At 70.8% G+C, this 56155-nt stretch carries 53 protein-coding genes (1 of these 53 cut by a window edge); 17 read left to right on the top strand and 36 right to left on the bottom strand.

The window, feature by feature from the left end; genetic code table 11:
• The first annotated feature begins 266 nt into the window (after positions 1-266).
• Complete coding sequence (locus tag ACFYNU_RS16320) at positions 267-536, top strand: hypothetical protein (protein WP_356595901.1); 270 nt, start codon at positions 267-269, stop codon at positions 534-536.
• 71 nt (positions 537-607) lie between these two features.
• On the opposite strand, the gene ACFYNU_RS16325 is transcribed toward ACFYNU_RS16320, so the two are convergent.
• Positions 608-1366 (bottom strand): ferritin-like fold-containing protein, encoded by a 759-nt coding sequence (locus ACFYNU_RS16325; RefSeq protein WP_356595899.1) that lies wholly within the window; start codon positions 1364-1366, stop codon positions 608-610.
• Between the two features lie 529 nt (positions 1367-1895).
• On the opposite strand from ACFYNU_RS16325, the gene ACFYNU_RS16330 reads away from it, so the two are divergent.
• A complete protein-coding gene (locus ACFYNU_RS16330; RefSeq protein WP_356595897.1) occupies positions 1896-3719 on the top strand; it encodes a DEAD/DEAH box helicase in 1824 nt (607 codons plus the stop codon).
• 154 nt (positions 3720-3873) lie between these two features.
• Positions 3874-4752: an alpha/beta hydrolase gene (locus tag ACFYNU_RS16335; protein ID WP_356595895.1), complete on the top strand. Its 879-nt coding sequence runs from the start codon at positions 3874-3876 to the stop codon at positions 4750-4752.
• A gap of 3 nt (positions 4753-4755) precedes the next feature.
• Here the strand turns inward: ACFYNU_RS16335 and ACFYNU_RS16340 are convergent, their stop codons facing one another.
• Positions 4756-5667, bottom strand: coding sequence for an NYN domain-containing protein (locus tag ACFYNU_RS16340; RefSeq protein WP_356595893.1), 912 nt, complete (start codon positions 5665-5667; stop codon positions 4756-4758).
• Positions 5668-5843: 176 nt separating this feature from the next.
• Here ACFYNU_RS16340 and ACFYNU_RS16345 point away from each other — a divergent pair, with 176 nt between their 5' ends.
• Positions 5844-5996 (top strand): hypothetical protein, encoded by a 153-nt coding sequence (locus ACFYNU_RS16345; protein ID WP_023538842.1) that lies wholly within the window; start codon positions 5844-5846, stop codon positions 5994-5996.
• A gap of 79 nt (positions 5997-6075) precedes the next feature.
• On the opposite strand, the gene ACFYNU_RS16350 is transcribed toward ACFYNU_RS16345, so the two are convergent.
• The 4 genes from ACFYNU_RS16350 to ACFYNU_RS16365 all read right to left on the bottom strand — a co-directional run bounded on the left by ACFYNU_RS16350 (position 6076) and on the right by ACFYNU_RS16365 (position 9173).
• On the bottom strand, positions 6076-6681 hold the full coding sequence (locus ACFYNU_RS16350) for a MarC family protein (protein ID WP_023538843.1): 606 nt from the start codon (positions 6679-6681) through the stop codon (positions 6076-6078).
• A gap of 109 nt (positions 6682-6790) precedes the next feature.
• Positions 6791-7660, bottom strand: a complete 870-nt coding sequence (locus ACFYNU_RS16355; protein ID WP_356595890.1) for a PHP domain-containing protein — start codon at positions 7658-7660, stop codon at positions 6791-6793.
• Positions 7661-7736: 76 nt separating this feature from the next.
• Positions 7737-8375 (bottom strand): DUF6758 family protein, encoded by a 639-nt coding sequence (locus ACFYNU_RS16360; protein ID WP_356595888.1) that lies wholly within the window; start codon positions 8373-8375, stop codon positions 7737-7739.
• Between the two features lie 186 nt (positions 8376-8561).
• The gene (locus ACFYNU_RS16365; protein WP_356595886.1) at positions 8562-9173 is read right to left on the bottom strand and encodes a suppressor of fused domain protein; all 612 of its coding nucleotides are present in this window, start codon (positions 9171-9173) and stop codon (positions 8562-8564) included.
• Positions 9174-9648: 475 nt separating this feature from the next.
• On the opposite strand from ACFYNU_RS16365, the gene ACFYNU_RS16370 reads away from it, so the two are divergent.
• The gene (locus ACFYNU_RS16370) at positions 9649-10764 is read left to right on the top strand and encodes a magnesium and cobalt transport protein CorA (RefSeq protein ID WP_356595884.1); all 1116 of its coding nucleotides are present in this window, start codon (positions 9649-9651) and stop codon (positions 10762-10764) included.
• Between the two features lie 21 nt (positions 10765-10785).
• A complete protein-coding gene (locus tag ACFYNU_RS16375; RefSeq protein WP_356595882.1) occupies positions 10786-11307 on the top strand; it encodes a hypothetical protein in 522 nt (173 codons plus the stop codon).
• Between the two features lie 17 nt (positions 11308-11324).
• Here the strand turns inward: ACFYNU_RS16375 and ACFYNU_RS16380 are convergent, their stop codons facing one another.
• The gene (locus ACFYNU_RS16380; protein WP_356595880.1) at positions 11325-12038 is read right to left on the bottom strand and encodes a hypothetical protein; all 714 of its coding nucleotides are present in this window, start codon (positions 12036-12038) and stop codon (positions 11325-11327) included.
• Positions 12039-12341: 303 nt separating this feature from the next.
• Here ACFYNU_RS16380 and ACFYNU_RS16385 point away from each other — a divergent pair, with 303 nt between their 5' ends.
• Genes ACFYNU_RS16385 through ACFYNU_RS16395 form a run of 3 tightly spaced genes read left to right on the top strand, consistent with a single transcriptional unit; the run spans position 12342 to position 15411 of the window.
• The gene (locus ACFYNU_RS16385) at positions 12342-13616 is read left to right on the top strand and encodes a magnesium transporter MgtE N-terminal domain-containing protein (RefSeq protein WP_356595878.1); all 1275 of its coding nucleotides are present in this window, start codon (positions 12342-12344) and stop codon (positions 13614-13616) included.
• Complete coding sequence (locus ACFYNU_RS16390; protein WP_356595876.1) at positions 13606-14208, top strand: DUF1003 domain-containing protein; 603 nt, start codon at positions 13606-13608, stop codon at positions 14206-14208. The genes ACFYNU_RS16385 and ACFYNU_RS16390 overlap by 11 nt, the downstream gene beginning before the upstream one ends.
• Before the next feature lie 42 nt (positions 14209-14250).
• Entirely contained in the window at positions 14251-15411 is a 1161-nt protein-coding gene (locus ACFYNU_RS16395) for an Mrp/NBP35 family ATP-binding protein (protein ID WP_356595874.1), read from the top strand.
• Positions 15412-15515: 104 nt separating this feature from the next.
• Here the strand turns inward: ACFYNU_RS16395 and ACFYNU_RS16400 are convergent, their stop codons facing one another.
• The 5 genes from ACFYNU_RS16400 to sigE all read right to left on the bottom strand — a co-directional run bounded on the left by ACFYNU_RS16400 (position 15516) and on the right by sigE (position 20582).
• Complete coding sequence (locus tag ACFYNU_RS16400; protein ID WP_356595872.1) at positions 15516-16193, bottom strand: hypothetical protein; 678 nt, start codon at positions 16191-16193, stop codon at positions 15516-15518.
• Between the two features lie 115 nt (positions 16194-16308).
• Complete coding sequence (locus ACFYNU_RS16405) at positions 16309-16785, bottom strand: sec-independent translocase (protein ID WP_356595870.1); 477 nt, start codon at positions 16783-16785, stop codon at positions 16309-16311.
• Positions 16786-16911: 126 nt separating this feature from the next.
• Positions 16912-18861 carry a trypsin-like peptidase domain-containing protein gene (locus ACFYNU_RS16410; RefSeq protein WP_356595868.1) on the bottom strand — a complete coding sequence of 650 codons (1950 nt, stop codon included), beginning with the start codon at positions 18859-18861 and terminating at the stop codon, positions 16912-16914.
• Between the two features lie 90 nt (positions 18862-18951).
• Complete coding sequence (locus tag ACFYNU_RS16415; RefSeq protein ID WP_356595866.1) at positions 18952-19827, bottom strand: zf-HC2 domain-containing protein; 876 nt, start codon at positions 19825-19827, stop codon at positions 18952-18954.
• On the bottom strand, positions 19824-20582 hold the full coding sequence (gene sigE / locus ACFYNU_RS16420) for an RNA polymerase sigma factor SigE (protein ID WP_171908355.1): 759 nt from the start codon (positions 20580-20582) through the stop codon (positions 19824-19826). The genes ACFYNU_RS16415 and sigE overlap by 4 nt, the downstream gene beginning before the upstream one ends.
• A gap of 142 nt (positions 20583-20724) precedes the next feature.
• Here sigE and ACFYNU_RS16425 point away from each other — a divergent pair, with 142 nt between their 5' ends.
• Entirely contained in the window at positions 20725-21390 is a 666-nt protein-coding gene (locus ACFYNU_RS16425; protein WP_356595863.1) for a class I SAM-dependent methyltransferase, read from the top strand.
• A gap of 108 nt (positions 21391-21498) precedes the next feature.
• On the opposite strand, the gene ACFYNU_RS16430 is transcribed toward ACFYNU_RS16425, so the two are convergent.
• A complete protein-coding gene (locus ACFYNU_RS16430; protein WP_003966491.1) occupies positions 21499-21666 on the bottom strand; it encodes a DUF3117 domain-containing protein in 168 nt (55 codons plus the stop codon).
• A 325-nt stretch (positions 21667-21991) separates the two neighbouring features.
• On the opposite strand from ACFYNU_RS16430, the gene ACFYNU_RS16435 reads away from it, so the two are divergent.
• On the top strand, positions 21992-22792 hold the full coding sequence (locus ACFYNU_RS16435; protein ID WP_356595861.1) for an enoyl-CoA hydratase-related protein: 801 nt from the start codon (positions 21992-21994) through the stop codon (positions 22790-22792).
• 46 nt (positions 22793-22838) lie between these two features.
• Here the strand turns inward: ACFYNU_RS16435 and ACFYNU_RS16440 are convergent, their stop codons facing one another.
• Positions 22839-23441: a DNA-3-methyladenine glycosylase I gene (locus tag ACFYNU_RS16440; RefSeq protein ID WP_356595859.1), complete on the bottom strand. Its 603-nt coding sequence runs from the start codon at positions 23439-23441 to the stop codon at positions 22839-22841.
• A complete protein-coding gene (locus ACFYNU_RS16445; protein WP_356595857.1) occupies positions 23438-23791 on the bottom strand; it encodes a DivIVA domain-containing protein in 354 nt (117 codons plus the stop codon). Before ACFYNU_RS16445 ends, ACFYNU_RS16440 begins: the two co-directional genes overlap by 4 nt.
• 124 nt (positions 23792-23915) lie before the next feature.
• Here ACFYNU_RS16445 and folP point away from each other — a divergent pair, with 124 nt between their 5' ends.
• Complete coding sequence (gene folP / locus ACFYNU_RS16450; RefSeq protein WP_356595855.1) at positions 23916-24788, top strand: dihydropteroate synthase; 873 nt, start codon at positions 23916-23918, stop codon at positions 24786-24788.
• Positions 24789-24889: 101 nt separating this feature from the next.
• On the opposite strand, the gene ACFYNU_RS16455 is transcribed toward folP, so the two are convergent.
• Entirely contained in the window at positions 24890-25639 is a 750-nt protein-coding gene (locus tag ACFYNU_RS16455) for a TIGR00730 family Rossman fold protein (protein ID WP_023538863.1), read from the bottom strand.
• A 122-nt stretch (positions 25640-25761) separates the two neighbouring features.
• On the bottom strand, positions 25762-26853 hold the full coding sequence (dapE, locus tag ACFYNU_RS16460) for a succinyl-diaminopimelate desuccinylase (protein WP_356595853.1): 1092 nt from the start codon (positions 26851-26853) through the stop codon (positions 25762-25764).
• A 93-nt stretch (positions 26854-26946) separates the two neighbouring features.
• Here dapE and ACFYNU_RS16465 point away from each other — a divergent pair, with 93 nt between their 5' ends.
• Together ACFYNU_RS16465 and ACFYNU_RS16470 are read left to right on the top strand one after the other, a co-directional pair.
• Positions 26947-27909 (top strand): hypothetical protein, encoded by a 963-nt coding sequence (locus ACFYNU_RS16465; protein WP_356595851.1) that lies wholly within the window; start codon positions 26947-26949, stop codon positions 27907-27909.
• A gap of 288 nt (positions 27910-28197) precedes the next feature.
• On the top strand, positions 28198-28638 hold the full coding sequence (locus ACFYNU_RS16470) for an ATP-binding protein (protein WP_356595849.1): 441 nt from the start codon (positions 28198-28200) through the stop codon (positions 28636-28638).
• Positions 28639-28763: 125 nt separating this feature from the next.
• Here the strand turns inward: ACFYNU_RS16470 and dapC are convergent, their stop codons facing one another.
• On the bottom strand, positions 28764-29858 hold the full coding sequence (dapC, locus tag ACFYNU_RS16475; protein WP_356595847.1) for a succinyldiaminopimelate transaminase: 1095 nt from the start codon (positions 29856-29858) through the stop codon (positions 28764-28766).
• Between the two features lie 87 nt (positions 29859-29945).
• Positions 29946-30272, bottom strand: a complete 327-nt coding sequence (fdxA, locus tag ACFYNU_RS16480; protein WP_189111520.1) for a ferredoxin — start codon at positions 30270-30272, stop codon at positions 29946-29948.
• Between the two features lie 139 nt (positions 30273-30411).
• Between fdxA and ACFYNU_RS16485 the strand changes: the two genes are divergently transcribed.
• A complete protein-coding gene (locus ACFYNU_RS16485) occupies positions 30412-31404 on the top strand; it encodes a GNAT family N-acetyltransferase (protein WP_356595844.1) in 993 nt (330 codons plus the stop codon).
• Between the two features lie 17 nt (positions 31405-31421).
• Positions 31422-32267, top strand: coding sequence for a transglutaminase-like domain-containing protein (locus tag ACFYNU_RS16490; RefSeq protein ID WP_356595842.1), 846 nt, complete (start codon positions 31422-31424; stop codon positions 32265-32267).
• An 802-nt stretch (positions 32268-33069) separates the two neighbouring features.
• Here ACFYNU_RS16490 and ACFYNU_RS16495 read toward each other — a convergent pair.
• The 4 genes from ACFYNU_RS16495 to ACFYNU_RS16510 all read right to left on the bottom strand — a co-directional run bounded on the left by ACFYNU_RS16495 (position 33070) and on the right by ACFYNU_RS16510 (position 37225).
• Positions 33070-35220, bottom strand: a complete 2151-nt coding sequence (locus ACFYNU_RS16495; RefSeq protein WP_356595840.1) for a hypothetical protein — start codon at positions 35218-35220, stop codon at positions 33070-33072.
• A 207-nt stretch (positions 35221-35427) separates the two neighbouring features.
• Positions 35428-36012, bottom strand: a complete 585-nt coding sequence (locus ACFYNU_RS16500) for a DUF6113 family protein (RefSeq protein WP_356595838.1) — start codon at positions 36010-36012, stop codon at positions 35428-35430.
• Positions 36009-36911, bottom strand: coding sequence for an N-acetyl-1-D-myo-inositol-2-amino-2-deoxy-alpha-D-glucopyranoside deacetylase (gene mshB, locus ACFYNU_RS16505; protein WP_356595836.1), 903 nt, complete (start codon positions 36909-36911; stop codon positions 36009-36011). Before mshB ends, ACFYNU_RS16500 begins: the two co-directional genes overlap by 4 nt.
• 119 nt (positions 36912-37030) lie before the next feature.
• Positions 37031-37225 (bottom strand): hypothetical protein, encoded by a 195-nt coding sequence (locus ACFYNU_RS16510; RefSeq protein ID WP_023538874.1) that lies wholly within the window; start codon positions 37223-37225, stop codon positions 37031-37033.
• Positions 37226-37405: 180 nt separating this feature from the next.
• Here ACFYNU_RS16510 and ACFYNU_RS16515 point away from each other — a divergent pair, with 180 nt between their 5' ends.
• Complete coding sequence (locus tag ACFYNU_RS16515) at positions 37406-39604, top strand: alpha/beta fold hydrolase (protein ID WP_356595833.1); 2199 nt, start codon at positions 37406-37408, stop codon at positions 39602-39604.
• Between the two features lie 33 nt (positions 39605-39637).
• Here the strand turns inward: ACFYNU_RS16515 and ACFYNU_RS16520 are convergent, their stop codons facing one another.
• From ACFYNU_RS16520 to ACFYNU_RS16580, 13 genes are all read right to left on the bottom strand, one after another.
• Positions 39638-40738 carry a hypothetical protein gene (locus ACFYNU_RS16520; protein WP_356595831.1) on the bottom strand — a complete coding sequence of 367 codons (1101 nt, stop codon included), beginning with the start codon at positions 40736-40738 and terminating at the stop codon, positions 39638-39640.
• Positions 40739-40939: 201 nt separating this feature from the next.
• Positions 40940-42052: a dipeptide ABC transporter ATP-binding protein gene (locus tag ACFYNU_RS16525; protein ID WP_356595829.1), complete on the bottom strand. Its 1113-nt coding sequence runs from the start codon at positions 42050-42052 to the stop codon at positions 40940-40942.
• Positions 42042-43019 (bottom strand): ABC transporter ATP-binding protein, encoded by a 978-nt coding sequence (locus ACFYNU_RS16530; protein ID WP_356595827.1) that lies wholly within the window; start codon positions 43017-43019, stop codon positions 42042-42044. Before ACFYNU_RS16530 ends, ACFYNU_RS16525 begins: the two co-directional genes overlap by 11 nt.
• Before the next feature lie 11 nt (positions 43020-43030).
• Positions 43031-44011 carry an ABC transporter permease gene (locus tag ACFYNU_RS16535; RefSeq protein ID WP_356595825.1) on the bottom strand — a complete coding sequence of 327 codons (981 nt, stop codon included), beginning with the start codon at positions 44009-44011 and terminating at the stop codon, positions 43031-43033.
• Positions 44004-44927, bottom strand: coding sequence for an ABC transporter permease (locus ACFYNU_RS16540; RefSeq protein WP_356595823.1), 924 nt, complete (start codon positions 44925-44927; stop codon positions 44004-44006). Before ACFYNU_RS16540 ends, ACFYNU_RS16535 begins: the two co-directional genes overlap by 8 nt.
• A gap of 96 nt (positions 44928-45023) precedes the next feature.
• Positions 45024-46661, bottom strand: a complete 1638-nt coding sequence (locus ACFYNU_RS16545) for an ABC transporter substrate-binding protein (RefSeq protein WP_356595821.1) — start codon at positions 46659-46661, stop codon at positions 45024-45026.
• A gap of 203 nt (positions 46662-46864) precedes the next feature.
• Positions 46865-48028, bottom strand: a complete 1164-nt coding sequence (locus ACFYNU_RS16550; protein WP_356595819.1) for a dipeptide ABC transporter ATP-binding protein — start codon at positions 48026-48028, stop codon at positions 46865-46867.
• Positions 48021-49079, bottom strand: a complete 1059-nt coding sequence (locus ACFYNU_RS16555) for an ABC transporter ATP-binding protein (protein ID WP_356595817.1) — start codon at positions 49077-49079, stop codon at positions 48021-48023. The genes ACFYNU_RS16550 and ACFYNU_RS16555 overlap by 8 nt, the downstream gene beginning before the upstream one ends.
• Before the next feature lie 11 nt (positions 49080-49090).
• Positions 49091-50059 (bottom strand): ABC transporter permease, encoded by a 969-nt coding sequence (locus tag ACFYNU_RS16560; RefSeq protein WP_356595815.1) that lies wholly within the window; start codon positions 50057-50059, stop codon positions 49091-49093.
• Positions 50052-50978 (bottom strand): ABC transporter permease, encoded by a 927-nt coding sequence (locus ACFYNU_RS16565; RefSeq protein WP_356595813.1) that lies wholly within the window; start codon positions 50976-50978, stop codon positions 50052-50054. Before ACFYNU_RS16565 ends, ACFYNU_RS16560 begins: the two co-directional genes overlap by 8 nt.
• Before the next feature lie 151 nt (positions 50979-51129).
• Entirely contained in the window at positions 51130-52773 is a 1644-nt protein-coding gene (locus tag ACFYNU_RS16570; protein ID WP_356595811.1) for an ABC transporter substrate-binding protein, read from the bottom strand.
• A 488-nt stretch (positions 52774-53261) separates the two neighbouring features.
• Positions 53262-55148, bottom strand: a complete 1887-nt coding sequence (typA, locus tag ACFYNU_RS16575; RefSeq protein ID WP_356595809.1) for a translational GTPase TypA — start codon at positions 55146-55148, stop codon at positions 53262-53264.
• A 297-nt stretch (positions 55149-55445) separates the two neighbouring features.
• On the bottom strand, positions 55446-56155 hold the 3' end of the coding sequence (locus tag ACFYNU_RS16580; RefSeq protein WP_356595807.1) for an ABC transporter family substrate-binding protein. Its footprint extends 1828 nt past the window's final position; only the last 710 of its 2538 coding nucleotides appear in the window; its start codon lies off the right edge, out of view; its stop codon occupies positions 55446-55448.

Here is a 56155-nt window from a genome sequence, read left to right on the forward strand (position 1 = left end):
CGTTCTTTTGGTTGGGGTTTGTTTTTGTTGTGGTGGTGGGGGGGGGGGGGGGCGGGCCCCCCGGGGGGGGGGCGGGGCGGCGCGCGGCGCCCCGCGCGCCCCCCCCCCCCCCCCCCCCCCCCCCCCCCCGGCGGGGCGGGGGGCCCCCCCCCCCCCCCCCCCACTCCTTCGTCGGGTCTTCGGATCGCGGAGGGTTGCCCCGCGTGCACTCCGGGTAGACCGGGCTACGACTCGATTGACCAGCGCGCTCGGTGAGGTGATCAGCGGTGATCTTGGAAGCTCTCGGTGCGGTCCTGCTCGGACTGGGTGCCTCGTGGGCCGCGCTCCAGCGGCTGCCCCACCGGCTGCCCTCCCGCCGTCTCGTGCTCGTCGCGGGACCCCTGGGCTCCCTCTTCGGCGCGATGCTCACGCACGCGGCGCTCGGCGCCGGTCATGTCGTCGCGACGCTGATCGGCGCGGTGGCCGTGGGGGCGGTCCTGCTCTCGCTGCTGCTCCGCCCCGCAGGCCATGTCCTGCGCCGTCCGATGCCCTCGTAACGCCCGGCCGCCGAGGTCGGGCCGCTCTCTGAGGTCCGGCCGCTGAGGGCCCGGCCGGTCGCCCGGCCGTCTCAGGCGGCCAGTCCCAGCGCCGCCATCCGCTTCGTGTGCGCCTCGGTGATCCGCGAGAACATCCGGCCCACCTCGGCCAGGTCGAAGCCGTCCGCGACCCCGCCCACCAGCATCGTCGAGAGCGCGTCCCGGTCGGCCACCACGCGCTGCGCCTGCGACAGCGCCTCGCCCATCAGCCGCCGTGCCCACAGCGCGAGCCGCCCGCCGACCCGGGGCTCGGCCTCGATCGCGGCCCGGACCTTCTCGACCGCGAAATTGCCGTGCCCTGTGTCATCGAGCACAGCGAGCACCAGACCGCGGGTGTCGGAGTCCAGTCGCGCCGCCACCTCGCGGTAGAAGTCACTGGCGATCGAGTCCCCCACATAGGCCTTGACCAGGCCCTCCAGCCAGTCCGACGGCGCGGTCTGCCGGTGGAAGTCGTCCAGCGCGGCGGCGAAAGGATCCATCGCGCCCGTCGGATCGGCGTCGATTTCGCCGAGCCGGTCGCGCAGTCTCTCGAAATGGTGGAATTCCGCGGAGGCCATCTTCGCGAGTTCCGCCTTGTCGTCCAGCGTCGGTGCGAGTTTGGCGTCCTCGGCGAGCCGCTCGAAGGCCGCCAGTTCGCCGTAGGCGAGTGCTCCCAGCAGATCCACGACCGCGGCCCGGTACCTCGGATCGGCGGAGGCGGTCGCCCAGTCCTGGGCGGCGATCCCGGTGTGCCGCGCGGGCGCGGACGCCGGTGTGGACTCGGGCGCAGTGGCGTTGTCAGACGTCTCCATGGAGCGCACAATAGCCCGCTCGGCGCACGGCGCAGAGCCCGCTCCGCGCACCGCGTAAGGGCCCGGCCGACAAGCGCCCGCACCCTGTTCCGACGAATTCGTCCGACACACATGCGCGATTTAGGGGTACAGTGGTAATGCGCCTGCCGATTATTCGGTGGGCCATCGCAGTGTTTGACCGGGCGATCTGTCCCGGACAGGCCCCATGAGGATGCCCGGTCGGTGGCCCGATCGGCTCCGACCCCGACCGCCCTCCGCGCGGACCGTGCGCACAGCAGCGTACGACCGCAGATGAGGGGCCCCCTCAGCGGCACGAGCGCTCGAGCGACGGCAGTGGTCCCGCGCCATCCGGCCAATCCACGGCCGGCCGAGTACCCAGGTGCGGTACGACCCCCAGCGTTCGCCTCGGGTCGCGTCTCACAGAAGAGGCAGCACCCTGACTACGACTTTCCGAGACCTCGGAATCCTTCCCGAGACAGCCGAAGCGCTAGAAGCCGTCGGCATCCTGTCTCCGTTCCCCATCCAAGAGATGACCCTCCCGGTCGCGCTGTCCGGCAAGGATGTCATCGGCCAGGCCAAGACCGGCACCGGCAAGACGCTCGGCTTCGGCCTGCCGCTCCTGGAGCGCGTCACCGTCCCCGCCGACGTCGAGGCGGGCCGGGCCGCTCCCGAGCAGCTGACCAACGCCCCGCAGGCCCTCGTGGTCGTCCCCACCCGCGAGCTGTGCCAGCAGGTCACCAACGACCTCCAGACCGCCGGCAAGGTGCGTAACGTGCGCGTGCTGGCGATCTACGGCGGCCGTGCCTACGAACCCCAGGTCGAAGCCCTCAAGAAGGGCGTCGACGTCGTCGTCGGCACCCCGGGCCGGCTGCTCGACCTGGCGGGCCAGCGCAAGCTCGACCTGTCGCACGTGCGCGGCCTCGTCCTGGACGAGGCCGACGAGATGCTCGACCTGGGCTTCCTGCCCGACGTCGAGCGGATCATCCAGCTGCTGCCGGCGAAGCGCCAGACGATGCTGTTCTCGGCGACCATGCCGGGCGCGGTCATCGGTCTCGCCCGCCGCTACATGTCGCAGCCGACGCACATCAGCGCCACGTCGCCCGACGACGCGGGCGCGACGGTCGCCAACACCACCCAGCGGGTCTACCGCGCCCACTCCATGGACAAGCCGGAGCTGGTCGCGCGCATCCTCCAGGCCGAGGGCCGCGGACTCGCGATGATCTTCTGCCGTACGAAGCGCACGGCCGCCGACATCGCCGACCAGCTGGCCCAGCGCGGCTTCGCCTCCGGCGCCGTCCACGGCGACCTTGGCCAGGGCGCGCGTGAGCAGGCGCTGCGCGCGTTCCGCAACGGCAAGGTGGACGTGCTCGTCTGCACCGATGTCGCCGCGCGCGGTATCGATGTCGAAGGCGTGACGCACGTCATCAACTACCAGTCGCCCGAGGAGGAGAAGACCTACCTCCACCGCATCGGCCGCACCGGCCGCGCGGGCGCGTCCGGCATCGCCGTGACGCTGGTCGACTGGGACGACATCCCGCGCTGGCAGCTGATCAACAAGGCGCTGGACCTGGGCTTCCCGGACCCGCCGGAGACGTACTCGACCTCGCCGCACCTCTTCGAGGAGCTGAACATCCCCGCGGGGACGAAGGGCATCCTGCCGCGTACGGACCGGACGCGTGCCGGTCTGTCGGCGGAGCAGGTCGAGGACTTGGGCGAGACGGGCGGCCGTGGCCGTAAGTCCGCCGGTCCCTCCGCGCGGGCGGCCACCGCCGTGCAGGAGGAGCGCCCGGCGCGTACGCGTACGCCGCGGCAGCGCCGTCGTACGCGCGGCGGGACTCCGCTGGAGGCCGGCGAGGCGCAGCCGCAGCAGGCGGCGACCGAGGCGGTCGACACCGTCGAGGGCGCGGACGAGCCGCGTATCCCGCGTCGTCGTCGGCGTACGCGCGTCGGCGTGCCCGCCGACGCGGCCGTGGCGGTCGCGACGACCGTGGCGGAACCGGCGCGTGACGTGTTCGTCGAGCCGATGGCGCAGCCCGCGGAGACGGCCGACGCCGAGGTGGCCACCAAGCCGCGCCGTCGTCGTACGCGCGCCGCCAAGGCCGCCGTCGACACCGTGGCCGTGGACACCGTGGCCGTGGACACCGTTGAGCGCACGGCCGGCGACGTCGACGACAGTGCGCCGGACACCAAGAGCGAGACCAAGCCCCGGCGTCGTACGCGCGCCGCCAAGGCCCCGGTCGAGGCCCCGGCCGCGAAGAAGGCCGCCGAGCCGGTGGAGGCCGAGGCGCCCGCCGCCGAGGCCAAGCCGCGCCGTCGCCGTACGCGCGCGGCGGTCGCCCAGCCCGAGAGCTGACGCTTCCGGGCCGAGACTCCAGGCTCGCCCGTCGGCCCGGTCCCCCAGGGGGCCGGGCCGTCGGTGTGTGCGGCGCCCTCGGCGGGGAAGCCCCCGGCGGGAGGTGTCCCGGCCGGGTGAGGCGGCGGTGGGCGCGGGGTCTTACGCTCGTCGCATGAGCCGGCCGCCCACGTTCACTCCCCCGCCCTGCGCCCGCGCGCGTCAGTTGTCGACACCGCGCGGGCACTTCGCCGTGCTCGACGCGCGCCCCGAGGGGACGCCGCGGGGCACCGCCCTTCTGATGCCCGGTTTCACCGGCAGCAAGGAGGACTTCATCGCCATGCTGGAGCCGCTCACCGCGGCCGGCTATCGCGCCGTCGCCGTCGACGGCCGCGGACAGTACGAGTCCGACGGCCCCGACTCCCAAGAGGCTTACGCACAGCCGGAGTTGGCGGCCGATGTGCTGGCGCAGGCGGCGGCGGTCGGGACTCCGGTCCATCTCGTGGGGCACTCGCTGGGCGGGCAGATCGCCCGTGCGGCCGTCCTCATGGACGCCGAGCCGTTCCTGACACTGACGCTGATCTCCTCGGGCCCCGCCCGTATCGCGCCCTCCCAGCGGGAGCGGGTACGGCTGCTGAGCGAGGCCCTGGAGTTCACGCACAGGGACATGGCGAAGGTCTGGGAGGCCATGCGGGCGATGGAGCCGCCGGAGGAGACGGACGTCGAGGGCGGCGCCGGCCACAGCGACGCGGATCTGCGCCATCGCTGGCTGCGCCACAACCCGGCCCAACTGATCGCCACGGGGCGCCAGTTGACGGTGGAACCGGACCGGGTGGCCGAGCTGGCCGCCGTACACCCGCTGCCCAAGCATGTGATGTCCGGCGAGCGCGACGACACCTGGCCGGTGCCGCTGCTCGACGACATGGCGCGGCGGCTGGACGCGCGCCGGACGGTGATCGAGGGCGCGGAGCACTCCCCGAACACCGATCAGCCGGCGCGTACGGCCGCCGCGCTCAGCACCTTCTGGGACAGCGCCGGCCGGGCGACCGCGTAGCGCTCAGAACTGCGCCTCCAGGTGCTGCCAGAACCCGTCGCGCAGCGCCCGCCGCAGCCCGGCGTGCCCGCGCAGCGACCGTTGCAGCAGCTTCTCCGCCTCGATCAGCAGGTCCTGGTCCACCGGCCCCGGCAGATACGGATGACCGGGCAGCAGCTCCGCCATCGCCACCCGCCCGCGCCCGACCAGCCAGGTCGCGGCGATCTGCGCGCCGATGAAGCGCACCTGTTCCCGCGAGGGCGGCGGGTCGCCCTCGTTCTCGTACGTGGTGACCGGCCGCCGGGTCACGTACGGCTGCCAGAATTCGAGGTCGAAGGTGCGCTGGCTGTCGACCTCCCACAGCAGCGGCTCGGCCTGGTTGCGCCCGTCGGCGGCCTCGATGCCCCAGAGATGGACGCGTGCGCCGTACCCCTGCGCGGCCTCGACGGCGGACACCAGGTCCTCGTCACCGCCCACCAGCGCGGCATCGCTGATGGCGCGGTGCCGGGCGAGCGATTCGAGATCCGTGCGGATCAGTGAATCGACGCCCTTCTGCTGGTTGTTGGCGTTGAGATTGCCGAGCCGGACCTTGACGTCGGGCAGTTCGGCGATGGACTGCTGCTCGGGTGTGTGGATGCGCCGCCGCGCGCCGTCGTACCAGTAGACGCGCAGCAGTCTGCTGTCCGCGAAGATCGTGCGCGCCTTGTCGATGAACGCCTCGATGAGCCCCTCGGCGTCGAGATCGAAGGCCCGCCGGTCCTCGGTCCCCGCCACCAGTAATCCGGCCGCCGCGTAGACGTAACCCGCGTCGACGAAGATGGCGTGGGTGGACGGGGTCTTCGCGACCTCGGCGAGCATCCGCTGGAGCAGCTCGTTGGTGTGCTCCAGGCGGGCGCCGACCTCGGCGATGTCGGGGTTGATCTCTGCCTCGCTCATACGAGCCCCATTGTCCGTGGACGCGCCTGTACCCGCCAGTAGTTAGCCAACCGAAAAATTTCCTTAGTGTAGGGAATGTTTGCAGAGGGCAAGGCGTTGTGGCCTTATGTAATCAATGATGGGCTACCCGTCACACACAGTTCTCCTACGGAGGATCAGACGAAGGGAGAAGCGGTATGCGCTTCGAAATCATGCGACTGAACGATGCTGACGGCACCGCCGTCGACAGCACCGTTGTGGACGCCGCCTCCGTCAATCAGATCGTGCAGCAGGCCGCCTCAACAGGGCAGCGCCTGTATATCCGCCCGGCCGAACCCACGGCCTCATAACTCTCGGATCCCCCGGATCCACTGATCGGCTCAGGTCGAGACGCCCCCGTACGGAGATCCGTACGGGGGCGCTTTGGTCTCACGCGCCCTGGACGACCTGGGTGACGCCGTTGATGATCTGCTGCACGGCGATGGCCGAGAGCATCATTCCGGCGAGCCGGGTCACCAGCACCACGCCGCCGTCCTTGATCAGCCGGATGATCACCAGCGAGTAGCGCATCGTCAGCCAGAGCACGGCGTGCATCGCCACGATCGCCGCCCACACCGACGCCTGCGCCGCGGCCCCGTCGGCGTGCTGCACGGCGAGGATGACGGAGACGATGGCGCCGGGACCGGCCAGCAGCGGCATGCCGAGCGGTACGAGGGCGACGTTGACGTCCTTCGTCTGCTTGGGCTCGTCGGTCTTGCCGGTGAGCAGATCGAGGGCGATGAGCAGCAGGAGCAGTCCGCCCGCGATCATCAGCGCGGGGACGGAGACATGCAGATAGTCGAGGATCTGCTGGCCGAGAAGACCGAAGACGGTGATCACACCGAAGGCGACGGCCACCGCCTGCCAGGCCATCCTGCGCTGGACCTTGGCGGGGCGCCCGGAGGTGAGGGCGAGGAAAATCGGCGTGATCCCTGGCGGGTCCATGATCACGAAGAGGGTGAGGAAGAGGGAACCGAAAACGGCGGCGTCGAACACGGGGTGGCCTTGCGAGGAGTGGGCGGACGGAGCAGGGGCGCGGCGCGCACGGCGTACGGGCGGCCCGACGGGCGCCCTGCGGGGTGCTTACGCGCGCTGTACGGGTCGCTTACGCGTGTCCGCCCGTGCCGGGGACCGGGAACGCGCCCGACGCGCGCCGGACGATCTCGCTGTAGATCTCGGGGTCGGTGCGGTACTCCCCGAGCCGGACGGTCTTCCGGCTGCCGTGATAGTCGCTGGACCCGGTGGTGAGCAGTCCCAGCTCGGCGGCGAGTCCGCGCAGCCGGGCCCGCGTGGGCTCGTCATGGTTCATGTGATCGACCTCGACGCCGTCGAGCCCCGCCTCGGCCATCCGTACGAGCGCCGCCTCGGCGACGACCGCGCCACGGGTCACGGCCAGCGGATGCGCGATGACGGTGACCCCGCCGGCGGCCTTGACCAGCCGGATCGCCTCGAAGGGGTCCAGCTCGTGCCGGGGTACGTGCACCCGGCCGTTGTCGGAGAGCCACTCGGAGGTGAACGCCTCGTCGACCGAGCCCACGACGCCCAGTTCGACGAGCGCGGAGGCGACATGCGGGCGGCCGATCGAGCCGTCCCCGGCGATCCGGGCGACCTGGTCCCAGGTGATCGGCACGTCCAGCTCCTGGAGCTTGGCCACCATCGCCCGCGCGCGCGGCACCCGGTCGTCGCGCACCAGCTCGCGCTCGCGCAGCAGTTGGGGCTCGTCGGCGTCGAAGAGATAGGCCAGCATGTGCAAACTCACACCGTCGGCCCGGCAGGAAAGCTCGGCGCCGGTGACGAGGGTGAGACCGCTGTCCAGTTCGCCGAGGGCCTTCAGCGCCTCGGCATGGCCCCGGGTGGTGTCGTGGTCGGTGAGCGCGACGACGTCCAGACCGGCGGCGGCGGCGTTGCGCACCAGCTCAGCCGGGGTGTCCGTACCGTCCGACGCCGTGGAGTGGGTGTGCAGGTCGATGCGCACGCGCGTACTCCAGGGGCTCCGACGGGCAGGGGACGCTCCAGGATAACGGGCGTACGAGGGGGCCCCGGCCCGATCCTCAGCTCAGCAGGCGCGGGGACAGCGCCCCGCACGGCAGCAGATCCACCTCGGCGCCCGCGTCCCGCAGGTCGGTCAGCACCAGTTCGTCGTACATCAGCAGCCCCGTCTGCTCCGGCCAGACGATCGCCCAGAGCCACAGCCCGAGCGCCTCGCCCGCGAAGACCGCGCGGTCCGGCGGGGCCTCGGGCACATGCCAGAGCGGGGTGGGGCGGCCGGCGGCCAGCAGTTTGGCGTGCGGGGGCTGGTCCACGCGGATGTGCGGGCCAGGGTCGGGGCCGTCGATCCCCGCGTACCGCGCCCCGAGTCCGACGCCCAGCTCCTCGGCGACCAGCAGCAGCTCTCCCGAGCCGCCGAGCGGGCCGGGTCCCGAACACGCGACGGCGGTCGCCCGGCCGCCGCTGCGGTCGTCGCCCGCGTAGGCCACGCCGGTGTAGAGCCAGCCCACCGGGAGCGGCCAGGGCATCCAGACGGGGACGCGGGCGCGGTTCACGACAACACCGAGGGCTTCGACGCTGGGGGGTATCACCGGCTGCATCGGATGCACCGTGCCGTGCGTGTCGCACTGCCAGGAGTCGGCGAAGAGACCGGGCGCCCTGACCCGGCCACCGCACTTCGGGCAACCTGGTTCGCCCCTCATGCTGCCCCACGGTCCTCCCCGCCCGACGCCCCGTCAAGGACGATCACCCGTCCGGCACAGAACCCCGGCAAATACCGGCGGCCTGTACGAGACGGGTAGTCCTCCGCACGGCGTAGGGGGTTCAGGGGCTCGGGAGGTCTTACGCGTAGACCGCCGGTCCGGCGCGGCGCGAGGGCGGGAAGATCGTCAGTCCAGCGGGACCGACCCGCGCGCCGGGTCGCGCAGATCCGTCCCGTGCGCCAGCCAGCGCTCCTGGAGCGCCTGCGCGCCCTTGACCCGCTTCCACGCGGCCTCGTTGGGCGTCATCGGAAGCAGCGGCAGGAACCGTACGGGTTCGAGCGGTGCGGTCAGCTCCAGATCGGGGACCAGCCCGCCGGACTCCCCGACGAGTACGGAGCTGAACGGCGCGCCGGGCCACAGGGGTTCACCGACCTCCAGCGAGGCGCCGGCCGTCACGACCAACCCCTCGACCTGGGGCGACGCGGCCAGTACGGCGAGGGGGCGCAGCACCTTGTCGGTGTCGGCGAGCCCGGCGCGTACCGACAGGATCAGCTCGGCGCGCGGCCCCCGGTCCGGGTCGGGGACGACGACCGTGGGGTCCGCCATCGGCCGCGCGGACATCCCCAGCGTGGCGTACCGGACGACGGCGCCGCCGTCGGAGCCGGGCGACTGTCCCGGGTCGAGGAATCGCAGCACCTCGACCCGGTCCGTGCCGACGAACGTCATCGCGGCGCGCGCGTCCGGTTCGCCGAGCGCCGTGCGCAACCGGGCCTCGACCAGAGAAAGAACTTCTGCCATCCGGTGAGCATAGAACGCCGTCTTAACGGGCAAGAGACCAAATTGGCCCGGATCGACTGCTAGTCTGGGCCGCCGATCGGACAGTACGCACAGGCGTCGCTCTCCGGTCCCGACACACGTCATCCCCTACGGGGGACCGGCCGGAGGAGGTGGGGCTGCGGTGGATCGAAGTCACCCGGCCAGTACCAGCCGCTCTTCCTCGCGCTGTACCGCCTCTCTCATCTGAGGCCCTGCCCCGTACAGGCCCGCGGCATGTCGCACGACGGAAGAGCACTGCACCAGCACCGTCTTTCCTGTCTGTAGCGAACGCCGTCATCGCGTCCTCGCGGTGCCGCCCGCTTTGCGGACGTATGCGCGCAGCGTCATGCCATGTCATGCCACGGTGTCCCGAATCCGTGTCGGCACGTACGCGCGTCACGTCCCCGTTCCGGGCTGTGCCACGCCCCGCCGACGGCCTCTCCGTGAGGAGCCAGCCATGTCGATGATCCGTGACCTGCGTGCGGCGGTCCGTCCGTCCCTGCGCAAGAGCAGCGCCCCCTACAGCACGTACGACTCCACCCGCGATCCCTCGGCGTCCAGCGCCGTCGTCGACTGCGCCGTCTACCGGGGCGGTCGCCGGCTGAAGGACGAGCCGTGCCTCACCCCGCACGAGGCGATGCTGGAGGTGCGCCGGAGCGGGGGCTTCGCCTGGATCGGCCTCCATGAGCCGACCGAGGCCGAATTCGCCGGTATCGCCGAGGAGTTCGGGCTGCACCCGCTCGCCGTCGAGGACGCCGTGCACGCCCACCAGCGGCCCAAGCTGGAGCGGTACGACGACACCCTCTTCGCCGTCTTCAAGACCATCCACTACGTGGAGCACGCCGAACTCACCGCGACCAGCGAGGTCGTGGAGACCGGCGAGGTCATGTGCTTCACCGGCCGGGACTTCGTCATCACCGTGCGGCACGGCGGCAAGGGGTCGCTGCGCGCGCTGCGGCACCGGCTGGAGGACGACACCGAACTGCTCGCCAAGGGGCCGTCGTCCGTTCTGCACGCCATCGCCGACCATGTCGTCGACGGCTACATCGCGGTGGCCGCCGCCGTGCAGGACGACATCGACGAGGTCGAGATCGCCGTGTTCTCGGCGCCCGCCAAGGGCAGCCCGCCGGGCTCGGACGCCGGGCGGATCTACCAACTCAAGCGCGAGGTGCTGGAGTTCAAGCGGGCCGTGGCGCCGCTGCTGCGCCCGATGCAGCTGCTGAGCGAGCGCCCGATGCGGCTGGTCGAACCCGACGTGCAGAAGTACTTCCGCGACGTCGCCGACCATCTGGCCCGGGTGCACGAGGAGGTCATCGGCTTCGACGAGCTGCTGAACTCGATCCTCCAGGCCAATCTGGCGCAGGCGACCGTCGCGCAGAACGAGGACATGCGCAAGATCACGTCCTGGGCGGCGATCGTCGCCGTACCGACGGCCGTCTGCGGTGTGTACGGCATGAACTTCGAGCACATGCCCGAACTCGGCTGGAAGTACGGCTACGGGATGGTGATGGGCGGCATCGCCGTCGTCTGCCTCACCATCCACCGGACGCTGAAGCGCAACGGGTGGCTGTAGACACCGCCTAGGCTGCCTGGCATGACAGACACCGCTCCCGGCTCACCACTCCTCGGCAAGGCTCTCGTCGAGGAGGCCACCAAGAAGTCCGGCCTCGTCTGGGTGCGGGCGGGTGGGCCCGCCCGTGCCCTGTGGCACGTCTGGCACGACGGCGCCGCGCTGATCGTCGGGGACGGCGGCGAGCAGCCCCTGCCGGGCCTGGCCGACGGCTCCACCGCCGAGGTGACCGTACGGAGCAAGGACAAGGGCGGGCGGCTGGTGGGATGGGCCGCGTCCGTCAGTGAACTCGCCCCTCGTACGGAGGCGTGGGAGAGCGCCGTCGCCGAACTGAAGGGCAAGCGGCTGAACGCGCCGGACTTCGACGAGATGACGGACCGTTGGGCGCGCGAGTCGCGGGTGCTGCGCCTGGAGCCGCGCGACGCGATCACCGACTTGCCGCGGGACTCACAGGCCGCCGCGCCGCTGCCGACGTCGGCGACGACACGCGGGCCCGCGCCGGCGGCCGTGCCGCGGCTGCTGTTCAAGCGCGCGAAGAAGGGCTGACGCGGCCCGGGGCCGGCTCAGGTGCCGGGCAGCGTGCTCCCGTAGTCCACCGTCTCGCCCTTGGCCGGCGCCCTCAGGGGGAAGTCCTTGCCCCAGTCGCTGAGGGTGAGCGTCCCCGCGTCACCCGCGCGGGCCAGTTGCAGCGGATACGGCGTACCTTCCAGCGACACGTTCAGCGAACCGCCCGCGCCTCCGCCGCCGGTGACCGCGATGGTGCGTACACCGCCGATCTCGGCTCGGTCGCCCTTGCCGCGCTTGCCGTGCAGCCCCAGCAGCCCGTCGAGCAGCACGCTCTTGTCGGTGAAGCCCCGCAGCTGGTCGTAGGCCGGGTCGTCCTCGGGGACCTTCACGTATTTGTCGTCGAGCTTCTCCGCGGCCTCGGCGTCGGCCTCGCTGGGCTCGCCGTCCTCGCCGCCGCCACCCTTGTCGCCCCCGTGGCTCCAGAAGTCCGCCTTCGCCTTCAGGAACAGCTCGTCCTCGACGCGCAGCAGCTCGAACGTGCCACCGGTCTTGGAGCTGACCGAGCCGGTCCCGCCGGCCTCCTTGAGCGACATGTTGAGCTTGTACGTCTGCCCGTCGGTGACGACCGTGCCCGACAGCCGCACCGCGTCCGCGCTCTCGGCGGCGGCCTTCGCCTTCTGCTCGATCCCGGCGGCCGTCAGCTTGCCGACACCGTTCGTCCCCGCGTCCGGATCCTCGTCGCCGCCGCACGCCGTGAGCGCGACGGTCATCCCGACGCAGAGAGCCACGGGAATCGCGGCCCGGCAAAGTCGGGCGGAGGACCGAAGAAGGGTCACGAACGCACTGCCTCTCATGCGTGACGGGGGACGGCAGACCGCAGCGTACCGGTGCCGACGGCACCCATCGACAACGAGTCCCGGCGACGGTTCCCCCGTACCGTACGGACGGATCCGCCAAGGCGGCACGGAGCGGTACGGGCTAGCCTGAACCCGTTGTCGGGGTCGATACGGGGACAGTCACGGCACGGCCGGGTACCCGGCACGGACAGAATCGCGGACCAGGAGGAGCGCATGATGGCGTCGGGCACCTCCCGGGTCTTCGTCTCGCACCTCGCCGGTGTGCCGGTCTTCGACCCGAACGGCGACCAGGTGGGCCGGGTCCGCGACCTCGTGGCGATGCTGCGCGTCGGCGGCCGTCCGCCACGGGTGCTCGGCATGGTCGTCGAGGTGCTCAGCCGGCACCGGATCTTCCTGCCGATGACCCGCATCACGGGCGTCGCGTCGGGTCAGGTGATCACCACGGGCGTGGTCAACATGCGGCGCTTCGAGCAACGCCCCACGGAGCGGCTGGTCCTGGGCGAGCTGCTCGACCGCCGCGTACAGCTCGTGGAGAGCGACGAGCAGGTGACCGTCCTCGATGTCGCCGTCCAGCAGCTGCCCGCCCGCCGCGAGTGGGAGATCGGGAAGGTCTTCGTACGGCGCGGCAAGGCCGGCGCGCTGCGGCGGCGCGGCGAGACGCTGACCGTCGACTGGTCGGCGGTGACCGGCTTCTCGCTGGAGGAGGACGGCCAGGGCGCGGAGAACCTGGTCGCGACCTTCGAGCGGCTGCGCCCCGCCGACCTGGCCAACGTGCTGCACCATCTGACGCCGAAACGGCGCGCGGAGGTGGCCGCCGCCCTCGACGACGACCGGCTCGCCGATGTCCTGGAGGAGCTGCCCGAGGACGACCAGGTGGAGATCCTGGGCAAGCTCCAGGACGACCGGGCCGCCGACGTCCTGGAGGCGATGGACCCGGACGACGCGGCCGACCTGCTCTCCGAGCTGCCCGAGGAGGACAAGGAGCGGCTGCTGGCACTGATGCGGCCCGGCGACGCCGCCGACGTACGGCGACTGCTGGCGTACGAGGAACGGACCGCGGGCGGCCTGATGACCACCGAGCCGATCGTGCTGCGCCCGGACGCGACGGTCGCCGACGCGCTGGCGCGGGTGCGCCGGCAGACCCTGTCGCCCGCGCTGGCCGCGCAGGTCTATGTGTGCCGGGCGCCGGACGAGACTCCGACGGGCAAGTACCTGGGCACGGTGCACTTCCAACGGCTCCTGCGCGACCCGCCGTTCACACTGGTCGGCTCGATCGTGGAGAGCGATCTGCCGCCGCTGTCGCCCGATACGCCGCTCTCCGAGATCACCGGGTATCTCGCCGCGTACAACATGGTGGCCGCGCCCGTCGTGGACGAGAGCGGGTCGCTGCTCGGCGCCGTGACCGTCGACGACGTCCTGGACCACCTGCTGCCCGACGACTGGCGCGAGACCGGGTTCCACGGCCTTCAGGAGGCCGCGGATGGGCACTGAGCGGGCGGACAAGGACGCGCCGAGGGACAGGGCGATGGCGGTCCCGGGAGCGAGCGCGGTGGCCCGTGGGCCGCGCGGACGGCTGGACCAGCCGCGTACGCCGAGGCGCAAGCTCCTGCCGGACTACGACCCCGAGGCCTTCGCCCGGCTCTCGGAGCGGATCGCACGCTTCCTCGGGACGGGTCGCTTCATCGTCTGGATGACGCTGACGATCATCGTGTGGGTGCTGTGGAACATCTTCGCGCCCCCGCAGGTCCGCTTCGACGAGTACCCGTTCATCTTTCTGACGCTGGCCCTGTCCCTCCAGGCGTCGTACGCGGCCCCGTTGATCCTGCTGGCGCAGAACCGCCAGGACGACCGGGACCGGGTCACCCAGGAGCAGGAGCGCAAGCAGAACGAGCGCTCCATCGCCGACACCGAGTATCTGACCCGCGAGATCGCCTCGCTGCGGATGGGACTCGGTGAGGTCGCCACCCGCGACTGGATCCGCTCGGAGCTGGAGGACCTGGTGCGCGAACTCGCCGACCGGCAGGAGACGCCGCGCCTCGAACCGGGCCGGCGACGTGACGAACCAGACCGCCCGGAGCACTGACGCGCTTTTTGGAGCCCGCGCGCCGCGCCGTACCATCTCCCTATGGCTACCGACACGCACGGAACCGTCGCGCCCGCCGAGGACGCGGTACGCGCAGCGCTGGCGACGGTGAACGACCCCGAGATCCACCGGCCGATCACCGACCTCGGCATGGTCAAATCGGTCGACATCGGGGCGGACGGCGCGGTGGCTGTCACGGTCTATCTCACGGTGTCCGGCTGTCCCATGCGCGACACGATCACCACCAACGTGACGGAGGCCGTCGCCGCGGTCGCCGGCGTCACCCGTGTCGACGTCACGCTCGACGTGATGAGCGACGAGCAGCGCAAGGACCTCGCGGCGTCACTGCGCGGCGGGACGGCCGAGCGGGAGGTGCCCTTCGCCAAGCCCGGCTCGCTGACCCGGGTCTACGCGGTGGCCTCGGGCAAGGGCGGCGTCGGCAAGTCGTCGGTGACGGTCAACCTGGCGGCGGCGATGGCCGCCGACGGTCTGAAGGTCGGCGTCGTCGACGCGGACATCTACGGGCACAGCGTACCGCGCATGCTGGGGGCCGACGGGACGCCCACCCAGGTCGAGAACATGATCATGCCGCCGTCGGCGCACGGTGTGAAGGTCATCTCGATCGGCATGTTCACCCCGGGCAACACCCCGGTCGTCTGGCGCGGACCGATGCTGCACCGCGCGCTCCAGCAGTTCCTCGCCGATGTGTACTGGGGCGATCTGGACGTGCTGCTGCTCGACCTGCCGCCGGGCACCGGCGACATCGCGATCTCGGTGGCACAGCTCGTGCCGAACGCCGAGATCCTGGTGGTCACCACGCCGCAGCAGGCCGCCGCCGAGGTCGCCGAGCGGGCCGGCTCCATCGCCGTACAGACCCATCAGAAGATCGTCGGCGTGGTCGAGAACATGTCCGGCCTGCCGTGCCCGCACTGCGACGAGATGATCGACGTGTTCGGGACGGGCGGCGGCCAGCGGGTCGCCGACGGGCTGACGAAGACGACCGGCGCCTCGGTGCCGGTGCTCGGTTCGATCCCGATCGACGTACGGCTGCGGGAGGGCGGCGACGACGGGAAGCCCGTCGTGCTGTCCGACCCCGACTCCCCCGCGGGCGCGGCGCTGCGGTCGATCGCCGGCAAGCTCGGCGGCCGGCAGCGCGGGCTGGCGGGCATGACGCTGGGTCTGACGCCGCGTAACAAGTTCTGACGTCCCGGACACCGGCAAGGGACGGACACCGCTCCACGCACAGGTAAGGGGCGCCCACCATTGGCGGGCGCCCCTTACGCGTGCGTGGAGCGGTGTCGCGACGGCTACTCGGGGACGTACGTCTTGATGTCCTCGATCACCGAGAAGCCGAGGCCGTAGGCGCTCATGCCGCGCCCGTACGCGCCGAGGTGCACCCCGCTGTCGGCCGAGCCGGTGGGGCCCGTCGAGCCGGCCAGCACCCAGCCGAATTCGGATTCGCGATAGTGGAACGGCGTCGGCACGCCGTCCACGGGGAGCGAGAGCACCGACCAGGCGGAGCCGTTCAGATCGTCGGCCAGTTCGAAGGCCGTCTCGGTCTGCTGGTCCAGCCAGTCGTCGCGCAGCGTGTGGTCGAGCTGTGCGGGCCAGGTCGACAGCAGCAGCGCCGAACCGGCCAGCCAGGCCGCCGAGGACACCGTCGTGGCGTCGAGGACGCCCGTGCCGTCACCGCTGCCCCGTACGGGGCTCGCGGCGACCGTGACGACCGCCGCGAAGCGTTCCTTCTCCGCGCCGGACGGGTCCGGTCTTATCGACGGCTCCTCGCCGTGACCCGTGGAACCGTGCTGCACGGTGCCGTCCGCCGCCATGCCCACCTGCATCAGCCACCGGGGACCGGTGAACGCGTCGTCCAGCCCGTACCAGGGGAAGGTGGCCCGCAGATAGGCCTCGACCGCACGCGCCCCCGGCACTCCGTCCGTCGTGCCGGCCGCGCCATGGGTCCCTGCCCGACGTGTCGTCTCCATCTGTCCGGACCGCCTCCTCTATCTCGGAGTCCGGGCGGCCCGCCCTCACGGACGTCTCACTACCGGACAGATGGAGGATAGCCACCCGTTACCGGCCCGCCCGGCAGGGCGGCCCTCAGGTGGCGTCTGCGTCGAACGGCGGGCGGTCGGCCGCTTGCGGCTGTTCGGGCTTCTTCAGCAGGTCAGCGGTGCCGGAGGGGCTCTTCGTCAGGCTCGGGGCCGCGGTGTCACCCTTACCGCTGTCGCTCCCGGCTGTGTCGTCGCCCCTGCCGTGGACCGAGTCCGCGACGTCGTTGATTTCCTTCTTGAGGTTGAAGCTGCTGCGGATCTCCTTCAACCCCAGGTCGTCCTCGTGCTCCGACAACTGCTTCCGGACGAACTTCTTGGGATTGAGGTCCTCGAAGTCGAAGTCCTTGAACTCGGGTCCCAGCTCGGAACGGATGTCCTCCTTCGCATTGTCGGAGAACTCGCGCACCTTGCGGATGAAACGGGAAACGTCCTGGATGACCTTGGGCAGCTTGTCCGGGCCGAAGACGAGCACGGCGAGAATCACGAGCGTCACCAGCTCAAGCGCGCCTATGTCATTGAACACCTAGCTGCTCCTTGTGTTCTCCGTGCCCGCAGGCGAGACCTCGTCGGCCTGGCCTGTGATGGGTCGAGGCCCGGGCCGCTCCACGGTACCCGGCGGACCTGGCCGGACGGTACCTTCATTCGACACTCACCTACCTTCCGCGCTGCCGAGGACCAGAGTCATGGTCTGCTCTTTACCTCCGCGCGTCAGTGTCAGCTCCAGTTCGTCACCTGGGCGATGGGAACGGATCTTCACGATCAGCTCCTCGCCGCTGTGCACCCGCTGGCCGTCCACCTCGGTGATGATGTCGCCGGTCCTGATGCCCGCCTTCGCGGCCGGGCCGCCCTCCTCGACGGAGGGTCCGCCGTCGGCGCTCTTGGCACCGACCTTGGCGCCGTCGCCCGTGTACTCCATGTCGAGCGTGACGCCGATCACGGGGTGCGACGCCTTGCCCGTGTTGATCAGCTCCTCGGCGACGCGCTTGCCCTGGTTGATCGGTATCGCGAAGCCGAGCCCGATGGAACCGGCCTGGGCGCCGTCCGGCGTACCACTGCCGTCCGCGCCACGGATGGCGCTGTTGATGCCGATGACCTGTGCCTTCGAATTCACCAGCGGGCCACCGGAGTTGCCGGGGTTGATCGGGGCGTCGGTCTGGAGGGCGTCGACGTAGCTGATGTCGCTGCCGTCGCCCTTCTCGCCGCCGGCCGTGATCGGGCGCTCCTTGGCGCTGATGATGCCCGAGGTGACCGTGTTCTGGAGGTCGAAGGGCGCGCCGATCGCCACGACCGGGTCGCCGACCTGGACGTTGTCGGAATTGCCGAGCGGCAGCGGCTTGAGTCCGGAGACCCCGGTGACCTTCACGACCGCGAGGTCGTAGCCGCTGTCCTTGCCGACGAGCTTCGCCTTGGCGGTCTCGCCGCCGCTGAAGGTGATCGAGATGTCGCCGGACTCGCCGGCCGGGTCGACCACATGGTTGTTGGTCAGGATGTGGCCCGTGCGGTCCAGGACGAAGCCGGTGCCGGTGCCCTGCTCGCCGCCGCCGCTGACATGGAGGGTGACGACGCTCGGCAGGGCGCTGGCGGCGATCCCGGCGACGCTGTCGGCCGGGCGGCCCCCGCCGTCGTTGCCGGCCTGGGGCAGTTCGACGCTGGTGAGGCCGCCGGTGCGCTCGATGTACGCGCCGACGCCGCCGCCGATGACGGCGGCGCACAGGGCGAGGGCCAGGGCGCCGACGAGGCCGATGCCCCGGCGCTTCCTGCGGGGCTCGCCGGGGTCGGGGTACGACAGGGTCTGCTGGTGCCCGGGGGTGCCGGGGCTGCCGGGGCTGGTCCAGGGGTCGTACTGGAGCCACTGGGTGGGCTGCTGCTGGTGCTGCGGCTGCTGCGCGTGGGGGCCCTGCGGCGGGGGCAACTGCTGGGTGCCCGGCTGCGGATGGGGCACCTGCGGGTGGGGCTGCTGCTGCGTCTGGGGATGCGGCTGAGCCTGGGGCGGCGGGAGCGGCTGCTGGGCGGCCTGTGGCGGCACGCCGTAACCGGACGGCGGCTGCGGCTGGGCCTGGGCCCCCGGCTCGGGCATGGGCATCGGCTGCTGCCCGCTGTAGTGCTGCGGCGGGATGGGCGTGCCCTGGGCCGGGGTGGGCACCGGTCGCTGTACGGGCGGCGCGGGCGCCCAGGGTCCCGGGCCGCCGTAGGGCGGAGTGCTGTACGGGTCGGGCTCGTGCAGCGGCTGCGGACGGCCCTGCGTGGCCGTAGCCGTGGCTGTGCCCGCTTCCGTGGCGTCCGTGCTGTCCTGGATGTCCGCGCCCGGTCCCGGGCCCGTCGGCGCGCTCACCGCTGAGGGAGCGCGCTCGGGCGGGGCGAGGACATGGTCCTCGGGATCCGGGTCCGGCTCGGACAGGCGCCGTGGGGCGCCGTCGGCCGGTTCGGTGACCGTCGCGCGGTCGGGATTCGGGGGGACTTCATCGGTGACCGGCGACAGTTCCGTCGTCTCCTTTGCGTTCCGGTGCTCCGGTACGTCGGGCTCCCGCGGTATCGCGCGTCCCGATGCCGGGCGGCTCCACCACTTCGCCTTGGGTCCGGTGGGCTTGCCGTCGTCCATGCTCTCCCCGCACCTGCCTCGTCCGTGCCCCGACAAGGGCACCCGTGCAGGGATTCAACCAGGTTTACGAATGTCCGCGCAGGGACCCCGTCACCGACGCTGCGAAAGCGGCACGCCGGGCTGGGTGGGCGCGGCGAGCCGGGTGGGGTCGGGCGTGGCCGTGGGGGTGGTCAGTCCAGGGTTCGCCGCGAGCTGGAAGGCCGTGCCCGTAGGACGTATCAAGGGCGCCGCGGGGAAGTGGTTGAGCACCGCCGACTGGAACGGGTGGGGGGTGAGCGGCGCCCTCATCGTGCCGGGGGCGAGCACCGGCGCGCTGTCGACGGACTGCGGCAGAATGCCACCGCGCTCGCCGCCCTGCCTGCCCCGCGTCCCGTTGCCGGGCGGTGTGGTGGTGGCCCTGGTCAGCGGGGTGATGCCCGCGCCGGTCCCACGCGCCGCCGTGTCGGCCGTGGCACCCATGGGCAGTGCGCTCAGCGCCATCGCGGCGAACGACACCGCGCTCGCGGCGGCGAAGGCGAACCGCCGGCCGCGCCAGGGGGAGCGCTCGGCCTCCGTGCGGCCCACCTCGTGGATCCGGAAGCCCGCGCCGGAGTCGGAGCGCAGGGGGGAGGAGGCGTGGGGTCCCACCGGGCGGTAGCCGAAGGCGTCGCCGCGGGCACCGAAGACACCGCTGTTGAACGCGGTGCCGTCGAACGGGCCGCGCGTCTCGCCCTCGTCGTCCTCGGTGGGTCCGCCGGGGAGTCCCTGGAGCCGGGCGAGAAAGCCCTCGGACAGCGGCGGGGGCGCCGACTGTGCGAACGCGTTCTTCAGCCTGCGCTGGGCGTCGGCCTCCGCCTTGCACTTGGCGCAGGTCGCGAGGTGTGCCAGCACACGCTCCCGGGCGTCGTGACCGAGCTCCCCGTCCACCAGGGCGGCGAGCCGGTCCCCCAGGTGCTGCTCCGCGGGGGTCGGTCCTGTGCCACTCACGCGAGTCCGCCCTCCCCGGCCACGCTCGCGAACGTGCGCTGCTCGGCCCGAGCCTCGGGAGAACGGTGCGAGAGGGCCTTGCGCAGATGCGAACGGCCGCGGTGGATCCGGCTGCGCACCGTGCCGAGCTTCACGCCGAGCGTGGCGGCGATCTCCTCGTACGACAGTCCTTCGATGTCGCACAGGACGACCGCGGCCCGGAACTCGGGAGCGAGGGTGTCCAGCGCCTGCTGGACGTCCGCGTCGAAGTGGGTGTCGTGGAAGACCTGCTGCGGTGAGGGCTCACGGCTGGGCAGCCGCTCCGCCGCGTCGTCACCGAGCGCGTCGAAACGGATCCGCTGCTTGCGGCGGACCATGTCCAGGAACAGATTGGTGGTGATGCGGTGCAGCCACCCCTCGAACGTGCCGGGGGTGTATGTCGACAGCGATCTGAAGACCCGGACGAAGACTTCCTGGGTCAGATCCTCGGCGTCGTGCTGGTTTCCCGTGAGACGGTAGGCCAGGCGGTATACGCGGGCGCTGTGCGTGCTGACGATCTCCTCCCAGCTGGGAGGCGTCCACGCCTGCGATTCCGCATCCGATGCGAAGGTCGCCGTAACTGCGGAGTCGGTCGAGCGAGAACGGTCAGCGAAGTTGGTCACGGATTTCGGCTCACCGGCCGACCTGAGAAAGCGCTTGAACGCTCCTCCCCGATCCGCAGGCGCAGCCGCACCTCCCCTATCGACTCTGGTGGTGTCCAGCGGAGCACCTACCATAGCTACCTCGCCCGTTAGCTCCGGATAAGAATCTTTGCCTGAATTTGCGCCTGGTCCGCGGTCTTCATCCATGCGTTCCCCCACGCCTTCATAACGCCCGGTCCCATCAGCGGGTTCCCGCGTGCAGCGGATACAGTCACCGGTGCGCCAACTACGGGGACAGGAGAGGGTCATTACCGCCAACCGGCAGACAAGCTGGGCGTTCGCCGACGCTTTTGTCGCCGAGGACGAGGCACTGCGCTGGGCCCGCGACAGGGCCCGGGACATGGGGCTCCGCTCGGTGTCACCGGGCACGGGCGCCGCGCTTCGTCTGCTTGCCGCCACGGCGGACGCCAAGGCGGTGGCGGAGATCGGTACGGGTACCGGGGTCTCCGGGATCTATCTCCTGAACGGGATGCGGCCCGACGGCGTACTGACCACGGTCGACACGGAGCCGGAGCGGCAGCAGTTCGCACGCGAGGCGTTCCGCGCGGCCGGCTTCACCAACAACCGCGCGCGCTTCATCCCCGGCCGGGCCCTCGACGTACTCCCCCGGCTCGCCGACGGCGGATACGACCTGGTCTTCTGCGACGGTGACCGCCTGGAGTGCCTGGACTATCTCGCTGAATCGTTGCGCCTGCTGCGACCAGGGGGGCTGGTGTGCTTCGAGGGGGTCTTCGCCGACGGCCGTACGGTCGACTCCGCGGCCCAGCCCCACGAGGTGCTGCGGCTGCGCGAGCTGCTGCGCACGGTCCGCGAGATGCAGGACGAGCTGCTGCCGTCGCTGCTGCCGGTGGGCGACGGGCTGCTCTGCGCCGTACGCCGCTGAGCGGCCCCTCTTACGAACGACGCACTCCGGAACGGCCGACGGCGTAAAGCTGCCCCGCCACGGAGATGTCCGGGGCGGGGCAGCACGAGAATGCGCGTTCTGTCCGCGTCAGCCGACGACCTTCTTCAGGGCGTCACCCAGCGCATCCGCCTCGTCGGGGGTCAGCTCGACGACCAGCCGACCGCCGCCTTCGAGCGGAACGCGCATGACGATGCCCCGCCCCTCCTTGGTCACCTCGAGCGGGCCGTCGCCCGTCCGCGGCTTCATGGCCGCCATGCTCGTTCCCCTTCCTGAAACCAGCTCATCGCAGCCGGCGGCCCCATGACAGGCGCTGTGTCACCGGCATCGAACACATTGCTTCCAGGCCATTATCCCGCATGGCGGGACCCGATGACCAACATCGGACGGCATCGCTTACGCAACGCGCTCTCTCAAAACGACTCAATTCGGCGATCCGCCTGCGATACTTCGCCGCTGTTCACGGCTCCGCGGCCCTGGATTGTTTGACGCAGGTCACATGCCGACCTGCGGTGATCTCCGCCATGCTGGGGCCCGACAGGACAGCGGGACAGGCAGTCAGAGTCGCAGAGGAGATCCGATCATGGCCGACACGGTGCTGTACGAGGTGAGCGACGGGCTCGCGACCGTCACGATCAACCGGCCCGAGGCCATGAACGCGCTGAACATCGCGGCGAAGGCCGCCCTGCGCGACGCGCTGCGCACCGCGGCCGACGACTCCGCCGTACGGGCCGTCCTCCTCACCGCGACCGGGCGGGCCTTCTGCGTGGGGCAGGACCTGAAGGAGCACGTCTCCCTGCTCGCCGCCGACGCGGCCGACGGCAGCGGCGGGACCATGAGCACCGTGCGGGAGCACTACAACCCCATCGTGCGGGCCCTGACCGAGATGCCGAAGCCGGTCGTCGCGGGGGTCAACGGGGTCGCGGCCGGTGCGGGCCTCGGCTTCGCGCTCGCCTGTGACTACCGTGTCGTCGCCGACACCGCCTCCTTCAACACGTCGTTCGCCGGTGTGGCGCTGACGGCCGACTCCGGCGTGTCGTGGACGCTGCCCCGGCTGATCGGGCAGAGCAGGGCGGCCGATCTGCTGATGTTCCCGCGGTCCATCACCGCCGAGCGGGCGCACGAGCTGGGCATCGTCAACAAGCTGGTCCCCGCGGCCGATCTGGCGGCCGAGGCGGCGACCGTCGCGCGGACCCTCGCGGAGGGCCCCACGCTGGCGTACGCGGCGCTGAAGGAGTCCCTGGCGTACGGAGCCGGTCACTCGCTGGCCGAGACGCTGGAGAAGGAGGGCGAACTCCAGAACCGGGCGGGCGCGTCGCAGGACCACGGCATCGCGGTCCAGGCCTTCCTCGACAAGGAGAAGCCGCGCTACGTGGGCCGCTGACGCCGCCGCCGGGTCGCTCTGCGTGCGCCTGTCGGCCGGCTGGGGCTCAGGCTTCGGCTTCGGCGAGCCGGCGGCGGACCAGGCACCCGGCGAGGTGGTCGTCGACCAGGCCGCACGCCTGCATCAGCGCGTACGCCGTCGTGGGGCCGACGAATCGGATGCCGCGCTTCTTGAGCGCCTTGGCCAGCGCGGTGGACTCGTCGGTGACCGCCGGGACGTCCGCGATCGTCTTCGGCACCGGGCGCGTCGCCGGATCGGGGGCGTACGACCAGATGAGGCCGTCCAGCTCGCCGGCGGACCAGCCGGCCAGCTCGCGCGCGTTGGCGAGCGTGGCGTCGATCTTGGCGCGGTTGCGGATGATGCCCTCGTCCGTCAGCAGCCGGGCGGCGTCCGCGTCGGTGAAGGCGGCGACGGCCGGGATGCGGAATCCGGCGAAGGCCCGGCGGAAGCCCTCGCGGCGGCGCAGGATCGTGATCCAGGAGAGGCCGGACTGGAACGCCTCCAGGCTCAGCCGCTCGAAGAGCGCGTCGTCGCCGTGGACGGGGCGGCCCCACTCCTCGTCGTGGTACGCGACGTAGTCCTCGGTCGACAGGCCCCAGGGACAGCGCAGCTCGCCGTCCGGTCCCGCCACCGCCGTGCCGTCGGTCATCGTCGCTCCTCCTCGCCCGGGTTCTTGAAGAGGTCGGGTCCGGCGACCGCCGTCGCCTGCGCGCCCGCCAGGCTGGACTCCAGCTCGGCGATCCGCGCGTCGCGCTCGGCCAGCTCGGCGCCGAGCCTGGCCAGCACCTCGTCCACGTCCGCCATCCGGTAGCCGCGGGGGGCGACCGGCAGCCGCAGGGCCTCGATGTCGGCGCGGCCCACCGGGCGTGTCGCGGGCAGTGGGTCCACGAGCCGTTCGGGCGCGGCCTCCGGCAGCACCTCGCGGTCGCCGCCGCCGACCACCGCGAGGGTGACGGCGGCCACCACCACGACCATCGCGATGAGCAAGAACAAGAACACGAGCTTCTCCCCGGGGGCCGATGACGTCCGGTGCCGATGGTGCCATGCGGGACCGACAGTCCGGGACCGCCGGTTAAGGTCGCTGGCGACGGAACGGGCGGCTGGAACGGGCGGTGACCAGGGGATGAGCAGCGGCACTCTGCGGCTGGGACGGCGGGAGTTCGACGCGTACGAGCCGGTGGTCATGGCCATCGTCAACCGGACCCCGGACTCGTTCTACGACCAGGGCGCGACCTTCCGCGACCGGCCCGCGCTCGACCGGGTGGAGCAGGCGGTGTCCGAGGGAGCCGCCATCGTCGACATCGGCGGGGTGAAGGCGGGGCCCGGCGACGAGGTGACGGCGCGCGAGGAGGCGCGCCGTACGGTCGGTTTCGTCGCCGAGGTCCGCAGGCGCCACCCGGACGTGGTGATCAGTGTCGACACCTGGCGGCACGAGGTCGGCGAAGCCGTCTGCGAGGCGGGCGCCGATGTGCTCAACGACGCCTGGGGCGGGGTGGATCCGAAGCTCGCGGAGGTCGCCGCACGGTACGGCGCGGGGCTGGTGTGCACGCACGCGGGCGGGGCCGAGCCCCGGACCCGGCCGCACCGGATCGCGTACGACGACGTGCTCGCGGACATTCTCCGGGTGACGCTCGGGCTGGCCGAGCGGGCCGTGGAGCTGGGCGTGCGCAGGGACGGGATCATGATCGATCCGGGGCACGACTTCGGGAAGAACACCCGGCATTCTCTGGAGGCGACCCGCAGGCTGGGCGAGATGGCGGAGACCGGCTGGCCGGTGCTGGTGTCGCTGTCCAACAAGGACTTCGTCGGGGAGACCCTCGACAAGCCGGTGAAGGAGCGGCTGATCGGCACGCTCGCGACGACCGCCGTCTCGGCGTGGCTCGGCGCGCGGGTCTACCGCGTGCACGAGGTGGCCGAGACGAAGCAGGTACTGGACATGGTGGCGTCCATCGCGGGGCACCGGCCCCCGGCGGTGGCCCGCCGGGGACTGGCCTGAGCGCTCCGTTCCGTACGGCCGGGTTGCCGGCCGTACGGAACGGCGCCCTTCTAGGGATGCCGCCACGGGTGCGGCCGGGGGCCCGATCCGAACGGCGGGCCCTACTTGCCGGTCTCCTTGGTCACCAGCGCCACCGCCTCGTCCACGTCGTCCGTGACGTGGAACAGCAGCAGGTCCTTCTCGGAGGCCTTGCCCTGCGCCACGACCGTGTCCCGCAGCCAGTCGATGAGCCCGGACCAGTACCGCGTCCCGAAGAGGACGATCGGGAAACGGGTCACCTTGCGGGTCTGGACGAGGGTGAGCGCCTCGAACAGCTCGTCCAGCGTGCCGAGGCCGCCGGGCAGCACGACGAAACCCTGGGCGTACTTCACAAACATCGTTTTCCGGACAAAGAAGTACCGGAAGTTCACACCGATGTCGACATGCGGGTTGAGCCCCTGCTCGAAGGGCAGCTCGATGCCGAGTCCGACGGAGACCCCCTTCGCCTCCCTCGCGCCCTTGTTCGCCGCCTCCATCGCGCCGGGCCCGCCGCCGGTGATCACCGCGAATCCGGCGTCGACCAGTGCCCGGCCGATCCGCACGCCGGACTCGTAGTCCGGTGAGTCGACGGGCGTACGGGCCGAGCCGAAGACGCTGATGGCGCTGGGCAGTTCGGCGAGCGCGCCGAAGCCCTCCACGAACTCGGACTGGATGCGCATGACCCGCCAGGGATCGGTGTGCACCCACTCGGAGTCGCCCTCGGTGTCCAGCAGCCGCTGGTCGGTGGTGCCGGGCTGCACCTGGTCCCGCCGACGCAGCACCGGCCCGAGACGCTGTGTGTCCGGCTTCCGTGCTTCCTCAGGACTGCCCATGGACTGCTCCCTCCGCTGCTGTGCCAGTTCTCGGCCAGCGTAGATCCATCGAGGTGACAAACGGCGAAATTCCGGCGGTCGGTCCGGCTCCCCCGCCGTACCGACCGCGCCGCCGACGCCTCTTAGGAGGTCAGCCACTCCCGCAGCCGGTTCTCGCAGTGTGTGATCCGCTCGACGGCCACGTGCTCGTCCCGCTTGTGGGCGAACAGGGCGTCCCCCGGGCCGTAGTTGACCGCGGGCACCCCGAGCGCGCCGAAGCGCGAGACGTCCGTCCAGCCGAACTTGGGCTGCGCGGTGCCGCCCACGGCGGCCATGAACGCGGCTGCGGCGGGGTGCGAGAGGCCGGGCAGGGCCGCGCCCGAGTGATCGTCCACGACGAACTCCCGGACCCCGCAGTCGGCGAACACCTCACGCACGTGCGCCACCGCCTCGGCCTCGCCGCGGTCGGGCGCGTAGCGGTAGTTGACGACCACGGTGCACGCGTCGGGGATGACGTTGTTCGCCACGCCTCCCTCGATCGCCACGGCGTTCAGGCCCTCCCGGTACTCCAGTCCGTCGATCACCGGGCGGCGCGGTTCGTACGTGGCGAGGCGGGCCAGGATCGGCGCCGCGGCGTGGATGGCGTTGGACCCCATCCAGCCGCGCGCCGAGTGCGCCCGCTCGCCCTCCGTACGGAGGTGGATCCGCAGCGTCCCCTGGCAGCCGCCCTCGACCTGTGCGTCGGAGGGCTCCAGCAGGACGGCGAAGTCCGCCTCCAGGAGGTCGGGGCGGGCGGCGGCCACGTGCCCGAGTCCGTTGAGGTCGGCGGCGACCTCCTCGTTGTCGTAGAAGACGAACGTGAGGTCGCGGTTGGGGGCCGGGACGGTCGCGGCGATCCGCAGCTGGACGGCGACGCCCGACTTCATGTCGGTGGTGCCGCAGCCCCACAGGATGCCGTTCTCGTCCAGCCTGGAGGGCACGTTGTCCGCGATCGGCACGGTGTCGATGTGCCCGGCCAGGATGATCCGCTCGGCCCGGCCGAGGTCCGTACGCGCGACGACGTTGTTGCCGTACCGCTCGACCGTGAGGTGCGGCAGGGCGCGCAGCGCCTCCTCGACGGCGTCCGCGAGGGGTTTCTCGGTGCCGCTGACGGACGGGATGTCGACGAGCCGGGCGGTGAGCGCCGGCGCGTCCAGCGTGAGGTCGAGGGTGGTTCCGGTCTTCGTTTCGGGCATGGCCAGACCCTACGACGTGGCCGGTGCCGGCCGGGGGTCGCGGGCCCGGTCGTACCGGTTCTGGCCGGGCGGCGGTGCCGGTACGGTGTGCGCGTGTCCGAGACCGCCTCCCCTCCCCGTCGCGGCCGATTCCTCCGCGCCATGGCCGCCTTCACCGTGCTCCTCGCGGTGGCCGGCTATCTCGCGGTGCGGTTCGGTTCCGACGACATCGGCCCGCCGCGCTGCACGGCGAGGGCCGCCGAGCCGACGGACGGCGACGTCCGCACGTACGAGATGAGCCCGGAGCAGGCGGCGAACGCGGCCACGATCTCCGCGGTCGGCACCACCCGCGGGCTGCCCGAGCGCGCCGTCACGATCGCCCTGGCGACCGCTCTCCAGGAGTCGGCGCTGCGCAACATCGACTACGGCGACCGGGACTCCGTCGGCCTCTTCCAGCAGCGCCCGTCGAAGGGCTGGGGCACGGTGGAGCAGATCCTCGACCCCGCATACTCGGCGGGGCAGTTCTACACGCACCTCGCCGAGGTGCCCGGCTACTACCGGCTTCCTCTTACGGACGCGGCGCAGCGGGTCCAGCGCAGCGCGTACCCCCTGGCGTACGCGAAGCACGAGCAGGACGCGGCGGTGCTGTCCGCCGCGCTCACCGGCAAGGCCGCGGCGACCCTCACCTGCACGGGCGGCGACGACGGCGAACCGGGTGACGCGGCGACGGTGCGGGCCGCTCTGAAGCATGACTTCGGGGCGAAGGTGCTGCCGGGCGGTGGCGGCGACCCGGGGGCGAAGAGCGCCGAGGCGGGTGGACAGGCGGGCGGTGAACCGGCCGTGGCCACGGGTCTGTCGGAGGTCACGCTGCCGGTCAAGTCCGCGAACACGGCCCGTGGTTGGGAGTTGGCCCACTGGGCGGTGGCGCACTCCGCCGAACTGCGGATCGCCGAGGTGTCCGTGGGCGACCGGGTGTGGAGCGTGGCGAAGGCCGGCCAGGGCTGGCGGAAGACCGGCGGCGAATCCGGCCCCGCGCGACCGGGTGGGAACGACGTTCGTCTGCGTATCGCGCAGTAGTGCGGCGCGGTCACCCGGACGGAGTAGTCATGGCATATCCGGGAGGCATTGCGCCGGGCCCTCGGGCGATTCACTCGTCTGGCGCCAAATCCCTTGCCGCAAAAGCGAAGTGACGGTTCGCCAGTTCTCCGCACCGAGGATCCTTTGACCGTTTTTATCCGGGACGGATAATGCGACGCATTGCCAATTCTTTACTCTCGCACACCGCAACCTCAGGTGCCCTTCGAGGGGTTGTCACAGCGTCCGATCGCCGGACACGACAATTTCCTCTCCCGTCAAAGGAGCACCATGTCCCTCCCCCTGACCCGTCGGATCGCCCGTGCCGCGCTGCTTATCGCGGCGGGCGCTGCCCCCGTGGTCGGTGCGGCCGGCTCCGCCAGCGCAGCAGCCCTCCCCCAGACCGCCGACCTCGGCAGCGTTTCCCAGCTGGACGGCGCCGCCCTCGGTGACACGCTGGACAGCGGCGCCCGCCAGGCGACCGGCATCGCGGGCGAGGTCGGCGCCGAGACGGTTCGCACCTCCGTCCCCGCGGCCGGCGAGACCCTCGGCGGCGTCGCCAAGTCGGCGACCCCCGTCGCGCAGCGGGCGGCCGGTGAAGCCGCCGGCGGCGCCGGTCAGACCCTCGGCGACGCGGCCACCTCCGTCACCGAGAACGGTCTGCCGACCGACGCGCTCGGCAACGGTCTGCCCACCGACAAGCTCCCGGTGAACACCCTGCCGCTCGGCTGATCCACGGCCGGTCCGGGGCGACGCGACCACGAAGGGGCCCGGGGAGTACGTACTCCCCGGGCCCCTTCGTGTCGTGCTGTGCCGTGCGGTGTCGCCCCGTACAGTCCGGCGCGCGCCGCCGTCCCTCAGCCGAGCCGCTTGACGGCGGCCTCGACGCGTTCGTCGGTCGCCGTGAGCGCCACCCGTACGAAGCGGTCGCCCGCGGGCCCGTAGAAGTCCCCCGGCGCCACCAGGACACCCAGCTCCGCCAGCCGGGCCACCGTCTCCCAGCACGGCTCGTCGCGCGTCGCCCAGAGGTAGAGGCTCGCCTCGCTGTGCTCGATCCGAAAGCCGTGGCCCTCCAGGGCCGCGCGCAGGGCGGTGCGGCGGGCCGCGTACCGCGCGCGCTGCTCCGCCACATGGGTGTCGTCGCCCAGCGCCGCGACGGTCGCCGCCTGCACCGGGGCGGGCGTCATCATGCCGCCGTGCTTGCGGATCTGGAGCAGTTCGCCCAGGACGGCCGCGTCGCCGACGAGGAAGGCCGCGCGGTAGCCGGCCAGGTTGGAGCGCTTGGAGAGCGAGTGGACGGCCACGAGGCCCTCGTACGAGCCGCCGCAGACGTCCGGGTGGAGTACGGAGACGGGCTCGGCCTCCCAGCCGAGTTCCAGATAGCACTCGTCGCTGAAGAGCAGCACGCCGTGCTCGCGGGCCCAGGCGACGATCCGGGTCAGCTCGGCCTTGTCCAGGACCCGGCCGGTCGGGTTCGACGGCGAGTTCAGCCAGAGCAGCTTCAGGCCGGCCGGGTCGAGCGCGGTCGGGTCTTCGTAGGAGACGGGCTCCGCGCCGCACAGCCGGGCGCCCACCTCGTACGTCGGGTAGGCCAGCCGCGGATACGCGACCCGGTCACCGGCGCCGAGACCGAGCTGGGTCGGCAGCCAGGCCACCAGTTCCTTGGAGCCGACGACGGGCAGGACGTTGGTGTGCGCGACGTCGCGCGCGCCGAGGCGCCGTTCGGCCCAGCCCGTCAGCGCGTCACGCAGCTCGGGCGTGCCCCACACCGTCGGATAGCCGGGCGAGTCGGCCGCGCCGATCAGGGCCTGCCGGATCACCTCGGGGACCGGATCGACGGGGGTTCCGACGGACAGGTCCACGATGCCGTCCGGGTGGGCCGCCGCTGTCGCCTTGTAGGGCTCCAGCTTGTCCCAGGGGAAGACCGGAAGTCGCGAAGAGACTGCGGACACGGTGCTCACTTTCACTTGCCGGTACGACGGGGAAACACCTCGGCCCCGTACGGCGAAAGTTGCCGTACGGGACCGGGGTCGCGCTTGTCAGTCGTTCTGAGGCTGAGGCGGCAGTGCGGCGATGAAGGGGTGGTCACGCTCGATCAGACCGAGCTTGGACGCGCCACCGGGGGAACCGAGTTCGTCGAAGAACTCCACATTCGCCTTGTAGTAGTCCTTCCACTCCTCCGGAGTGTCGTCCTCGTAGAAGATCGCCTCGACCGGGCATACCGGCTCACAGGCGCCACAGTCGACGCATTCGTCCGGGTGGATGTACAAGGACCGGGAGCCCTCGTAGATGCAGTCGACCGGGCACTCTTCGATGCACGCCTTGTCCTTGAGATCCACACAAGGCTGCGCGATGACGTAGGTCACGCTGTCGTTCCTCCTCGATAGGGCGCGGCGGGCCATCTGCGGCTCCGTCCACGGGCGCGCGGGAGCGCGGCGTCGTCGATGCCCGCACCTAGTATCTCCGTTCCTGGGCATGATCCGCACAGGAGGGGCGCACAGAGCTGTGGAATTCACAACCGGAGGACGGCTGGAGGTCCGGATCACCCCCGCCGACGTGGGGAAACGTGTGTCCGTCCGCCGTCTGACCGGCGCCGTCGACGGCGCGGAGAAGTTCACCGACACGGTCGGAGTTCTCACATCTTGGGACGCCGGTGTGGTCCTCATCACACGGCGCACCGGTGAGACGGTCCGGATCGCGGCGTCCTCGCTCGTCGCGGGCAAGGTCGTACCGGCCGCGCCGGCCCGTCGGCGTGGCCCCGCCGCGAACTTCCTGGAGCTGGCGAAGGTCTCCGCGCGGGCGTGGCAGCCGGTCGAGCGGGAGGCGCTCGGTGAGTGGGAGCTGCGGGCGTCCGCCGGATTCACCCGGCGCGCCAACTCGGTGCTGCCGCTGGGCGACCCGGGAATGCCCCTGGACGAGGCGCTGACGCGCGTACGGGGCTGGTACGAGCGGCGAGGGCTGCCCGCGTACATCCAGACCGCCACGGGCGCTCAGGGGACGCAGGAGCTGCTCTGCGCGGAGCTTGAGGCACGGGGCTGGCGGCGGGAGGTCACGGCGGAGCTGCGCGTCGGCGCCCTGGCGCCGCTGGCGGACGGGGACTCCACCGCGCGCGTGAGCCTCGACCGCGCCTGCGACGAGGCGTGGCTCCGGCGCTACCAGCGGTTCGACGAGCCGGGGCCGCACGTGCTGCGGGTGCTCGGCGCGGGGCCGTCCGTGTGGTTCGCCTCGGTCGCGGGCGACGACGGGGTGCCGGCGGCGATCGGCCGGTGCGTCGTCGACGGGCGCTGGGCCGGCTTCATGGCCGTGGAGGTCGATCCCGCGCGGCGGCGGCGGGGACTTGCGAGCGCGGTGATGCGCGCGCTCGCCGCGCGCGCCCTTGAGGAGGGCGCGTCGGCGGCGTGGCTCCAGGTCGAGTCGGACAACGAGGCGGCGGGGGCGCTGTACGACGGCATGGGCTTCGCCACGCATCACCGGTACCACCACTTCCGAGCCGCGTGAGGAGCGACCGACCGGCCATGGACTCTCAACCGCCCCTGCCCGACCGCCGGAGCCGCTTCGCCGCGGAGGCCCGCGCGGAGCGGCCCGACGTCGCGCTGCTCTGCCTCCTCATCGGTACGGAGGCGGACGCCTCGCTGGACGAGGCCGGGCTCGACGCGGCGCAGATCGAACTCGACCGCCTGGCCGGGATGCTGCCGTTCGGCCTCACCGGCCCGCGCGCCTGGGCCGCGGCGCTGGCGGATCTGCTGGGCGCACGCCTCGGCTTCCGGGGCACGCCGGGCGAGTACGGGCGCCTGGAGGCGTCCCTGCTGCACGAAGTGCTGCGGCGCAGGCGCGGGTTGCCGATCCTGCTGTCCGTGCTGTGGACCGAGGTGGCGCGCCGCGCGGGGGCGCCGGTGTACGGGGTGGCCCTGCCCGGCCACTTCGTCGTGGGCCTCGGTTCGCCCGAGGAGCCCGAGGAGAGGGTCCTGGTGGACCCGTACGCGGGCGGCAGGCTCCTGACGCGCCAGGACACCGAGACGCTGGTGACGGGGGCGACAGGCGCCCCTCTGGAGCCGTCGATGCTGAGCCCGGCGGAACCGCTCCATGTGATCGTGCGCATCCTGAACAACATCCGCGCGTGGGCCTCGACGCGCCCCGAACGCGGCGATGTCGCCCTGTGGGCGGTCGAACTGAGCCTCCTCCTCCCGTCCCACCCGGCCCGCCTCCGCTACGAACGCGCCCAACTGCTGGTGCGGCGCGGGGATTTCCTGGCGGGGGCGGCGGAGATGGACGAATACGCGGAGGTGGTGGCGGCGGTGGAGCCGTCCACGGCGGAAGCGATCCGCCACAAGGCGCGGGCGGCGCGGGCGATGCTGAACTGACGGGGGCCGCCGACCGCCGTCCCGGCGGGGCCACCGGGGCGTCGCGACCACGCCTTCGGCTGCCGGACGCGCGACGCGGCGTGGGGCGTGACGAGCCGTGTGCGCGGCACGTCGGGCCGTCGCGTACGGGGGACGGACGCCCGCGGAACGGGGCGGCGCGCAAGGCGCACGGCGTCCAGCCGCCGGCTGCCGGGTCACACAGGCCCGCGGACCACGTCCACGCGGCACGTCAGACCGGCCGGCCGTACGCGGGACGACACCCGGAGGCGCGTAAGACGCACGACGCTCAGCCGCCGACAGCCCGGCACGCGCGGACAACGGCTCGTCGCCGAGCGGGCGGGGCCACGTCCACGCGGCATGTCAGACCGGCCGCCCGTACGGGGAACGGGCCCCGCTGCCACCAGGCCGCACCCAGAGGCGCGTAAGACGCACGAAGTTCAACCGCCGACAGCCCGGCACGCATGGGCCCGCGCGGGCAACGGACTGGTGGCCGTGCGCGGCGGGGCCACGTCCACGCGGCATGTCAGACCGGCCGCGCACCTCGGATGGCGCCCGCGCACGCAGTGGCGCTTAAGACGCACGGCATTCAGTCGGCGACAGCTCGCCAACAGCCCGGCCGAACGCGCCACCGCGCGGACAACGGCTCGTCGCCGGGCAGGGCGGGGCCACGTCCACGCGGCACCTCAGGACCGGCCGCCCGTACGCGACTACGGCATCCGCTGCCACCGGCTCCGCCGCGTCAGGGGACGCGAAAGCCCGCCCTCGCCGCCGGGGTGCGGTGGCGAGGGCGGGCCCGGTGGGTTTAGCCCTGGGGGTTGAGGTCGATTTCCGCTGTGCGTTCCTCCGGGGTTTTGCCCAGGAGGGGCTTCTGCATCGCCTGGGCCACGTCCGCCGCCGACAAGGGGTGTTCCTTGCCGTCGGCCTTTGTGATCGTCAGGCCCTCGAAGACGCCGTCCAGCAGTTGTTCGATCGCCGCCCTGTCGTAGACCTCGACCAGTTTTCCGTCGATCGCCTTCATGGAGAGGATCTGCGGCAGTGACCGGTCGGGGCCGAACTGGATCTGTTTGCCGCCCGCCTTGATCGTGATCAGGCCGGACATCGCGGGCTGTGCGAAGTCCTTCATCGCGCGGTCGAGTTCGGCCTGGTCGATCGTCGGTTCGCGGCTGCTGATGGGCAGTTCGACGGTGTTCGGCTCGCCCGTCTCGACCTGGGCGCGGTAGGCGTCCTTCACCGAGATCATCGAGCGCTCGACGTCAAGTGCCTTGCCCGCCTTGCCCGGTACGGCGACGGCCTTGCCCGGTTCGAACTTGATCGTGCCGTCGGCCGCCGAGCCCGAGTCGCCCGCGAGGTCGGTGAGGGCGACGCGCAGTTTCTCCTCGTCGACCGGGATCACCGGCTCGGTGACGCGTTCGCCGCCGAAGAGGGAGCCGATCACGGAGACCGGGTTGTAGTCGCTGCCCGCCGCGCTGCGGACGGTCGCCTGGCTGTCGAGGCTGAGCCCCGCCTTGTCCGGGCCCAGCTCTTCCTTCTTGCCGCCGACGGACAGCTGGAGCGGCGCCGTCGAACGCTTGCCGAGCGTCGCCTCCAGTTTGTCCACCGCGTCGTCGCGGGTGCCGCCGCCGATGTCCACCCCGAGCACGGTGGTGCCCTTGGGTACGTCGGAGTGGTTCAGGAGCAGCCCGGCGCCGTAGGCGATCACGACCAGCGTGACGATGCCCACGCCGGCGCCCATCAGCTTGGAGCGGCCCTTCTTCTTGGGAGGCGGGCTCGCCGTCCGGGCCGGTACCGGCTTGGAGCCGGACGCGGGGGTGGCGGACGCCGGTCCCGGCGGGCCGGGGAAGTCCGGCGACGAGAAGTCGGGGTTGCCGCCGCCGTGGGACGAGGGCCCCGTCGACATGGGGCCGCCGCCCGACGGACCGGGAGGCGCGGGCAGTTGGCCGTCCTGGAACCGTCCGCCCGCCAGATCGGCGCGCGCCGCCGTGCCCGGCTGGGCGCCGGCGGGCGGGAACGGCGAACGGCTCTCCGAAGGCACCACCGGGATGCCGCTGGTGAGCGTGTCGCCGGAGACATGGCCGCCGGGCCCGCCGGGGGGCTCGGGGGCGGGCGGCTGGGGGGTCAGTATGGCCGTGTCGTCGGACATACGCGGCCGGTCGTCCCGGTCGTCCCGGCCGGCCGGTCCCGCAGGTGCTCCCGGTCCCGCCGACGCGCCCAGGTCGGCGCCGGGCGGCAGATCCAGGAAGGCGAGCGAAGAGGTGCCGCTCGCGGGGCCCGAGGTCGGGCCGTCGGGCGCGCCGACTCCGAACGCCGGTGTGCTGCCGCTGCCGGGCGGCATGAAGGCGTTACCGCCGGGGGCCGGCGGGCGTGGTCCGCCCGCGCCGCCCCGGGTGTCCGGTCCGGCACCTGGGCCGGGGACGTTGGGGCCGGGAACGCTCGGAGCGGGGACGTTCGGGCCGGCTGCCGTCACGGCGGCGCCCGCGCCCATCCCACCGCCGAGCGTGCCCCCGCCCGGGGACTTGCGCGGCGCGAACCAGTCGCTCGTCGCCGGCTTGTCCGCCGTCGGCGCGTCGTCGGCGGACGCGCCCCCGTCCGGTCCAGCGCCGGCCCGCGGCACGCCGCCGGTGTCGTCGGAGTCACCCCGGCCCGCCTGGGCGGGCGGACCCGCGGGTCCGCCCGTCGCGGACGGGCCGCTGTCCGTGTCGCTCATGGGCGTACGCATGACGACGGGCGGAATCGGCCGCGAACCCGGGATGTTGATCCGGATGCGCGTGGTCAGCGTTGTCTCTGTCTTCGGCTCGTCCGGCTGGGCCGGGGCCTCGGCTGTCTCCTCCGGAGCGTCCTGCTCAGGGTGCAGCGACGGATACTGGCGGGATCCGTACGGCGGTGTCCCCGAGGGGTACGCGGCTCCGCCGCGCCCCTGGGGCCCGGAGGACGAACTGTCAGTTTCACGACTCAAAGCAGGTTCTCCCGGGTTGGCTCCGCCGCCCGTTCTTACTGGTACTCAACTGTCTGGGTCCCCCAAGCCGGAGGCCAGGGGACGGCCCGGAGCGCGCACCACCATACTGTCCTGCGCCGGACCGCACCCGACGACCGGGGGAAGCGTTTATTCCACCGACCGTACGGACAGGGTCAATTCGGGCCGACAGTTATTGGGACGGGCTCATCACTTTCCAAGTCGGCCGGACTCCGAGGCCGGTTGCGGTGACCGCGACATGGTGGCACACATCACAGCAACCACCGCACCGCCGAGCAGGTAGACGACCGGTCCCAGGCCCGCGGCGAAGGCGCCGTCGCCCTCGGGACGGCCGAGACTGAGCAGGATGACGGCGATCAGCCAGCCCGCCGCGGGGGCCCCGACGCCGAACGAGGTGCCGGTGGCGGTCAGGCCTCCGTAGAAGAGTCCCGCGGAGGCGACCAGCGCGAGGATCAGGCCGCCGGGGAACCAGCCGCCCTGGACGAGCGCGCCCGCCGTGCCGACCACCGCCCCGAGGACCAGAAGACCGAGATACGCGGCGATGCGCCCGGGTCTCGGCGGCGCGGTGAGCCACGCGCCGGGCTCGGGACGGCCGGCCCCACCGCCGCCGGCCGCACCGCCGCCGGCGGTACCGCCTCCCGTACGGGCAGCCGCGCCCGCGCCCGTACCCGCGCCGGCTCCAGCACCGGCGCGCGCCCCGGCGACCGCTCGCGTGGCACCGCTCGTCGCCTTCGGCCGGCCTCCCTTGCCCCCCTTGCCCTGGCGCCCGCTCACTCGTCCACCCCCGCGAAGAGATCCGTCTCACGCACGCCGGCGTCCGCGCCGGAGGCGCCCCGCACCAACTGGTAGTACTCCGTGGTGAACAGCGGCTGTCCGAGACCGTTGGAGAGCGCGAAGAACGCTCCGTCCACCACGAGCTGCGTCTCGTGGGCGCGCATCGCCGCGGCCTTGTGCGCCGCGTACGCCGTCCCGTCGATCTCCGCCGTGATCTCCCCGTCGCCCACCACGCCGGGGACGTCGCCGATGTCCGCCACACCCGCGAAGTCCGCCCCGGAGGCGCGCAGTTGGGCGAACCCCCGCTCGGCGACCGAGCGCGGCACCCGGTTCCAGTAGATCTTCGCGATCGTGTGCGGGGCGCCGAGTCCGGGCCGGAAGTGGGCGTCGGCCGCCAGCTCGGCGGCGCGCGTGGCGACGCGATGCGCCTGGATGTGGTCGGGGTGGCCGTACCCGCCGTGCGGGTCGTACGTCACCAGCACCTGCGGCCGTACGGAACGAATCACCTCCACGAGGTACGCGGCGGCGCCGTCCACGTCCGCGCCCCAGAAGGCGTCCTCGTGGTCGTTCTGCGGGAAGCCCATCATCCCGGAGTCCCTGAACCGCCCCCGGCCGCCCAGCAGCCGGTGGTCGGCCACACCCAGCTCCCGCATCGCCGCGGTGAGTTCACCGTCGCGGTGGGCCCCGAGCGCGCTGAAGGCGCCCGTCGACTCACCGCCGGGCGCCAGATGGGCGAGGGAGGGCGGGACGACCTCGCCCTCCTCACCGAGTGTGCAGGTCACCAGGGTGACCTGAGCGCCCTCGGCCGCATACCTGGCCATCGTGACGCCGTTGTTGATCGACTCGTCGTCGGGGTGCGCGTGGACCAGGAGCAGACGGCGGTCGGGAAGATCGGTCATGCGCACAGCGTACGAGGCGGGCCCTCACGGGCACGTCCAGGCCGCCCGGACGCGGAGACGGACCCGGAGACGGACGTGGAGCCCGACACGGCGGCGGACGCGCCGACCGGCGCCGGAGCCTAGAACTGGAGGTCGCCGATCATGCCCGCCACGTTCGAGGTGAGGTCGCTGATCGTGGGGGCCACCGAGGAGCTGGCCAGGTAGAAGCCGAGTAAGACGCAGACGAACGCGTGTCCCCCTTTGAGCCCGGATTTCCGGACCAAGAGGAAGACAATGATCGCCAGCAGCACCACCGCCGAAATCGAGAGTGCCACGGCGGTTCACCTCCACAGATGGTCGGCGGATATTCGAACGGGACAGGCAACGCGCATGTGCCGGCGGGTACATACCCACTTGGCGCTATGGATCATAACTATCCGGCGGAACGCATCGATCGGTGCACGGCAGCACATGGGGGCGCACGAACGGCTGGGACGGACGCTAGGTTCGGTCGTATGACCTCGAGGCAACAACTCTCCTTTCCTCGCCAGTACGCAAGGACCCAGCGGTTCACGCTCGGTGCTCCGCGCGCGTTCACGGTGTCCCCCGACGGTTCGCGGGTGGCCTTCCTCCGGTCCGCCTCAGGAACGGACCGTACGAACCGGCTGTGGGTGCTCGATCTCGACGACAGATCGGGGACGGCGCGCGAGCGCGTCGCCGCCGACCCCGAGGCCCTGCTGGCGGGCACACCGGAGGAACTCTCGGCCGAGGAGCGCGCCCGCCGGGAGCGGAGCCGCGAGGGATCGGGGGGCATCGTCGGCTACGCGGTGGACGGCGCGGCCGAGTTGGCGGCCTTCGCCCTGTCCGGGCGGCTGTTCACGGCCGAGCTGCGCGCCGGGACGTCGCGCGAACTGCCCGTGCCGGGGCCGGTGATCGACCCGAGGCCGTCGCCCGACGGGCGGCACATCGCTTACGTGGCCGGGGGCACGCTGCGGGTGACGGGCGCCGAGGGGGACGGCGACCGTGAGCTGGCCGTGCCGGAGGACGGGCAGACCACCTACGGTCTGGCCGAATTCATCGCCGCCGAGGAGATGAGCCGGTCCCGCGGTTTCTGGTGGTCGCCGGAGTCGGACCGGCTGCTGGTCGCGCGGGTCGACGGGGCGGAGGTGCAGCGCTGGTGGATCGCCGACCCCGCGCACCCCGACCGTGAACCGTCGACGATCGCCTATCCCTCGGCGGGCACACCCAATGCTGACGTGCGGCTTTGTCTGATCGGCCTCGACGGTTCCCGTACGGAGGTGGTCTGGGACCGCGCCGCGTGGCCGTATCTCGCGGCCGTCCACTGGTCGGCGGCGGGCGACCCGTTGCTGCTCGTGCAGGCTCGGAACCAGCGCTCCCAGCGCTGTCTCTCGGTCGACACGGAGAGCGGCGAGACACGGCTCCTGCGCGAGGAGACGGACCCGGATTGGCTGGAACTGTGCGCCGGCGTACCGGCGTTGACGCCCGGCGGCGAGCTGGTGCGGATCGCCGACATCGAGGCCGAGGGGACCGAGGGCGGCGCCCGCGTGCTGTGCGTCGGTGACCGGGCGCTGACGGGGCCGGAGTTGCAGCTGCGCGCGGTGCTCGACATCGGCGCGCGCGACGTGCTGGTGTCGGCGTCGGCGGGTGAGGCGGCGGAGGCGGCCGAGACCGGTGAGATCCATGTCTACCGGATTCCCTACGGGGCGCCTGGTGAGGTGCCGGACGGTGCCGGAGAGGCCCGTGAGTGGGGCCCCGAGCGGGTCTCGGAGGGGGTGGGCGTGCACACCGCCGTCCGCGCGGGCGCCGTCATGGTGCTGGCGTCGGCCCGGCCCGAGGTCAGCGGAACGGTGGTGCAGGTGGTGCGGGAGGGCAAACAGCTCGCCGTCGTCACCTCATACGCGCAGCAGCCGAATCTCACCCCGCGCGTACAACTCACGGAGGGGGGCGCACACCGAATTCCGTGCGCCGTCCTCCTACCGACGCAGTACCGGGACGTAGACGGTCCGCTGCCGGTGCTGCTGGATCCCTACGGAGGTCCGCACGGCCAGCGGGTGGTCGCCGCGCACAATCCGTACCTCACGTCCCAGTGGTTCGCCGACCAGGGTTTCGCGGTCGTCGTCGCGGACGGCCGGGGCAGTCCGGGCCGCTCCCCCGGCTGGGAGAAGGCGGTGAAGGACAATCTGCCGCTCACCCTGGACGACCAGATCGAGGCGCTCCAGGCGCTCGCGGAGCGGTTCCCGCTGGATCAGTCGCGGGTGGCCATCCGCGGCTGGTCGTACGGCGGTTATCTGGCCGCGCTCGCCGCGCTGCGCCGTCCCGATGTCTTCCACGCGGCCATCGCGGGCGCCCCGGTGACCGACTGGCGGCTGTACGACACCCACTACACCGAGCGCTATCTGGGCGATCCGGCGGAGGCGGCCGAGGTGTACGCGGTCAACTCGCTGGTCACCGACGACGGACTGGCGGAGCCCGCGAGCCCGGTGCGGCCGATGATGATCATCCACGGTCTGGCGGACGACAACGTCGTGATGACGCACACGCTGCGGCTGTCGTCGGCGCTGCTGTCGGCGGGCCGGCCGCACGAGGTGCTGCCGCTCACCGGGGTGACGCACATGACGCCGCAGGAGCAGATCGCGGAGAACCTGCTGCTGCTCCAGGTGGACTTCCTGAAGCGTTCGCTCGGGATGCCGTAGCCGGGCGGCCGGGTCGGGCCCGCCGCGCCGCCCTCACCAGCGGGGTGGCGGCGACCCGGGCGGTGATCCGGGCGACGGCGGTGGCGGTGGCGGCGGGCCGAACCCGCCGCCCCCGGGTCCGCCGCCGCCGGGTCCACCGCCCTGGCCGCCGCCCGCCGAGTACCCGTATCCGTACCCGTATCTCTCCGGCTCGGGCGGCCCCCACACCGGCCCGTTCGGTCCGGGCACCGGCACGTCCTGTTCGCCCTCGCGGGCGAGCGCGAGCAGCGCCAGACAGCCCGCGCCGAGCCCGAACAGCAGGCTCATGAGGGAAAGTTGTTCAATCGTTGCCAACTCGCCGAAGTGGTCCAGCAGTTCGTACCGCAGGGCCCTCGCGAGGGCCGGACCACCGACGCCCACCAGCAGCGCGGCGGCCACCATGCCCAGCGGCCGTGAGAACGGCGTGTGGAACAGCGCGCCGACGGCCGCCGCGAGAGCGAGCAGCGCGATCGCCGCGTTCAGCCAGCCCGGCGGCGTACCGAGGAGCGGCATCAGGACCGATTCGCCGGTGACCCGGTCGAGATACCCGTCGAGACCCAGCCGCTGCCCCCAATAGACCTCCCAGGCCGCCCAGATGCCCGCCGCCGCGCCCAGCAGCAGGAACGAGGCCACCGAGACGCCCTGCGTGGGTCTGGTGGGCGTCAGCGCGTGCGGGGAGTCCGGCGGGCGGCGCCCGGCCAGGGCCGTGACGAGCAGCGCGACACCCGCCCCGAGCACGCCGAAGGCGCTGAGCAGCGCGCGGGTTCGCAGCTCGTCCGACGCCCGGCCGTCCAGCCAGGAGGAGTTGAGCACCCAGAGCGAGGGCAGCCGCACGGCGAGCGTGAGGAGCCCGGTGGCGAGCAGGGCGGACGCGGCGACCGCGGACCGTACGACCGTCACGGCGACGACGGCGTACACGACGAGCAGCACGGGGTCCAGCGAGGAGGTCGCGGGCGGCGCGGTGGCCCCGCCGCCGCCCCGGTCCGCCCAGGACCACCACAGATCGACCGGCCCGCCCGTCACCCTCAGGTCCCGTACGATCCACACGGCCACGACGACGGCGAGCGCGGCGCACAGCACCGCGCCGGTGATCCTGGCCCCGCGGGTGAATATCACACCGCGATGGTCCCGGTTGAACGCTGCGGGAACAAGGGCACCGCGGGCCACGGGAAGCGCTTGCGGGCGACCGGCCGGGACCTCAGGATCCCGGCCGGTCCAACGGCACCCGCACGGCCGTACATCGACCAATGTGGCCCGTCCGTATATCGGCGAAGCGTCGGCGAAGTTTCCTGCGTGTCAACGGACCTGACGTCTCAATCACCTCTCATTGTCCGGATCCGGACCTTGCTCCCCGCCCTCACCACCCGGCCCGCGCGTCTCTCCGGGCCGGGCCGCACTCGCCACCACCTGCCGTTCCTCGGCGAAGTGGCAGGCCGAGTCGTGCTCCGCGGGCCCCTCCGTCCCCCGGAAGACCGCGGGCACGGCGAGCAGCGGCACCTCCAGCGCGCACCGCTCCTGCGCCTTCCAGCAGCGCGTACGGAACCGGCAGCCGGACGGCGGATGCGCCGGTGAGGGCACCTCGCCGGTCAGGATGATCCGCTCACGGCCCTCGCGGGCCGCCGGGTCGGGCACCGGCACGGCGGAGAGCAGCGCCTGGGTGTACGGATGGGTGGGGTGGTCGTAGATCTGGGTGTCGGTGCCGATCTCGATGATCCGCCCCAGATACATCACCCCGACGCGGTCGGAGATGTGCCGGACGATCGACAGGTCGTGCGCGATGAAGACGTAGCTGAGGTCGAACTCGTTCTGGAGGCGTTCCATCAGATTGATGACCTGAGCCTGCACGGACACGTCGAGGGCCGAGACCGGTTCGTCGGCGACGATGATCTCGGGCCGCAGGGCCAGCCCGCGGGCGATGCCGATGCGCTGGCGCTGGCCGCCGGAGAACTGGTGCGGATAGCGGTTGATGTACTCGGGGTTGAGCCCGACCACGTCGAGCAGGTCCTGCACCTTGCCCCGCCGGTCCCCCTTCGGCGCCACCTCGGGGTGGATGTCGAAGGGCTCACCGATGATGTCGCCGACGGTCATGCGCGGGTTCAGCGAGGTGTACGGGTCCTGGAAGACCATCTGGATGTTCCGGCGGACCGCCTTCAGCGCCCGCCCCGACAGCCGCGTGATGTCCTCGCCCTTGTAGCGGATCTCGCCGGACGTCGGGCGCTCCAGATTGACGAGCATCCGCGCCACGGTCGACTTGCCGCAGCCGGACTCGCCGACGACGCCCAGGGTCTCGCCGGCCGCCAGTTGGAAGGAGACGCCGTCGACCGCCTTGACCGCCCCGATCTGCCTCTTGAAGAGGATGCCCCGGGTCAGCGGGTAGTGCTTGACCAGATCGCGCACTTCCAGAATGGGCTCAGCGGACTCAGACGTCATCGAGAGTCTCCCTCCAGAAGAAGCAGGCGCTGCGCCGTGTCTCGTCGACCTCGAAGAGCGGTGGCACCTCCGTACGGCAGATGTCCTGCGCCCGTGGGCAGCGCGGGTTGAAGGCGCAGCCGGCCGGGATCTTGAGCAGGTTGGGCGGCAGGCCCTTGATCGCGTACAGGTCCCGGCCCTTCTGGTCGAGCCGGGGGATCGAGTCGAGCAGTCCTCGGGTGTAGGGGTGGGCGGGGGCCTTGTAGATGTCGTGGACGGGGGCGGACTCGACGATGCGGCCCGCGTACATGACGGCGATCTTGTCCGCGACGTCGGCGACGACGCCGAGGTCGTGGGTGATCAGGATCAGCCCCATGTTCAGCTCGCGTCTGAGGTCCGCCAGCAACTCCATGACCTGGGCCTGCACGGTCACGTCGAGCGCGGTCGTCGGCTCGTCCGCGATGATCAGCGACGGTTCGAGGGCCATCGCCATGGCGATCATGATGCGCTGGCGCATACCGCCGGAGAACTGGTGCGGATAGTCGTTGACCCGCTCCTTGGCCGCCGGGATCCGTACCCGGTCCATGAGTTCGACGGCCTTCGCCCGCGCGTCCTTGCGGGACATGCCCCGGTGGACGACGAACATCTCGCCGAGCTGCGCGCCCACGCTCAGCACGGGGTTGAGCGAGGAGAGGGCGTCCTGGAAGATCATCGCCATGTCGGCGCCGCGGATCTTCCGCCGCTGGTCCTCCTTGGTCTTGAGCAGGTCCTGGCCCTTGAACAGCACCTCACCGCCCACGATCTTGCCTGGCGGGACGTCCAGGATGCCCATGATCGCCTGCGCGGTGACGGACTTGCCGGAGCCCGACTCGCCGAGCACGGCGAGGGTCTGACCCGCGTCGACCGAGTAGCTGACCCCGTTGACCGCCTTCGCGACACCGTCGCGGGTGTGGAACTCCACGTGCAGATCGCGCACTTCGAGCAACATGGACCGGCTCCTCAGCGCAGCTTGGGATCGAGGGCGTCGCGCACCGCGTCGCCGAGCATGATGAAGGCGAGCACGGTGATGGCCAGGGCGCCGGCCGGCCAGAGCAGCATGTGCGGCGCGTTGCGGATGAACTTCGAGGCGTCGGAGATGTCGATGCCCCAGGACACGGAGGGCGGTTTGAGGCCCACGCCGAGGTAGGACAGCGTCGCCTCCAGCGCGATGTACGTGCCGAGGGCGATGGTCGCCACCACGATCACCGGCGCGATGGCGTTGGGCAGCACATGGCGCAGCATCATCCGCGAGTTGGAGGCGCCGAGCGCGCGCGCCGCCTGGACGAAGTCGTTCTGTTTGATGGTGATGACGGAGCCGCGGGCGATCCGGGAGATCTGCGGCCAGCCGAGCAGCACCATGAAGCCGATGACGGGCCAGACGGTGGAGCTGGTGACCACGGAGAGCAGGACGAGACCGCCGAGGACCACCGGGATGCCGAAGAAGATGTCGGTGACGCGGGAGAGGATCGCGTCCCAGAAGCCGCCGAAGAAGCCGGCGAGGCCGCCGAGCGCGGTCCCGACGATCGCGACGCCGAGGGTGGCGCAGACGCCGACGGTGACCGAGGCACGGGCGCCGTAGACGGTACGGGTGTAGACGTCGCAGCCCTGGGAGGTGAAGCCGAAGGGGTGGCCGGGCTGGGAGCCCTCCTGGGCCTTGGAGAGGTTGCAGGAGAGCGGGTTGCCGGAGGCGATCGCCTGGGGCCAGATCGCGATGAACACCAGGAAGAGGATGATCAGGCCCGAGATGATGAAGACGGGGTTGCGGCGCAGGTCGCGCCAGGCGTCGGACCAGAGGCTGCGGGCCTTCTCGTCGGGCCCCTTGCCGTTGCCCTGGTCGAGTCCTTCGAGGCCGGCGCCGTCGCTGGTGGCGAGATCCATCGTGCCGCCGGTGCCGGTCGGGGCGATGGCTCCCTCGTCCTTCGGGGGCTGGGGCTCAGGCATAGCGGATCCTCGGGTCGAGTACGGCGTACAGAAGGTCGACCAGCAGGTTCGCGAGCAGGAAGATGATGACGAGGATCGTCACGAAGCCGACGACGGTCTGGGTGTTCTGGCGCAGGATGCCCTGGTAGAGCTGGTAGCCGACGCCGTGGATGTTGAAGATCCGCTCGGTGACGATCGCGCCGCCCATCAGGGCGCCGATGTCGGTGCCGATGAAGGTGATCACCGGGATCAGTGAGTTGCGCAGCAGATGCCGGGTGATCACGCGGTGCCGGGGCAGGCCCTTGGCGATGGCGGTACGGACGTAGTCGGAGCGGTTGTTCTCGGCGATGGAGGTCCGGGTGAGCCGGGTGACGTACGCCAGTGAGACGGAGGCCAGTACGAGGCCCGGCACGATCAGTTCGCCGAGCGGGGCGGCCGTCGAGACCGACGGCGAGATGATGTTCCACTTCACGCCGAGCAGCAGCTGGACGATCAGGCCGGTCACGAACGTCGGTACGGAGATGACGACCAGGGTCAGCAGCAGGACACCGCTGTCGACGGGCCGGCCGCGCCGCAGCCCGGTGATCACACCGAGCGCGATGCCGATGATGATCTCGAAGACGATCGCGACGATCGTCAGCCGGATGGTGATCGGGAAGGCCGTGCCCATCAGCTCGGTGACCTTCTGGCCGTTGAAGGCCGTACCGAAGTCACCGGTGAAGACGTGCCCCATGTAGGTGGCGTACTGCTGCCACACGGGCTTGTCGAGACCGAACTGGCTGCGCAGCTGCGCCGCGGTCGCCGGGTCGCACTGACGCTCGCCGCAGAGACCCGCGATGGGGTCGCCCATCACGTTGACCATGAGGAAGATCAGCAGCGTGGCACCGATGAAGACGGGGATCATCTGGAGCAGACGCCGGATCACATAACGTCCCATGAAGGGCTCCGGGGGTCGTGGTCGCCTGGTCGTGGCGGGGGAAGACGCCCGGCCCGGCGCGTGGGGGGTGTGCGCCGGGCCGGAGGTCCTCCGGCGTCAGCTGACCTTGATCTCGTTGTAGACGGGGACGCTGAAGGGGTTCAGCGCGACGTTGCTCAACCGCTCCGAGTAGCCGGCGCTGCCGTTCTGGTACCAGAGCGGGATCGCGGCCATGTTGTCCCGTACGACACCCTCGGCCTGCTGGAACTTCTTGATCGCGGTCTGGGTGTCGGTCTCGGCGTTGGCCTCGTTGACGAGCTTGTCGAACTGGTCGTTGGTCCACTTGCCGTCGTTGGACGAGGCGTTGGTGAAGTACAGCGGCTGGAGGAAGTTCTGGATCAGCGGGTAGTCCATCTGCCAGCCGGCCCGGAACGGGCCGGGCATCTTCTGCTGGGTGATCTGGCTGCGGAAGTCCGCGAAGGTGCCGATGGGCCGGCCCACGCACGCCCGGTCGTTGCCCAGGGTGTTGTTGATGCTGTTGCAGACGGCGTCGATCCAATCCTTGTGGGAGCCGGTGTCCGCGTTGTACGAGAGCTGGATCCGGCCGCCGGGGAGGCCGCCGCCGTCGGCGATCATCTTCTTCGCGGCGGCGGGGTCGTAGTCGCACGCCTTGCCGCAGAGACCGGCCTGGTAGCCGCCGGACTTGCCGAGCACCGGGGAGGTCCAGTCGGTGGCGGGGGTGCGGGTCTTCTGGAAGATCGTCTCGGTGATCTGCTTGCGGTTGATCGCCATCGAGAGACCGGTGCGGACCTTCACGGCGTCCGGGGTGTTCCAGGCCTTGTCGTAGTACGGGAAGGCGAGGGTCTGGATGATGCCCGCGGGGGTGTTGATGTAGCGCGATCCCAGGTCGGCGGGCGCGTTCTTGAGCTGGGAGGCCGGGACGTCGTCGACGAGGTCGAGATTGCCCGCCGTCAGGTCCGTGTAGGCGGTGTTGTTGTCGGTGTAGACCTTCAGGTCCACTCCGCCGTTCTGCGCCTTGTCCGGGCCCGGGTACTTGTCCCACTTGCGCAGGGACATCTGCGAGCCCTTGGTGTACGAGTCGATGCTGTACGGCCCGTTGCCGACCGGCTTGGCGAGCCAGCCCGCGTGGTCCTTGAAGAACGCGGAGGGCAGGGGCGCGAACGCGGCGTATCCGAGGGTGTCCGGCCAGGTGGAGAACTTCTGGGAGAGCTTGACGGTGAAGGTCTGGGGGCCGGTGACCTTGAGGCCGGACAGGGTGGTGGCGGTGGGCTTGCCCGAGTCGGGGTGGACGGCCGTGTAGCCGTCGATCTGGCCGAAGAAGTAGGCGTTGCGCTGGTTGTTCGTGAGGTTCGCGCCGTAGTTCCAGGCGTCCACGAACGACTTCGCGGTGACCTTCTCGCCGTTGCTGAAGGTCCAGCCGTTCTTCACGGTGATGGTGAAGTTCGTCGAGTCCTTCGTGTCGATCTTCTCGGCGAGCATGTTCTCGGCCTTGGCGGTCTTCGGGTTGTACCGCTTCAGCCCCCGGAAGACCATGTCGAGGACCTTGCCGCCCTGGACCTCGTTGGTGTTGGCGGGCTCCAGCGGGTTCTGCGGGTCTCCCCAGGACGAGCTGAGCACTCCGTCCGCGCCACCCCCGCCGCCGCTGCCGCTCCCTCCGCCGCCGCCGCAGGCGGTCGCCGTGAGGGCGACGGCGAGCGCACCTGCGGCCCACTTGGCGTGCGTGGCTCCGCGCATGGAGTTCCTCCTGAGTCCTGACTGTCACTTAGGCCCAAATATCACTCCGTTTCAGATAATGCGCATGTGGGGGGCACCCGTGCGGGGCAAGGCAGGGCCTGTCGTCCGGGTCGGGCCGGATGGCGTCCGGCCGGCCGCCCCGGGCATGACGGAGGCCCGGACCGCGTACGGCCCGGGCCTCTCGTCGTTCACGTGATCACACCTCAGACGGCGTGGATGACGTTCTTCTCCTCGGCGAAGTGGCAGGCCGACTCGTGCGCCGCCGGGGTGGTCGAGGTGACGAAGCGCTCGGGGATCGCCAGCAGCGGGACCTCCTGGGCGCACTTGTCCTCGGCCTTCCAGCAGCGCGTACGGAACCGGCAGCCGGACGGCGGGTTCGCCGGGGACGGTACGTCGCCGGAGAGGATGATCCGCTCGCGGCCGGTACGGGCCTCCGGGTCGGGCACCGGGACCGCCGACAGCAGCGCCTGGGTGTAGGGGTGCGTCGGGTGGTCGTAGATCTGGGTGTCCGTACCGATCTCGGCCATCTTGCCGAGGTACATGACACCGACCCGGTCGGAGATGTGCCGGACGATCGACAGGTCGTGCGCGATGAAGATGTAGGACAGGTTGAACTCGTCCTGGAGCTTCTCCATCAGGTTGATGACCTGCGCCTGCACGGACACGTCCAGCGCCGAGACGGGCTCGTCGCAGATGATGACCTCGGGGTTGAGCGCGAGGCCGCGGGCGATGCCGATGCGCTGGCGCTGGCCGCCGGAGAACTGGTGCGGGTACCGGTTGATGTACTCCGGGTTCAGTCCCACGACGTCGAGCAGGTCCTGCACCTTGCCCCGCCGGTCACCCTTCGGCGCCACCTCGGGGTGGATGTCGAAGGGCTCACCGATGATGTCGCCGACGGTCATACGCGGATTCAGCGAGGTGTACGGGTCCTGGAAGACCATCTGGATGTTCCGGCGGACGGCCTTGAGCGCCCGCCCGGACAGCCGGGTGATGTCCTGGCCCTTGTAGAAGACCTCGCCCGCGGTCGCCGTCTCCAGCGTCATCAGCAGCCGGGCGACCGTGGACTTGCCACAGCCCGACTCGCCGACGATGCCGAGCGTCTCGCCCTGGTAGAGGTCGAAGGAGATCCCGTCCACGGCCTTGACCGCGCCGACCTGGCGCTTGAAGAGGATGCCCTGGGTCAGCGGGAAGTGCTTGACCAGATTGCGGACCTGGAGGATCGGCTCCCCGCGCTCCGCCGGCGCCTCGATGGCGGCGACCGCCGCCGACTCGGTGGGGGCGTCGACCTCCGCCACCTCGGTGACGTTGGGGGTGACGACCTCGGCCGGTACGGCCGGGTTCCCGTCCTTCTTGCTGGGCTCAGCCATGGATCGTCTCCTTCCAGAAGTGGCACGCGCTGCCGCGGCCCGGCAGCTCGGTGCCGTCCTGCTCGGTCACCGGGTCGAGGGCCGGGACATCCGTACGGCAGATGTCCTGCGCCTTCGGGCAGCGCGGGTTGAAGGCGCAGCCGGCCGGGATCTTGAGCAGGTTGGGCGGCAGGCCCTTGATCGCGTAGAGCTCCTGCCCCTTCTGGTCGAGCCGCGGGATGGAGTCGAGCAGACCGCGCGTGTACGGGTGCGCCGGGCGCTTGTACAGCTCGTGCACCGGTGCGGTCTCCACGATCCGGCCCGCGTACATGACCGCGATCTTGTCCGCGACGTCGGCGACGACGCCGAGGTCGTGGGTGATCAGGATCAGACCCATGTTGAACTCGCGCTGGAGATCCGCGAGCAGGTCCATGACCTGGGCCTGGACGGTCACGTCGAGCGCGGTCGTCGGCTCGTCCGCGATGATCAGGTCGGGCTCCAGGGCGAGCGCCATCGCGATCATGATGCGCTGGCGCATACCGCCGGAGAACTGGTGCGGGTAGTCGTTGACCCGCGCCTTCGCCGCCGGGATGTTGACCCGCTCCATCAGTTCGACGGCCTTGGCCTTGGCGGCCTTGCGGGACAGTCCCTCGTGGACCCGGTACATCTCGCCGAGCTGGTAGCCCACCGAGAGCACGGGGTTGAGCGAGGAGAGCGCGTCCTGGAAGATCATCGCGATCTTCCGGCCACGGATCTTCCGCCGCTCCTCGTAGCTCATGGTGAGCATGTCCTGCCCGCGGTACAGGATCTGGCCCTGTGGGATGGAGCCGGGCGGCATGTCGAGAATGCCCATGATCGCCTGCGCGGTCACGGACTTGCCGGAGCCTGACTCACCGAGCACGGCCAGCGTCTCGCCGGACGCCACGCTGTAGTTGACACCGTTGACGGCCTTGGCGACACCGTCCCGGGTGTGGAACTCCACGTGGAGGTCGCGTACTTCGAGCAGTGGGGTGGTGTCCGAGCCGCCCGATCGGGGCGTCGGGACACTTGAGGTTTCTTCGATGATGGTCACGTACGCCCTCCTCAGCGCAGCTTCGGGTCGAGGGCGTCGCGGACGGCGTCACCCAGCATGATGAACGCGAAGACCGTGAGGCTCAGCATTCCGGCCGGGAAGAACAGGGCGTGCGGGTTGTCCCTGATGTCCTTGCTGCCCTGGGCGATGTCGATGCCCCAGGAGATGGTCGGGTCGGCGAGGCCGAGACCCAGGAACGACAGGGTCGCCTCGGCCGAGATGTAGCCGCCCAGCGCGATCGTGGCGACGACGATGGTCGGCGCCATGGCGTTCGGCAGGACGTGGCGGAAGAGGATCCGCCGGGTGCCCGCGCCGAGGGCGCGCGCGGCCGTCACGTAGTCCGCCTGCTTCGCGGTGATCACCGACGAGCGCATCACACGGCAGATCGACGTCCAGCCCAGGAAGGCGAGGGCGAAGATCACGACGTACACCTTGCGCTCGGTGAAGGCGTTCAGGACGACCATCGCGCCGAGCAGGAAGGGGATGCCGAAGAAGATGTCGGTGATGCGGGAGATGATCGAGTCCAGCCAGCCGCCGAAGTAGCCGGCCAGCATGCCGAGCAGTCCGCCGATGATCGTCACCGCGGCGGTGACGCCCACGCCCACCAGGATCGAGGCGCGGGTCCCGTAGACGACACGCGCGTAGATCGAACGGCCCTGGCCGTCGTAGCCGAACCAGTCGGGCTGGAAGAAGCTGCCCAGCTCCGGCTTGGTCAGGAAGTGGTTGGTGAGGTCGCCGTCGCGCGGGTCGACGCTGGTGAACAGCCCCGGGAAGGCGGCGACGACTATCAGGAAGAGCAGCAGGATCGAGGAGATCCAGAACATCGGGCGGTGCCGCAGGTCGTACCAGGCGTCGCCCCACAGACTGCGGGGCTTGCCCTGGGACTTGTGGCCGTCGGCCACGCTCTCGGGGGCGCCGGCCGCCGGCGGCGCGATGGCGTCGGTGGTCGCGTCGGTCTTGGTCTTGATCACGTCAGGCATACCGGATCCTCGGGTCCAGGACCGCGTACAGCAGGTCGACGACCAGGTTGATCAGAAGGATGATGAGCACGAAGACCGTGACCACGCCGACGATCGTCGAGCCCTCACGGCCTTGGAGTGCCTTGAAGAGCAGGTTGCCGACACCCTGGACGTTGAAGATGCCCTCGGTGATGACCGCGCCGCCGATGAAACCGCCGACGTCGGTGCCGAGGAAGGTGACGACCGGGATGAGCGAGTTGCGCAGCAGGTGGACGCCGACGATGCGGCGCCGGGGCAGGCCCTTGGCCATCGCGGTACGCATGTAGTCGGCGCGCAGATTCTCCGCGAACGTCGTACGGGTCAGCCGTGCCACGTACGCCATCGACAGCATCGCCAGGACGAAGCCTGGCAGGAACAGCTGGGCGTAGTCCGTGGAGTCCTGCACATTGGGCGCGACCCACCCCAGTTCGTCGGCGAGGACGAAGCGTGCCAGGAAGCCGAGCACGAACACCGGGATCGAGATGACGATGAGCGTGAAGATCAGGACGCCGGTGTCGACGGCCTTGCCGGCCTTCAGGCCCGCCCAGGCGCCGAGGCCGATACCGATGATGATCTCGATGATCAGGGCCACCATGGTGAGCCGGAGCGTCACCGGGAATGCCTCGGACATCTCGTCCGCGACCTCACGGCCGCCGAACGTCTCGCCGAAGTCTCCCTGGAGGAGCCCCCACATGTAGTCCACGTACTGCTTCCACAGGGGCTGGTCGAGCCCGAAGTCAGCACGTAGCGCGGCGACCTGTGCGGGGTCCGCCGCCTTGTCACCCCACATCGCCCGGATCGGGTCACCGGGAAGGATGTGGACCATAAGGAAAATAATCAGAGTGGTCCCGATGAACACCGGGATCATCTGGAGCAGTCGCCTGGCGACGTAACGCCCCATCATGCCTCCATGCCGTGAGGGGTCGGCGATGGCCTACGTAGTTTTCTCCGCCACGGGGTATGGGGTGGAGTCTCCCGGGGCCTCGGCCTTGGCCGGGCCGGTGCCGCCGCTCCCCCTGGAGCGGCGGCACCGGCTTACGGGTCCCGCTTGCCTACTTCTTCGACTTCACCTGAACCTCGGTGAAGATGGGGTCGCCGTCCTGGCCGTAGACGATCTTGCCGAATACGTTCCGGGACTGACCCGAGTTGTTCTTGTAGAACCACAGCGGGATGGCAGGCATGTCGGCCTTCAGGAGCTGCTCGGCCTCCTGGTACATCTTCACCGTCTCTTCGAGCGTCGGCGCCTGGTCCGCCTTGGCGGACAGCTCGTCGAACTCCTTGTTGGAGTAGCCCGAGGTGTTACCGGCGGCGGTGGTGCCGTACAGGTCGCGCATGAAGTTCGAGTTGACCGGGTAGTCGAGCACCCAGCCACCGCGGTACATGGACTTGACCTGCTTGTTGTCACGCGCGTCCAGGTCGGCCTGGAAGTCCGGCTTCGAGTCGCCGGTGCACTCGACACCGACGCTCTTGCGGATGCTGTTGCAGACCGCGTCGACCCAGGGCTTGTGGTCCTGGTCGGCGTTGAACTGGATGGTGATCTTGTTGCCGGGGACGCCGCCACCCTCGGTGATGAGCTTCTTGGCGCCGGCCGGGTCGAACTTCGTGACGTCACCGAGGGCGCCGGCCTTGTAGCCGAGCACGCCGCGGGCGACGTAGGAGTCCGCGGGGGACCGGGTGCCGTGCAGCACGGTCTTGGTGATCGTGTCACGGTCGATCGCCATGGACAGACCCTGGACGACCTTGGGGTCGATGTCCTTGAACTGGTCCGTGTAGAACGCCGGGACGATCGACTGGACGGCCGAGTACTCCTGGTCGATCGCGCGGTCGCCCAGGTCGTCCTTGTAGCTCGTGAGAGCCGTGGTCGGGACCTGCTCGATCCAGTCGAGGTTGTCCGACCGCAGGTCCGAGTAGGCGGAGTCGGCGGTGGTGTAGTTCTTGAAGTCGATGCCACCGTTCTTGGCCTTGTTGGGCCCGGTGTAGTCCTCGAACTTACGGACCTTGATCAGCTTCTTGTGGTCCCAGGAGACGAACTTGTAGGGGCCGTTGCCGATCGGCTTCTCGCCGGCCGCCTTCGGGTCCTTGAAGAACGATTCGGGGAGCGGGGCCCACACGTCGTAACCGAGCTTGTACGCGAAGTACGAGACCGAGCTGGTCAGCGTGATCGTGAAGGTGTTCTCGTCGACCACCTTCAGACCGGACATCTCCTCGGCCTTCGGGTCACCCTTCTCGGGGTGGACGTCCGCGTAGCCCTTGATGTCCTGGAACCAGCTGGAGTTGGTCTGGTTGTTCTTGACGTTGGCCGACCAGTTCCACGCGTTGACGTAGGACTCGGCGGTGACCGGGGTGCCGTCGTGGAACTTCCAGCCGGGCTTGAGCTTGACGGTCCAGACGGACGAGTCGTCGTTCGGGGTGACCGACTCGGCGTTGACGTTCTTGAGCTCGCCGGTGCCGGGCTCGTAGTCGACGAGACCGGAGAAGATGGTCTTCAGGACACGGCTGCCCTGGCTCTCCTTGGCGTTGGCCGGCTGGAGCGGGTTCTGCGGCTCGCTCAGCTGTGCGGTCAGAATGCCATTCGGGTCGGCCTTCCCCGCCTTCATGTCGTCGCCGCTGTCGCTGTCGCCGCCGCCGCAGGCGGTCGCAGCCAGGGCGATAACTATCGCGCCCGCGACCCACTTGGCGCTCTTGGCACCGCGCATGGGTTCCTCCTCATGAGTCCACTTGTCACAACAAGATGGGCACTGATCGTTACGCCGACACCCCTGACGGCGGTCGATCAGTGCTCCGAGTGTGTGCTCGTGAGTCGGCGCTCCCCACAGCGCATGACCCATTGACCCGAGCTCAATGCAGCCAACTATTAAGTACGCCCGACCGGTAAACCACACCTACAGCGTCTCGTTTTGACAACATCGACCCACTACCTACGCCCGAAATCCGGACAAAGTAAGCACAGACAGACACCCGCGAAACGGACTGTTAACGCAGCTTCCGGTGAGCGATAACCGGTATCCGGACGTTTCGGCGGGGAAAACGAGTTGACAGACACCCCGTGCTCGGGCAAAACACCTTACTGTCCGGGCGCCCCGCGGGGGACAGGGCTCCGGCCCGGCACCTCGCGGGGCCGGGCCGGACAGACGTACACCTGGCGGTGCGTCAGCACATGGCGGACGCGCCGCAGCCGGGTGCGTCAGCGCTTGGCGCGAGAGGCCGCGCGGCCACGCTCCTTCTGGTCCAGGACGACCTTGCGGATACGGACCGTCTCCGGGGTCACCTCGATGCACTCGTCGTCGCGGCAGAACTCCAGGGACTGCTCCAGCGAGAGCCTGCGCGGCGGCACCACGTTCTCCGTGGTGTCGGCGGAGGCCGCGCGCATGTTGGTGAGCTTCTTCTCCTTGGTGATGTTCACGTCCATGTCGTCGGCGCGTGAGTTCTCACCGATGATCATGCCCTCGTACACCTCGGTGCCCGGCTCGGTGAAGATGACACCGCGCTCCTGGAGGTTGACCATCGCGAACGGGGTCACCGAGCCCGAACGGTCCGCGACCAGCGAGCCGTTGTTACGGGTCCGCAGCTCGCCGAACCACGGCTCGTGCCCCTCGAAGATCGAGTGCGCGATACCGGTGCCGCGGGTCTGGGTCAGGAACTCCGTACGGAAGCCGATGAGGCCGCGGGACGGCACGATCCACTCCATCCGGATCCAGCCGGACCCGTGGTTGGTCATCGTCTCCATCCGGCCCTTGCGGGTCGCCATCAGCTGCGTGATCGCGCCCAGGTGCTCCTCGGGGCAGTCGATCGTCATGCGCTCGATCGGCTCGTGCAGCTTGCCGTCGACGTCCTTGGTGACGACCTCGGGCTTCCCGACGGTCAGCTCGAAGCCCTCGCGGCGCATCTGCTCGACCAGGATGGCCAGCGCCAGCTCGCCGCGGCCCTGCACCTCCCAGGCGTCGGGACGCTCGGTGTCCAGGACCCGCAGCGAGACGTTACCGATCAGCTCGCGGTCCAGCCGGTCCTTCACCTGGCGGGCGGTGACCTTGTGGCCCTTGCCGCCCTTGCCGACGAGCGGCGAGGTGTTCGTACCGATGGTCATCGAGATGGCCGGCTCGTCCACCGTGATCAGCGGCAGCGCGATCGGGTTCTCCAGATCGGCCAGGGTCTCGCCGATCATGATGTCCGGGATACCGGCGATGGCGCAGATGTCGCCCGGACCGGCCTTCTCGGCCGGCTTGCGGGTGAGCGCCTCCGTCATCAGCAGCTCGGTGATGCGGACGTTGGACATCGTGCCGTCACGCTTGATCCACGTGACGGTCTGGCCCTTCTTCAGCTCGCCCTGCTCGACGCGGCAGAGCGCGATACGGCCGAGGAAGTTGTCGGCGTCCAGGTTGGTGACATGGGCCTGGAGCGGCGCGTCCTCGTCGTACACCGGGGCCGGGACGGAGCCCAGGATGGTGGTGAAGAACGGCTCCAGATTGGTGCTGTCGGCCGGGACCGTGCCGTCCTCCGGCTTGGTCAGCGAGGCCACGCCGTCCCGCGCGCAGGCGTAGACGATCGGGAACTCGATCTGGTCCTCGTCCGCGTCCAGGTCGAGGAAGAGGTCGTACGTCTCGTCCACGACCTCGGCGATACGGGCGTCGGGCCGGTCCGTCTTGTTGATGCACAGGATGACCGGCAGCTTGGCCGACAGCGCCTTGCGCAGCACGAAACGGGTCTGCGGCAGCGGGCCCTCGGAGGCGTCGACGAGGAGGACGACCGCGTCGACCATCGACAGGCCGCGTTCGACCTCACCGCCGAAGTCGGCGTGGCCGGGGGTGTCGATGATGTTGATCGTGACCAGGTTCGGGATGTCACCCGTACCACCCTCCTTGGGGTGGTACTTCACCGCCGTGTTCTTGGCGAGGATCGTGATGCCCTTCTCACGCTCCAGGTCGTTCGAGTCCATCATCCGGTCGTCGAGGTGCTCGGCGGCGTGCGCGGCGAAGGCGCCGGCCTGCTTCAGCATGGCGTCGACCAGAGTGGTCTTGCCATGGTCGACGTGGGCGACGATGGCGACGTTACGGATGTCGTGGCGCGTGGGCATGCTGGCTGGCGCTTCTCTCGATCGTGGGATGCGGCGTTGTTTTCCTCGTACGCCTGCCGGGCGGACACGCCACGGCCTACCCCATCGTACGGGGCTGGCGCTGCGGGGGCTTCCGGGCCCGATCCGATAAGAGGCGGGGGTCGTTCGGGTGTTGCTGCGGGGTGTGGAGATCGCCCGGGTCAAGGGGTCGACACGATCTTGCCCGCCGGTGGGCCCGGCGGGCAAGTGAATCGTCCAGCTTTCAGGGTCTGACCTGGTATTTCTCTCCGTTTCTTCTTCTGCGCTACCGCTGTCCTTCTACTGCTCGTCGCTTTCCCCGGTGTTTTCCCGCGCGCTTTCGCCGGCGCTCGCCTTCGGGCTCGCGCTCGCGTTCCCGGCCGCGCTTTCCTTCGGGCTTTCCTTGGCACCCGGGGACTTCTGCGGGTGTTCCGGGCCGTTCTTCGCGGGGTCCTTGAAGCCGATGTCCTCGTAGCGCGGGGCGGCGAAGGCGAAGGCACCGGCGTTGGCCACGGCGGGCTTGGCCGCCACGAGCTGGGGGCGCTGGTAGAGGGGGATGGACCCGGCCGCCGCCCAGATGCGGGCGTCGGCCCGCCGGAGCAGATCGCGGGCCGCCTTCTCGTCCAGCTCGGAGGCCGCCTGGTCGAAGAGCTGGTTGATGTGGTCCGTACCGACGCGGGTGTAGTTCTGCTCCACCAGCAGCGAGCCGTCGGACGCGGGGACGGGCTTGGCGTAGATCGGCCGGCCGTCGGTCGCCGGGTAGGCGGTCGCGGGCCAGGAGTAGAGGGCGAGGTCGTAGTCGCCCGACGCGACGTGGTCCTTGAAGTAGTTGGCGTCGGCGACCTTGGTGATCTCCGTACGGATGCCGATGCGGTCGAGCATGCGCGCGATCTTCTCGCCGACGGTGCGCAGCTGCTCGGAGCCGGGGCCGGAGGGGAGGACGAAGCGGAGGGTGAGCGGCTTGCCGTCCTTGCCGAGCGGGCCGGGCAGAGGCGAGGCGGAAGCGGAGG

It is taken from the genome of Streptomyces sp. NPDC006643, from assembly GCF_042870175.1.
Classification (GTDB): Bacteria; Actinomycetota; Actinomycetes; order Streptomycetales; family Streptomycetaceae; genus Streptomyces.

Coding starts and splice junctions, on each gene's coding strand:
- ACFYNU_RS16325 (WP_356595899.1), bottom strand. CDS start 1,366: ATGGAGACGTCTGACAACGCCACTGCGCCCGAGTCCACACCGGCGTCC.
- ACFYNU_RS16330 (WP_356595897.1), top strand. CDS start 1,896: ATGACCCTCCCGGTCGCGCTGTCCGGCAAGGATGTCATCGGCCAGGCC.
- ACFYNU_RS16335 (WP_356595895.1), top strand. CDS start 3,874: ATGAGCCGGCCGCCCACGTTCACTCCCCCGCCCTGCGCCCGCGCGCGT.
- ACFYNU_RS16340 (WP_356595893.1), bottom strand. CDS start 5,667: ATGAGCGAGGCAGAGATCAACCCCGACATCGCCGAGGTCGGCGCCCGC.
- ACFYNU_RS16345 (WP_023538842.1), top strand. CDS start 5,844: ATGCGCTTCGAAATCATGCGACTGAACGATGCTGACGGCACCGCCGTC.
- ACFYNU_RS16360 (WP_356595888.1), bottom strand. CDS start 8,375: ATGAGGGGCGAACCAGGTTGCCCGAAGTGCGGTGGCCGGGTCAGGGCG.
- ACFYNU_RS16365 (WP_356595886.1), bottom strand. CDS start 9,173: ATGGCAGAAGTTCTTTCTCTGGTCGAGGCCCGGTTGCGCACGGCGCTC.
- ACFYNU_RS16370 (WP_356595884.1), top strand. CDS start 9,649: ATGTCGATGATCCGTGACCTGCGTGCGGCGGTCCGTCCGTCCCTGCGC.
- ACFYNU_RS16375 (WP_356595882.1), top strand. CDS start 10,786: ATGACAGACACCGCTCCCGGCTCACCACTCCTCGGCAAGGCTCTCGTC.
- ACFYNU_RS16380 (WP_356595880.1), bottom strand. CDS start 12,038: ATGACCGTCGCGCTCACGGCGTGCGGCGGCGACGAGGATCCGGACGCG.
- ACFYNU_RS16385 (WP_356595878.1), top strand. CDS start 12,342: ATGGCGTCGGGCACCTCCCGGGTCTTCGTCTCGCACCTCGCCGGTGTG.
- ACFYNU_RS16390 (WP_356595876.1), top strand. CDS start 13,606: ATGGGCACTGAGCGGGCGGACAAGGACGCGCCGAGGGACAGGGCGATG.
- ACFYNU_RS16395 (WP_356595874.1), top strand. CDS start 14,251: ATGGCTACCGACACGCACGGAACCGTCGCGCCCGCCGAGGACGCGGTA.
- ACFYNU_RS16400 (WP_356595872.1), bottom strand. CDS start 16,193: ATGGAGACGACACGTCGGGCAGGGACCCATGGCGCGGCCGGCACGACG.
- ACFYNU_RS16410 (WP_356595868.1), bottom strand. CDS start 18,861: ATGGACGACGGCAAGCCCACCGGACCCAAGGCGAAGTGGTGGAGCCGC.
- sigE (WP_171908355.1), bottom strand. CDS start 20,582: ATGGTAGGTGCTCCGCTGGACACCACCAGAGTCGATAGGGGAGGTGCG.
- ACFYNU_RS16430 (WP_003966491.1), bottom strand. CDS start 21,666: ATGGCGGCCATGAAGCCGCGGACGGGCGACGGCCCGCTCGAGGTGACC.
- ACFYNU_RS16435 (WP_356595861.1), top strand. CDS start 21,992: ATGGCCGACACGGTGCTGTACGAGGTGAGCGACGGGCTCGCGACCGTC.
- ACFYNU_RS16440 (WP_356595859.1), bottom strand. CDS start 23,441: ATGACCGACGGCACGGCGGTGGCGGGACCGGACGGCGAGCTGCGCTGT.
- folP (WP_356595855.1), top strand. CDS start 23,916: ATGAGCAGCGGCACTCTGCGGCTGGGACGGCGGGAGTTCGACGCGTAC.
- ACFYNU_RS16455 (WP_023538863.1), bottom strand. CDS start 25,639: ATGGGCAGTCCTGAGGAAGCACGGAAGCCGGACACACAGCGTCTCGGG.
- dapE (WP_356595853.1), bottom strand. CDS start 26,853: ATGCCCGAAACGAAGACCGGAACCACCCTCGACCTCACGCTGGACGCG.
- ACFYNU_RS16470 (WP_356595849.1), top strand. CDS start 28,198: ATGTCCCTCCCCCTGACCCGTCGGATCGCCCGTGCCGCGCTGCTTATC.
- ACFYNU_RS16490 (WP_356595842.1), top strand. CDS start 31,422: ATGGACTCTCAACCGCCCCTGCCCGACCGCCGGAGCCGCTTCGCCGCG.
- mshB (WP_356595836.1), bottom strand. CDS start 36,911: ATGACCGATCTTCCCGACCGCCGTCTGCTCCTGGTCCACGCGCACCCC.
- ACFYNU_RS16515 (WP_356595833.1), top strand. CDS start 37,406: ATGACCTCGAGGCAACAACTCTCCTTTCCTCGCCAGTACGCAAGGACC.
- ACFYNU_RS16525 (WP_356595829.1), bottom strand. CDS start 42,052: ATGACGTCTGAGTCCGCTGAGCCCATTCTGGAAGTGCGCGATCTGGTC.
- ACFYNU_RS16530 (WP_356595827.1), bottom strand. CDS start 43,019: ATGTTGCTCGAAGTGCGCGATCTGCACGTGGAGTTCCACACCCGCGAC.
- ACFYNU_RS16535 (WP_356595825.1), bottom strand. CDS start 44,011: ATGCCTGAGCCCCAGCCCCCGAAGGACGAGGGAGCCATCGCCCCGACC.
- ACFYNU_RS16540 (WP_356595823.1), bottom strand. CDS start 44,927: ATGGGACGTTATGTGATCCGGCGTCTGCTCCAGATGATCCCCGTCTTC.
- ACFYNU_RS16545 (WP_356595821.1), bottom strand. CDS start 46,661: ATGCGCGGAGCCACGCACGCCAAGTGGGCCGCAGGTGCGCTCGCCGTC.
- ACFYNU_RS16550 (WP_356595819.1), bottom strand. CDS start 48,028: ATGGCTGAGCCCAGCAAGAAGGACGGGAACCCGGCCGTACCGGCCGAG.
- ACFYNU_RS16560 (WP_356595815.1), bottom strand. CDS start 50,059: ATGCCTGACGTGATCAAGACCAAGACCGACGCGACCACCGACGCCATC.
- ACFYNU_RS16565 (WP_356595813.1), bottom strand. CDS start 50,978: ATGGGGCGTTACGTCGCCAGGCGACTGCTCCAGATGATCCCGGTGTTC.
- ACFYNU_RS16570 (WP_356595811.1), bottom strand. CDS start 52,773: ATGCGCGGTGCCAAGAGCGCCAAGTGGGTCGCGGGCGCGATAGTTATC.
- typA (WP_356595809.1), bottom strand. CDS start 55,148: ATGCCCACGCGCCACGACATCCGTAACGTCGCCATCGTCGCCCACGTC.